Here is a 54,963-nt window from a genome sequence, read left to right as displayed (position 1 = left end):
AGGGGGGACCCTGTGGGAGAGTAGGACGCCGCCGAACAATTATTCAGGGAAGGGTCCCGGCCGAAAGGCCGGGGCCCTTTTCGCATTTCCGGGGAAGAAATGCCGGCATACCGGCCGATCGGAGCGGGGTGCACCGGGGAGGTCGGGACGAGCGGAGTATTGCCGGGTCGGTCGGTGCACGGCACACTGTGGCGTCATGGTCGTGGAGCAGGGCGATGGCGCCGGCGGTGGAGCCGAGCGGGGCGACGACGACTTTCGGGCGTTCTACGAGGCGGCGTACGGCCAGCTGGTCGCGCACCTGTACGCGCTGACGGGGGATCTGGGCGAGGCGCAGGACGCTGCCCAGGAGGCGTTCGTCCGGGCCTGGCACCACTGGGGGCGGCTGATGTCGCACGAGAATCCGGTGGCGTGGGTCCGGTTGACGGGGCAGCGGATCGCGATCAGTAGGTGGCGGCGGGCGCGGACGGCGTTGCAGAGCTGGATCAGGCACGGGGGTGTGCAGGCGCCGGTTCCGGGGCCGGGGCCGGAGACGGTGGCGCTGGTGGAGGCGTTGCGGCAGTTGCCGGAGGCGCAGCGGTCGGCGTTGGTGTGGCACCACATGGGAGGGCGTTCGGTGGCGGAGATCGCCGCGGACGAGGGGGTGCCGGTGGGGACGGTGAAGGCGCGGTTGCACCGGGGGCGGCAGGCGTTGGCGGTGTTGTTGGGGGAAGAGCCGGCGGCGGTCGTCGAGGAGTCGGTGGGCGCGTCGTTGCGGCCGGTTCGGACGGCTGCCGCTGAGGTCGGTGCGGCGGGTCCGGGGGAGCGGCGGGGCGAGGAGCAGGTGGCGGTGGAGTCGACGGGGGTTCGGGTCCGGGTGGTCGAGGACTGCGGTTCTCGTGTCTAGGCCGGAGGCGGGGGCGGAGGACGAGCGTCCGGCGATCGGCGCGGCCCGGTTGGAGGCGATGTTCGACGGGCTGCGGCGCGAGGTGGTGCTGGCGGTTCCGGTGCCGGACGGCGGGGAGGTGGTGTCGCGCGGGGTGCGGCGCCGTCGACGGCGGACGGGTGCGGTGGTCGGCGTGGGTGTGCTGGGCGCCGCGGTGCTGTGGTCGGGGCTGACGGTGGTGCCCTCTTCCGGTGGGCACGGGGTGGCCGCCCCGGCACCGGTGCTGAAGCCGGGGCCGGCGGAGGACGTGACGCTGGCGGGGCCCAAGATGCCCCCGTCGCCGTCCGCTGCCGTGTCCTCGATCCCCTACGCCGCGTCGGCCGCGACCGCGAGCGCATCCGCCGGCCCGGGCGGGACGGTCGGGACCTGGGCGGCGCCGCTGGAGACGGCGGACCCGGAGGTGCGGGCCCTGGTGCTGGACGCGTCGCGGCTGCCGAGCGTGCTGGGCGGCTACGGCCCGTGGACGGTGCTGCCGACCCCGGGCGCCTCGGCGACGGCCGGCGCGGGCAGCAGCGGCAGTCCGAGCGCTTCAGCAAAAGCAAATGCAGAAGAAGCAGGAACAGGGACGGGGACGGCACGCGGCGGGTGGCCGGCCGAGGCGTCGCTGGACGGGTGCGTACCGCTCCTGGTGCGGACGGCGGGGGCCGAGCAGGTGTGGGCGGAGACGTACGAGAACGGTGGGACGGCGCAGGCGACGGCCCGTCAGTTCGTGCTGCGGTTCGGAACGGCGGGCGAGGCGGAGGGTGCGGGGGCGCGCTTGCTGGCGGGCGGGGAGTGCGTGCTGCCGGGGGTGGGTTGGGAGATCGAGCAGCACCTGGAGGGCGCGGTGGCGCTGGGGGTGTGGCAGCCGGTGCCGTCCGGGGAGGAGGCGGTGGTGCACGTCCGGGGGTCGCTGCTGGCGGTGCTGACGGTGCGTCGGGAAGGTCCGGGGGTGGCGCCGACGGCGGGGCTGTCGGAGCCGTTCCAGGCTTCGGCGGCGGAGTTCCTGGCGCTGGGGGAGCCGGGGGCGGGGAAGCCGAAGGGCTGAGGGCGGGACCTGCGGCGGACCGGTCTGCGGATCGGTCGACCGACCGGTCGGCGGATCGGTCGGAAAAAGTCCGGAAGGCGATGCAACCCGTCCGGTTCGGGCCGCGTTGGAGTGGTGTGGCCTTCGCTGTGTGGGCGCAGGGCCGAATGTGAGGGCGGCCGACCGGTCGGGGCAGAACAGGGGACTGTCCCGGCCGGCCGACCGTGCACCGGGGCGTCGCGGCACTCCGGGAGGACGGGCCGTGGGGTCCGGAGGGGGAGCGCGTGGGGGGCGGGAGCGGTAACGGGTGGCGATCGCGGTGGCGAACGCGAACGAGCCGGCCCTGCTGCTGGCGGACGAGCCGACGGGCGAGCCGGACAGCGCGACCGGCGGCGAGATCTTCGCGGCGTTGCGGTCGGTGAACGAGGAACCGGGGGCGACGGTCCTGATCGTTACCCATGACCCTAGGGTGGCGAACGAAGTACGGCGTACTGTTCGCATCCGGAACGGCCGCACCTCGACCGGGGTGCGGCGTCCGGAGCGGGGCGAGCCGGGGGTGGAGTGCGCGGTGCTGGACCGGGTGGGGCGGTTGCGGCTGCCGCAGGACTTCACCGAGGCATTGGGGCTGGACCGCCGGGTGCGGCCGGCATGGGAAGAGGACCACGTCGGAGTCCGGCGGGCCGAGGAGTCGGAGGTGCTGGGATGAGCGGTGCGATGGTGGTCGTGGAGGATGTGCACCGGACCTTCGGTGAGGGCGACCGGGCGGTGCACGCGGTGCGCGGGGTGTCGTTCACGGCGCGGGCCGGGGAGTTGACGGCACTGCGGGGCCGGTCGGGGTCGGGCAAGACGACGCTGCTGAACCTGGTGGGCGGGCTGGACGCGCCGTCCGCCGGGAAGATCAGCATCGCCGGGACGGACCTGGCGGGCCTGGACGAGGCGGGGCGGCTGGAGCTGCGGCGGGACCGGATCGGTTTCGTGTTCCAGTCGTTCGGGCTGATCTCGGTGCTGACGGCGGCGGAGAACGTCGGGGTGCCGATGCGGCTGCGCAAGGTGGCGGTGAAGGAGCGCGAGGAGCGGGTCCGCACGCTGCTGGCGATGGTGGGGCTGGCGGACCACATGGAGCAGCGGCCGACCGAGATGTCGGGCGGCCAGCAGCAGCGGGTCGCGGTGGCGCGGGCGCTGGCGAACGAGCCGGCGCTGCTGATCGCGGACGAGCCGACCGGCCAGTTGGACTCGGACACCGGTCTGGCGATCATGCAGCTGCTGCGCGCGGTGGTGCGCAGCGAGGGAGTGACGGCGCTGGTGGCGACGCACGACCCGCAGCTGATGGAGCTCGCGGACCGGGTCCTGGAGCTGCGGGACGGCAGGATCGTCGAGGAGTAGCCGAGGAGTAGGGGCCCGACGGGGCGTCAGACCGTCCAGAGGGCGCGGACCGCGTCCGCGACCCGGGCGGCCTGGGCCCGGCCGGCCTCGGCGGCGGGGGTGCGGACGGCGCCGTCGAGCGGGTTGGCGCCGAAGGCGGCGAGGGAGTCCTCGTCGGGGGCGACGGCGAGGGCCCGGCCGGTGGTCCGCAGGGTGCGGAGTTCGGCGTCGAGGAGGGGGTCGGCCATCGGGGCGAGGACCAGGACGGCCCGCCGGCCGGTCATCAGGTCGGCGTTGGTGGTGCTGCGGATGCCGCCGTCCATGTAGCGGCGGCCGTCGATCTCGACCACCGGCCAGATGCCGGGGACGGCGCAGCTGGCGGCGACGGCGTCGAGCAGCGGGACGCCGCTGTCGCGGTCGAAGGTGCGGGGTTCGCCGCTCTCGGCGTCGACGGCGGTGAGGGTGAGCGGCCAGGCGGGCCAGTCGCGGCCGGGGAGGCGGGCGGCGATGACGGCGAGCCGGTCGGCGGCCGGGACGGTGTCCGCGGCGAGGGCGAATTCGCCGACGCGGCGGCGGAGTTCGGCCGGGTCGGTGATCTCGGTGACCAGCCGGTGGAAGGTCTCGAAGAGTGCGGTGACGGCCTCGGTGGGCGGGACGATCTCGTGGTTCTGCAGGTCGGGTTCGGTCTGTCGGCGGTAGAGCTCGGCGAGCGGGAGGCCGGAGGCGAGCTGCCCGGCCACGGTGGCGCCGGCCGAGGTGCCGAGGACCCGGTCGGCGGTGCCGGGGAGGTCGACGCCGTGTTCGGCGAGCCCGTGCAGCAGGCCGGTCAGCCAGGAGATGCCGGCGACTCCGCCGCCGCCGAGTACGAGTCCGCGCATGGTGGTTCCCCCTCGAAGTGGTCGGCCGGGTGCGGCCGGTTCGGTCGGCATTCTGGCCGACCGGCCGTCAAGAAGTTGACAATTCTTCAGGAGACCCGGGCTGATCAGCGGATATTGCTACCGGAGGCTCTAGTCTCGGAGCCATGGTGCACACGGCCCGCGGCAGGCTGCGGATCTACCTCGGGGCGGCCCCGGGCGTCGGCAAGACCTTCGCCATGCTCGCCGAGGCGCACCGCCGGCTCGACCGCGGCGCGGACGTGGTGGTCGGCTTCGTGGAGACCCACGGCCGGGCCCGCACCGCCGAGCTGCTGACCGGCCTGGAGACCGTCCCGCGCCGTACCGCGGCGTACCGCGGCGCCGAGTTCACCGAGCTGGACCTGGACGCCCTGCTGGCCCGGGACCCGGCGGTCGCGCTGGTCGACGAGCTCGCCCACACCAACGTCCCCGGCTCGCGCAACGCCAAGCGCTGGCAGGACGTGGAGGAGTTGCTGGCGGCCGGGATCGACGTGGTCTCCACCGTCAACGTGCAGCACCTGGAGTCGCTGGGCGACGTGGTCGAGGGGATCACCGGCGTCCGGCAGCGGGAGACCGTCCCGGACGAGGTGGTCCGCCGGGCCGACCAGATCGAGCTGGTCGACATGTCCCCGCAGGCGCTGCGCCGCCGGCTGGCGCACGGCAACGTGTACGCGCCGGAGAAGGTGGACGCGGCGCTCGCGCACTACTTCCGGCCCGGCAACCTGACGGCGCTGCGCGAGCTGGCGCTGCTGTGGACGGCCGACCGGGTCGACGAGTACCTGCAGCGCTACCGGGCCGAGCAGGGCATCCAGGGCACCTGGCAGGCCCGGGAGCGGATCGTGGTCGGCCTGACCGGCGGCCCGGAGGGCGCCACGCTGATCCGCCGGGCGGCCCGGATCGCGGCCCGGCACAGCGCGGGCGAGCTGCTGGCGGTGCACATCTCGCGCTCCGACGGGCTGTCCGGCTCCTCGCCGCAGGCGCTGATCGAGCAGCGCGCCCTGCTGGAGAGCCTCGGCGGCAGCTTCCACTCGGTGCTGGGCGACGACCCGGCGGCCGGGCTGCTGGACTTCGCGCGCGGCGTCAACGCCACCCAGATCGTGATCGGCACCAGCCGCCGCAGGGTCTGGCAGTACGTGTACGGGCCGGGCGTCGGCTACACCGTGACCAGGGACTCCGGCGACATCGACGTCCACATGGTCAACCACGAGCACGCGGCGCGCGGCCGGGGCCGGCTGCCGATCCGCAAGGTCACCGACCTGGGCCGGACCAGGACGGTGGCGGGCTGGCTGATCGGGGTGGCCGGGCCGCCGCTGCTGGCGCTGCTGCTCAGCCGGTTCGCCGGGCCGGGCCTGCCCACCGACATGCTGCTCTTCCTGTCGCTGACGGTGTGCGCGGCGCTGGTCGGCGGGCTGTTCCCGGCGATAGCGTCCGCGCTGGTCTCCTCCTCGGCGCTGAACTACTACTTCGCGCCCCCCATCCACACCTTCACCATCGCCCAGCCGGAGAACATCGTGGCGGTGGCGATCTTCGCGGCGGTCGGCGTCGCGGTCGCCACCGTGGTCGACCTGGCCGCCCGGCGCAGCCACCAAGCGGCCCGGGCCCGGGCCGAGGCGCAGACGCTGTCCGCGCTGGCGGGCACCGTGCTGCGCGGCGCGCCGACCGGCGAGGGGGTGCTGACGGCGCTGCTGGAGCAGGTCCGGGAGACCTTCCAGCAGGAGTCGGTGGCGCTGCTGGAGCGCGCCGACCCGCACGGGGCGTGGCACCGGGCCGCCGGGGTCGGGCCGCGCCCGCCGGACGGGCCGGAGCAGGCGGACGTGGACGTCCCGGTCGGCGAGCGGCTGGCGCTGGTGCTGCGCGGCCGGGTGCTGCCCGCCGAGGACCGCCGGATGCTGGGCGCCTTCGCCAACCAGGCGGCCGTGCTGCTGGACCGGCGCCGGCTGGCCGGGGAGGCCGCGGCGGCCCGCCGGGAGGCCGAGGGCAACCGCATCCGCACCGCGCTGCTGGCGGCGGTCTCGCACGACCTGCGCACGCCGCTGGCCGGGATCAAGGCCTCGGTGAGCTCGCTGCGGGCCGAGGACGTCGAGTGGGACCCGGAGGACGAGGCGGAGCTGCTGGCCGGGATCGAGTCCGGCGCGGACCGGCTCGACCACCTGATCAACAACCTGCTGGACATGAGCCGGCTGCAGACCGGCACCGTCACCCCGCTGCTGCGGCCGACCGACCTGGACGAGGTGGTGCCGTTCGTCCTCGGCGGCGTCCCGGCGGGCAGCGTGCGGCTGGACGTGGCGGAGTCGCTGCCGATGGTGCGGGCCGATCCGGGGCTGCTGGAACGGGTCCTGGCGAACCTGGTGGAGAACGCCGTCAAGTACGGACCGCCCGGTTCACCCGTCCTGGTGAAGGCGGATCTGCTGCCGCAGGACGGCCGGGTCGAACTGCGCGTCGTGGACCGCGGACCGGGCGTCCCCGAGGAGGCCCGGGAGCGGATCTTCGCCCCGTTCCAGCGCCACGGCGACGCCCCGCGCGGCACCGGCGTGGGCCTCGGCCTGGCCGTGGCCCGCGGCTTCGCCGAGGCGATGGGCGGCACCGTCGCCGCCGAGGACACCCCCGGCGGCGGACTGACCATGGTGGTGTCCCTGGACGCCGTCGAGCTGGCACACCCCGACAACCGAAAGGCCGGTCCCGCATGACCCGGGTCCTGGTGGTGGACGACGAACCGCAGATCGTCCGCGCCCTGGTGATCAACCTCAAGGCCCGCAAGTACGAGGTCGACTCCGCGCACGACGGCGCGGGCGCCCTGGAGCTGGCCGCCGCCCGCCACCCCGACGTGGTGGTGCTCGACCTCGGCCTGCCCGACATGGACGGCGTCGAGGTGATCCGCGGCCTGCGCGGCTGGACCAGGGTGCCGATCATCGTGCTGTCCGCCCGGCACGCCTCCGACGAGAAGGTCGAGGCGCTGGACGCGGGCGCCGACGACTACGTCACCAAGCCCTTCGGCATGGACGAGCTGCTGGCCCGGATGCGGGCCGCCGTCCGCCGCGCCGAACCGGTCGGCGCCGAGGGCGAACCAGTGGTCACCACCGAGTCCTTCACCGTCGACCTGGCCGCCAAGAAGGTCGCCCGGGACGGCGCGGACGTCCGGCTCACGCCCACCGAGTGGCACCTGCTGGAGGTGCTGGTGCGCAACTCCGGGCGGCTGGTCAGCCAGACCCAGCTGCTCCAGGAGGTCTGGGGCCCCGCCTACCGCAAGGAGACCAACTACCTGCGGGTCTACCTGGCGCAGCTGCGCCGCAAGCTGGAGGCCGACCCCTCGCACCCCCGGCACTTCGTCACCGAACCCGGCATGGGCTACCGCTTCGAACCGTGACCGGGCCCACGCGGTGCTCTGCCGTCCCGCACCGTCGAACCGGTACCCTTCCGGCATGAGTGGTGACAACACCGGCGACCAGCCGCAGGGCCGTTTCCGCCGCATGCTGAACCGGCTGACCTCCTCCTCCGAGGAGCTGGAGGCCGAGGAGCTGCGGCAGGACAGCGCCGAGTCGGGCTGCACCCCGATCGCCTCCTGCGCCGACCGCGAGGTGGTCACCGTCACCGGCACCCTGCGGACGGTCACGCTCCGCCCGCGCGCGGGCGTGCCCGCGCTGGAGGCCGAGCTGTTCGACGGCACCGAGGCGCTGGACGTGGTCTGGCTGGGCCGCCGCTCGATCGTCGGGATCGAACCGGGCCGCCGCCTGATCGCCAGCGGCCGGATCGGCCACGCGCGCGGGCGCCGCGTGCTCTTCAACCCCCGCTACGAGCTGCGGCCGGTCGGCCACGGGAGCGAGTCCGCGTGAGCAACGAGGCGATCCGGGTGACCGGGCACGGCCCGAACGGCCCGCAGGACGGCGGCGAGCAGCCCCGGCCGGAGCGGGACGCCTCCAAGGAGGCCGCCGACACCGTGATGAGCGCCTTCGGCGGCGTGCGCGGCATGATCGACATCACGCTGCCCGGCCTGGTCTACATCGTCACCTTCAACATCACCCACCGGGTGGCCGCGTCCGCCTGGGCGGCGCTGGCGCTGTGCGCGGTGTTCGTGGTGGTCCGGCTGCTGCGCCGGGAGACCATCCAGCACGCCTTCTCCGGCGTGTTCGGCGTGGGCATCAGCGCCTGGTTCGCGATGAAGACCGGCAAGGCCGAGGACTTCTACCTGCCGGGCCTGCTCTGGAACGTCGGCTACTGCGCCGCATTCGCGGTCTCCGCCCTGGTCCGCTGGCCGATGATCGGCATCATGCTCGGCCCGATCACCGGCGAGATGTTCACCTGGCGCAAGCAGAACCCGGGCCGGCTGGCCGCCTACACCCGCGCCACCTGGGCCTGGGTGGTGATCATGGGCCTGAAGCCGGTGATCCTGTTCCCGCTCTGGGCGGCCGGACAGGTCAGCCTGCTGGGCTGGCTGAAGGTCGCGCTCGGCATCCCGCCGATGCTGCTGGCGATGTACGTGACCTGGCGCATCCTGCTGACCGCGCCGCCGCCGATCAAGGCGGTCGTCGAGGAGGACGAGGAAGAACCCGGGAAGTGACGGAACCCGGGAAGTGACGGAACCCGGGAAGTGACGGAACCCGGAACGCCGAAGGGCCCGCGCGGTGCGCGGGCCCTTCGGCGTTCCGGGGGCGGGATCAGCCGGCCAGCAGCGTCTCCAGCTCCTCCTCGCGCTCCTGGGCGGCGACGAACAGCAGCTCGTCGCCGGCCTCCAGGGTGTCGCTGCCGCCCGGCACCAGCACCCGGCCCTCGCGGATGATGGTGACCAGCGCGGTGTCGACCGGCCAGGCCACGTCGCCGACCCGGGTGCCGACCAGCGGGCTGTCGGCGGCCATGGTCAGCTCGACCAGGTTGGCGTTGCCCTGCGAGAAGCGCATCAGGCGGACCAGGTCGCCGACGCTCACCGCCTCCTCGACCAGCGCCGACATCAGGCGCGGGGTGGAGACGGCGACGTCCACGCCCCAGGACTCGTTGTACAGCCACTCGTTCTTCGGGTTGTTCACCCGGGCGACCACCCGCGGCACGCCGTACTCGGTCTTGGCGAGCAGCGAGACCACCAGGTTGACCTTGTCGTCACCGGTGGCGGCGATCACCACGTGGCAGCGCTGCAGCGCCGCCTCGTCCAGCGAGGTGATCTCGCAGGCGTCGGCGAGCAGCCACTCGGCGAGCGGGACCCGCTCCACCGAGATGGAGTTCGGGTTCTTGTCGATCAGCAGGACCTCGTGGCCGTTCTCCAGCAGCTCCCCGGCGATGGAACGGCCGACGGCACCGGCTCCGGCGATGGCGACGCGCATCAGTGACCAGCCTCCTCGGGGCCCTTGGCGAAGGCCGCCTCGACCGCGGTCAGTTCGTTGCGGCGCAGCATCACGTGCACCAGGTCGCCCTCCTGGACCACCATCTGCGGGGTGGGCAGGGCGCCCTCGCCGACCCGGGTGACGAACGCCACCCGGACGCCGGCAGCCTCCTCCAGCTCGGCGAGCCGGTGGCCGATCCAGGCCGGGGAGAACGCCACCTCGGCCAGCTGGACGGCGCCCGACGGGTCCTGCCAGAGCGGCTCGGCGCCGCTCGGCAGCAGCCGGCGCAGCATCTGGTCGGCGGTCCACCGGACGGTGGCGACGGTCGGGATGCCCAGGCGCTGGTAGACCTCGGCGCGGCGCGGGTCGTAGATGCGGGCCGCGACGTGCTCGACGCCGAAGTTCTCGCGGGCCACCCGGGCCGCGATGATGTTCGAGTTGTCGCCGCTGGAGACGGCGGCGAACGCGCCGGCCTCCTCGATGCCCGCTTCCTTCAGGGTGTCCTGGTCGAAGCCGACACCGGTGACCCGGCGGCCGTTGAAGCCGGCGCCGAGCCGGCGGAAGGCGGTCGGGTCGCGGTCGATCACCGCGACCGAGTGGCCTTGTTTCTCGAGCGTTCTGGCGAGGGCGGAGCCGACGCGTCCGCAGCCCATGATGACGATGTGCACGCGCCTACCTCATCCGTCCCGTTGGGGTCATGACCTGCGTAAACACCGCTCATCGTCCTTCCGTGCCCTCGGTTTCGAGGGCGAGTCGTCAGCCGCGCCTGCGATCCGGCGCGAGGGGCAACTCGGTGTTGCCCGCTGAGCCTTCTGTCGACACGCTAGCCGGTCCACCGAACACAGTCGCGAGCAAGGTGGCCCCGCGAGGCATCCGGTGCCACCTCCAGCCCTTAGCATTCCTTGCTGTGCCTATGCCTGCTGACCTACCGAAACGCATCCTGATCGGGCGTGCGCTGCGCAGCGACAAGCTGGGGGAGACCCTTCTCCCCAAGCGGATCGCGCTGCCGGTGTTCGCCTCGGACGCGCTCTCCTCCGTCGCGTACGCGCCCGAGGAGATCCTGCTCACGCTGTCGCTGGCCGGCGCGTCGGCGATCCACTTCTCCTGGCAGATCGGCGTCGTGGTCGCCATCGTGATGCTCGCGGTGGTCGCCTCGTACCGGCAGAACGTGTACGCCTACCCCAGCGGTGGCGGCGACTACGAGGTCGCCACCGTCAACCACGGCGCCAACTCCGGCCTGGTGGTGGCGAGCGCGCTGATGGTCGACTACATCCTCACGGTGGCGGTGTCGACGACCTCCGGCGTGGCCAACGTGGTGTCGGCGGTGCCGGCGCTGCGCGGCCACGAGATGGCGCTGTCGGTGTTCCTGGTCATCCTGCTGATGGGCATGAACCTGCGCGGCGTCCGCGAGTCCGGCAGCGCCTTCGCCGTCCCGACGTACGCCTTCATGGTCGGCGTGCTCGGCATGGTGGTGTACGGCCTGGTCCGGCACTTCGGGTTTGGGACGGAGATGCCCGCGGAGAGCGCGGCGTACCACCTGGAGTCGACGCCCGGGAACGGCTCGCTGGCCGGGTTCGCGCTGGTGTTCCTGCTGCTGAAGGCGTTCTCCTCCGGCTGTGCGGCGCTGACCGGTGTGGAGGCGATCTCCAACGGCGTGCCGGCCTTCCGCAAGCCCAAGAGCAAGAACGCGGCGACCACGCTGCTGATGATGGCGACCGTCGCCGTCACGATGTTCATGGGCATCATCTACCTGGCCCACCTGACGGGCACCCAGATGGCGGAGAACCCGACCGAGCAGCTGATCGGCGCGCCCGCGGACTACCACCAGAAGACCGTGCTGGCGCAGATCTCCGAGGCGGTGTTCTCCAACTTCACCCCGGGCTTCTACTTCATCGCCGCCACCACCGGCCTGATCCTGGTGCTGGCCGCCAACACCGCCTTCAACGGCTTCCCGGTGCTCGGCTCGATCCTCGCCCAGGACCGCTACCTGCCCCGCCAGCTGCACACCCGCGGCGACCGGCTGGCCTTCTCCAACGGCATCGTGCTGCTGGCCGGCGCGGCGATCCTGTTCATCGTGGCGTTCGGCGCCGACCCGAACCGGCTGATCCAGCTGTACATCGTCGGCGTCTTCGTGGCCTTCAACATGAGCCAGTCCGGCATGATCCGGCACTGGACCCGGCTGCTGCGCACCGAGACCGACCCGAAGAAGCGCGCCCACATGCAGCGCAGCCGGGCGATCAACACCTTCGGCCTGATCATGACGATGGCCGTGCTGATCGTGGTGCTGGTCACCAAGATCACCCACGCCTGGATCGCCATCGCCCTGATGGTGGTGCTGTTCGTGATGATGAAGGCGATCCGCCGCCACTACGACCGGGTCAGCGCCGAGCTGAAGGCCGCCGAGGAGCCCGACGACGTCGCCCCGCCGACCCGGGTGCACGCCATCGTGCTGGTCTCCAAGCTGCACAAGCCGGCCCTGCGCGCCCTGGCCTATGCCCGGCTCGCCCGGGCGCACACCCTGGAGGCGGTCACCGTCAACGTCGACCCGGCCGACACCGCGGCGCTCCGGCAGGAGTGGGACGAGCGCGGCATCGAGGTGCCGCTGAAGGTCCTCGACTCGCCGTACCGCGAGGTCACCGGGCCGGTACTGGACTACGTGAAGAACCTGCGCCGCTCCAGCCCGCGCGACGTGGTCGCGGTCTACATCCCCGAGTACGTGGTCGGCCACTGGTACGAGCACCTGCTGCACAACCAGAGCGCGCTGCGGCTCAAGGGGCGCCTGCTGTTCAAGCCCGGCGTGATGGTGACGTCCGTACCCTGGCAGTTGGAGTCCTCGGAGCGCCGCAAGGCGCCCAAGGCGTGGTCCGCGCCCGGCGCGGTCCGCCGCGGCGAGCCGCGCCGGCAGGTCCCCGCGGCCACCGACGAGGGCCGGGGCGGCGAGGACGCCGCGCCGCGCGACTAGCGGCGCGCCGCGCCCGAGGCCCCCGATGGCCTTGAATGGGCCCGTGGCGGACCGATCCCGGTCCGCCACGGGCCGCCGCCGTTCGCCACCCGCACCGCTCTCCACCCGCACCGCCCGTGTCCCCTCCCGTATCGCGTAAGGAAGCTCCCCGTGACCCGCAACAACCCGCCCCGCTCCTCCGGTCGTTCCGGCCGCTCCGGCGGCACGTCCGGTGCCAAGCCCGGGCAGGTCGCGCACCCGCGCTGGAGCAACCGGCGCAGCCGGCCCGAGGCCACCGACCGGGAGGGCAACACCGCCCGCAGCCTGCCGCCGGTGCGTGGCGAGGAGCGCCCCGCGGCTCCGGCCCCGCAGGACCGGGCCCCGGCCGCCGGGGGTGCGAAGGGTGCGGGTGCGAAGGGCGCCGGCGCTGCGAAGGGCGCGGGTGCGAAGGGTGCCGGCGCTGCGAAGGGTGCGGGGGCCAAGGACGGCGGTGCGAAGGACGGCGGTGCGAAGGACGGCGGTGCGAAGAAGGCCGCCGCCGCCTCCCGGCAGGGGCGCCGGCCCGGGGCGGTGCGTCCGCCGAAGGCGCTGCGGCCCGCCCAGCCGGTGCTGCGGCAGCCGTCCGGGGACCCGCTGGTCGGCGAGCGCTACGAGGTCGAGGTCGGGCCGGTGGCGCACGGCGGGCACTGCGTGGCCCGGCACGAGGGCCGGGTGCTGTTCGTCCGGCACGCGCTGCCCGGTGAGCGGGTGGTCGCGCTGGTGACCGAGGGCACCACCACCTCGCGCTTCCTGCGGGCCGACGCGGTGGAGGTGCTGGAGGCCGCCAAGGACCGGATCGAGGCGCCCTGCGCGTTCTCCGGCCCCGGCAGGTGCGGCGGCTGCGACTGGCAGCACGTCACCCCGGGCGGGCAGCGCAAGCTCAAGGGCACCGTCCTCACTGAGCAGCTCGCCAAGCTGGCCGGCCTCACCCCCGAGGAGGCGCACTGGGACGGCTCGATCGAGCCGGTCGGCGGCAAGCTCGCCGCGGGCGAGGTCCCGGCCTGGCGCAGCCGGGTCCAGTACGCGGTCGACGAGGAGGGCACGGTCGGGCTGCGCAAGCACCGTTCGCACGACCTCCAGCCGATCGACCGCTGCCTGATCGCCGCGCCCGGCGTCACCGAGCTCGGCATCGAGTCCCGGGACTGGACGGGCGTCGCCTCGGTGGACGCGATCGCCGCCAGCGGCTCCTCCGACCGGCAGGTGATCCTGCGGCCGCGGCCCGGCGAGCAGCTGCCGCTGGTCGAGCTGGATCGGGAGACCTCGATCGCCCGGGTCGACGAGCAGGACCTGTTCCACCGGGTGCACGGCCGCGCCTTCGTCCGCGAGCGGGCCGCCGGCCGCACCTGGCGGGTCTCCAACGGCGGCTTCTGGCAGATCCACCCGGAGGCGCCCGACACCCTGGTCGACGCGGTGCTGACCGGCCTCGACCCGCAGTGGGGCGAGAGCGCACTCGACCTGTACTGCGGCGTCGGCCTGTTCGCGGGCGCGCTGGCCGAGCGGGTCGGCGAGGACGGCGCGGTGCTCGGCATCGAGTCCGGCAAGCAGGCCGTGCTGGACGCCCGGCACAACCTGGCGGCGCTGGAGAACGTCCGGATCGAGTGCGACAGGGTCGAGACCCTGCTGCCCCGCACCGGCATCACCTCCACCGACCTGATCGTCCTCGACCCGCCCCGGGCCGGAGCCGGCCGCGACACCGTCGCCCACCTCTGCTCCCTGGAGGCCCGCCGGATCGCCTACGTCGCCTGCGACCCGGCGGCCCTCGCCCGCGACCTCGCCTTCTTCCGCGAGGGCGGCTACCGCCCGGTCTCGCTCCGGGCGTTCGACCTGTTCCCGATGACCCACCACTTCGAGTGCGTGGCGATCCTGGAGCCCACCGCGTAGCCGGTCGAGCAGTCGACCGTTCGGACACGGAGGCACGGGCGCGGGGGCCTTCCCGCGCCCGTGCGGCGTTTCCGGGGAGCGGTCACGGCCGTTTGGTGGCCCGGGGCGGGGTGGTGACGCGTCCGGGCGGGGTGGGCCGGGCGGGCGTCTGCGGGCGGGAGGTGAGGCCGGGGGCCGGTGTGGAGCCCCGATCGGGGAGCGGGGCGGGGGCCGGCGTGGAGTCCGGACCGAGGGGCGGGGCCGGAAAGGGCGTGGAGGCGGAGGAGGGGAACGGGCCGGGGGTCGGGCCGTGCGAGGCGGTGGCGGAGGAACTGGGGGCGGGGCTGTCGGTCTCGGCGGCGCAGGGGCCGGTGCCGACCAGCACGACGGTCCGGTCCGCGGTGAGCTGCACGCCGGGGCCGGGCTCGGAGCGGGTGAACCGGCAGGGGCCCGCCGGTCCGGCCGGCACCGGGTCGGTGTAGCGCCGTTGCAGGCCCACGCAGTCGGAACCCTGGAGGCTGCTGTCGCAGGCCCGACGGTAGACCTCCCGGATCTGCGGCCACACGCTGCCCGGCAGGCCGTCGGCCAGCGGGAGGCCGACGAACGCCGACAGGTCCGGGTTGCTCATCGTCACGGCGGTCGACCGGGCCGACGGAGCACTGCCGGTCCGGGCGACGCCGGGGCCGGACGCGGCCCGCCGGGGGCTGCCGACGCAGGCGGTGCAGGCCACTGCCAGCAGGGCGACGGAGGCAGCGGCGGCGGTGCGGCGGACGGTGCTGCGCCGGAACGGCATCGGTGGGTCCTCCAGGGGCGGTGGTGGGTGGGCCGCGATGACGATCGCAGGGCCGGCCGGCAGGGACAACCGCGTTCACAGGGCTGTTCCGAAGCGGGTACAGGCCCGAGACGATCGGCCGGTTTTCGCGGGGGCGCGGGCGGACAGGGTGGGGGAGCGGGGTGCGGCCGGTTTGCGCCCTTGTTGTGCTAGCGCTTCGGCGCTAGCGTGAAGTATGGCCAAGAAGCAGCTGAACGTCAGGGTGGACGCGACCACCGCCGAGATGGCCCGCGAGCGGGCGGAGCAGCAGGGGATCAGCATGAACCAGTACATCGAGCGCCTGGTGCAGCAGGACATGGGGGAGGCCGGGCGCAATTTCGTCGACGCCGCGGCCCAGTTCATGAAGGAGCACGAGGCGGTGTTCCTCGCCGAGTTCGGTTCCCCCAGTGAACTCCAGGACGTGCGCCGTTGAAGCTTGAGGTCGACCTCTCGTGGCTGCTCATGACCGCCGAGCAGTACACGCCCGGTGACCCGCAGGTCATCGACTACGGATCGCTGCTCGCGGCGATCACCAGGCACCAGGCCGAGATCTTCGACATTCCGGTCTACCCCGAGCCGCAGGACCGGGCGGCCGCGCTGATGCACCAGCTGATCCGGGTGCCCGCGCTGGAGCGCAACAACGAACTGTTCGCCACCGCCGTCGCCTACGCGTACCTGGTGGCCAGCGGCTGCCGGGTGGCGACCACCGCGCGCGAGGTGCGCAGCCTGGCCCGGGCGATCCGGGAGGGGAAGCTCGGCATCACCGGCGTCGCCGAACGGCTGGCGATGTGGGTGGTCGACGAGAACGAGGAGGAAGAGGAAGAGGTCGGCGACGACGGCGAGGAGTGAGTCGTCGGTGCCGCCCGGACGGTGCGGAGCGAGCCGCCGGCCCGGCCCGGGCGACGCGGAGGGAGCCGTCGGTGCGGCCCGTCAGGGGTCGGGAGAGCGACGAGGCGCCCGCGGGCGGGATACCCTCGACGTTCCCCCCGGCCCCTGACGATCTCCGCGAGGACACCACCGAGTTGCTGCAGGACATCGAGCCCTACCTGGTCTGCCCGCACTGCGCCCGCCCGCTGGCGCTGGACGCCCGCACCCTGCGCTGCGCGGACGGCCACAGCTTCGACCAGGCCAAGCAGGGCTACGTCAGCCTGCTCACCGGGGACGCCAAGGCCGGCACCGCCGACACCGCCGACATGGTCGCCGCCCGCAGCGCCTTCCTGGAAGCCGGCCACTACGCCCCGCTGGAACGCGCGCTGGCCGGGGCCGCGGCCGCCGTCCCGGCCGACACCGGCCTGGTGGCCGACCTCGGCGCCGGCACCGGCCACTACCTGGCCCGGGTGCTGGACGCCCGGCCGGGCGCGGCGGGCGCGGCGCTGGACCTGTCCAAGTACGCGCTGCGCCGCGCCGCGAAGGCGCACCCGCGGATCGGCGCCGTGGTGTGCGACGCCTGGCGCCCGCTGCCGCTCCGGGACGGCGCGGCGGACGTGCTGCTGAACGTGTTCGCGCCGCGCAACGGCCCCGAGATGCGCCGGGTGCTGCGCCCCGGCGGCCGGCTGCTGGTGGCCGCCCCGACGCCGCGTCACCTGCGGGAACTGGTCGGCGGGTTGGGCCTGCTCTCGGTCGACGAGGACAAGGACCGCCGGATCGAGGAGAAGCTCGGCCCGTGGTTCGCGCCGGTGGGGCGCACCGAGGTGGAGTTCGCGCTGCGACTGTCCCGGGCGGACGCCGCCGCCGTGGTCGGCATGGGCCCGAGCGCCTGGCACACCGATCCGGCCGCGCTGGCGGCCGCCCTGGACGCGCTGCCGGAGCCGGTCGAGGTCACCGGATCGGTGCGGATCACCGCCTACGAGTGACACCGCGGCGCGGCGCCGGGGACGGTTGGGACTCGAAGGGGTGAAAGGGCGTCAGGAGAGACGTTTCTGCAGCTCAGAGCGGGCCTAGAGTGCTCGGGGTGACCAGCGAAGCCCCCTCGGCCCCGTCCCTCCCGCCCGCCTCGGCCGGTGCCCCGCCCGCCCCGGCCCGTGCCCCGCGCGCGTTCGGACCCCCGCGCCCGCCGGACGCCTCGGGCGCCCCCGGTGCGCCCGGTACGCCCGGTGCTTCCGGCGCCCCCAGGGAGCCGCGCGAGTTCGGCGGGGAGTGCCGACTGCCCGACGCCGCCCCGCAGGTGAAGCGCCCCACCGTCGAGGAACTGCGGCTGACCTCCTTCAAGTCCTACCGGCGGGCCACCCTGCCGCTCTCGCCGCTGACCGTGCTGCACGGCCCGTCCGGGGCGGGCAAGTCGAACGCGCTGGACGCGCTGAGCGTGCTCTCCCGGCTCGCCCTCGGCGAGGAGATCAAGCCCTCGCTGGACGGCATCGGCGGCCCGAGCGGCCCGCTCGCCGTCCCGGTCCGCGGCGGCCTGGCCGGCTGCGTGCCGCACGGGCGCAACGCGATCATCCTCGGCTGCACCGTCCGCTCCCGGGCCGGAACGATCCGCCTCGAAGTGGTGGTGCGCACCGACGAACGGGTCCGGATCGCCCGCGAGCTGCTCACCCTGGACGGCCAGACCGTGATGGAGACCGGCGAGCAGGACCTCGGCCGCGGCCGGATCAACGTCACCTGGCACAACGACTCCCGGCAGGGCGACATCCGCGCCCCGATGCCCAGCAGCCGACTGGTCACCGCCCAACTGCCGCTCCGGGTCGCCGGATCGACCAACGGCGAGCGCAAGGTGCTGGCCGCCTCCGAGCAGCTGCTCACCGCGCTGCGCGAGGTCTTCGCCCTGCACCCGGTGCCCGCCGCGATGCGCGGCTGGACCCGGCCCGAACCGCAGGCCCGGCTGCTCGGCACCGCCGCCAACCTCTCCGCCGTGCTCGGCCGGCTCAAGCAGGAGTGCCAGCGCCGCTGGGCCCGCCTGCTGCGCGCCGTCCAGGCCGCCGCCCCGCACCCGCTGCTCGGCCTGGACGTCGCCCGGCGCGGCGAGGGCGACCGTCTTCGGCTGCTCGCCGTCTTCGACGAGGGCGTGCTCGGCCGGACCGGCGCCGACCAGGCCTCCGACGGCATGCTCCGGCTGCTCGCCTTCGCCGCCGTGCTGCTCACCGGCGCCGACGTGCTGGACGTCGACCCGGCCGGTGAAGTACCGGACGCCCACCGGCAGTTGGTGCTGCTCGCCGAGGACCTCGGGGCGGGCCTGGCGGCCGACCAGATCGGCGCCCTGCTGCGGCTCGCCCGCGAGGTCACCGGCAAGGGCGACATGCGGCTGCTCGCCGCGCTCCAGGAGCCCGGCCCCGCGCTCGCCCTGGACGGCGTCGAACTGGTCGAGTGCCGGCGCGATCCGGCCACCGGCCACAGCCTGCTGCGCCGCACCGACCCGGGCGGACGGGTGCCGGCCCAGGGCGGTGCCCGTGCGGACCTCCCGGCGGCCCCGGAGGCGGCATCGGGGACGGTGCTGGGGACGGGGCCGGCGTCGGGAGCGAGGTCGGCGTCGGGGGCGGGGACGGTGCTGGGGACGGGGACGGTGGTAGACCTGGGGGCATGAACGACGACCCGGACGATCTGACGGTGCCCGAACTCCAGCGGCGGCTGGCCGAGTTCGCCGCCGCGCGCGACTGGCAGCAGTACCACACCCCGAAGAACCTGGCCTCGGCGCTGACCGTCGAGGCCGGCGAACTGCTGGAGATCTTCCAGTGGTTGACGCCCGAGCAGGCCGCGGCGGTGATGGACGCGGAGGGGACGGCGCACCGGGTCCGCGACGAGGTGGCGGACGTCCTGGCCTACCTGCTGCAACTGTGCACTGTGCTGGAGGTGGACCCGCTGCGGGCGCTGGCCGAGAAGATCGTGCGCAACGAGCAGCGGTTCCCGGCACCCTGAGGAATCATCCGGTTTTCCCTCCTGCGGGGGACCCGGGTTTTCCACAGGGCCGGATTGTCCACAGGTGCGCCGAACCCGCTGGGAGCGGACCCGCCGACGGCGGCACGCTGGGTCCCGTCCAGCACCGCCGAGGGCCGGCGGCGGGACGAGGGGAGCGCGCACCGTGGAAGCACTGCGACTGATCAAGACCGTCCGGCACGCCCTGGCCGAGGCCCGGGCGGCGAGCGACATCCTGCACGAGGCCTGGCAGTCCGGGCTGATCGCCGAGGCCGTCGGCGCCCGGATCGCCGACCACGACGGCGAGGAGTTCGCCACCCTCGGCCAACTGCTCGGCGAGGCCGGGGCGCACACCGCGAGCTGCCTGCGACAGCCACCCGAACCGGGCCTGGACGACCCGCCCGGCGGCGGCTTCGCCGGCTGGTCCGGCCCCGGCCTCATCGAACGGCTCACCGAGATCGGCGAGTTGGAGCCCGTCCTGGTCGAACTCGCCGCGCTGCTCGACGAGATGCGCGAGAGCCTGGTGGTGCTCGCCTGCGGGGCCGACACCGAGAGCCTGTACTGGAGCTGCATCGACGGGCTGGACGCGGGCTCGGAGTGCCGCGACCTGGTGGCCGAACTGCTCCGGGAGCAGCAGCGGGTGACGGGCGCTGCCGAGGACGATCCGGAGGGCGGCGCGGCGGGAGGAGCGGAGGACGGCGCGGAGGGCGGCGCGGCAGGCGGCGATGCCTCGGACGGGACGGGGCGGGTACCGGAGGACGCCCCGGTGCGGGCCGGGGCGGGAAGGGCGCCGGGCGGGGCCCGGCGGGCGGAGCCGAGGCTCGTGGTCCCGCTGGGCCCGCCGGTCCCGGCGGGCCTGGCTCAGCCGCGGGGCGAGCCGTCCGCCGCGGGGTCCTGCGCGTCGCGGCCGGCGGAGGGACGGGGGTCGGAGGAGCGGAGGTCAAAGTCGAGTCCGGCCAGGTCGGTGTTGATCGAGGCGAGCAGCTCCTGCATCTGCTCCAGCAGCGACTTCGGGGTGGCGGCAGTGCCGTCCGCGGTGGGCGGCTCGGTCCAGGGCTCGGACATGAGGAGGCCCCTTCAACTCGGTGGTGCGGTGCGCGGCGCCGGGGTCGGCGCCGCCGGTCCAACGAGCCCCCGCCGCGCGCGGTCACCCCGGACCACCCGTTGAGGTCCAACCCCCGCACCGGGTCAGCCCCAGGAGTGAGCCGAGTTTGCGGGGCCCGCCCCCGCTGGGCTACGGCACCCGCCGGTGCCGCGGGGCGGCCGGCCGGTACCCGCGGGAAGCCGCCGACCGGCGTCCCGGAACGCCTCCGGAACGCCTCCGGGCGGCCGGAGACCGGCCGTCCGGAGGACGAACACCACCTGACAGGAGGTCAGTTGTGCGCGTGCAGTGCCGCGTTCAGACCGCCCCACGAACCGGAGCGGGCGATCACCTCGACCGCGCCCGACTGCGAGTTGCGGCGGAACAGCAGGTTGTCCTGGCCGGACAGCTCGACCGCCTTGGCCACCTTGCCGTCCGGGGCGGTGACCCGGGTGCCGGCGGTCACGTACAGGCCCGCCTCCACCACGCAGTCGTTGCCCAGCGAGATGCCGATGCCCGCGTTGGCGCCCAGCAGGCAGCGCTCGCCCACCGAGACGACCTGCTTGCCGCCGCCCGAGAGGGTGCCCATGATCGAGGCGCCGCCGCCGATGTCGCTGTGGTCGCCGACCACCACGCCCGCGCTGATCCGGCCCTCCACCATCGAGGTGCCCAGGGTGCCGGCGTTGAAGTTGACGAAGCCCTCGTGCATCACGGTGGTGCCCTCGGCCAGGTGCGCGCCCAGCCGCACCCGGTCGGCATGGGCGATCCGCACGCCGCTCGGTGCGACGTAGTCGGTCATCCGCGGGAACTTGTCGATGCCGTACAGGGCGAGCTGCCCGCCCTCGGCGCGCACCGCCAGCCGGGCCCGCTCCACGTTGCCGACCGGGGTCGGGCCGATCGACGTCCAGGCGACGTTCGCCAGCAGGCCGAAGATGCCGTCCAGGTTCTGGCCGTGCGGCCGCACCAGGCGGGCGGAGAGCAGGTGCAGGCGCAGGTAGACGTCGTGCGCGTCCAGCGGCTTCTCGTCCAGGGAGGAGATCACGGTGCGCACCGCGACCACCTCGACGCCGCGCCGGGCGTCGGTGCGGAGCGCCTCGGCGGCGCCCGGGCCGAGCTCCCGCTCGGCCTCCTCGGCGCTCAGCCGGACGCTACCGGCCGGGCCGGGGGCGGCGGCCAGCTCGGGCGCCGGGAACCAGGTGTCGAGGACGGTGCCGTCGGCGGCGATGGTCGCCAGGCCGACGGCCACCGCGCCACTTGCGGAGGAGGAGGTTTCAGCAGTCACATCCGGCACCGTAACCAATCGGGGCGAGGAGTGACCAACACGCTCACCGGACGGACAAAACCTGATGCCCCCGAACGGCCGCGACAGCCATACTCGACCGGGTGTTCGTATCGATCTCCATCACCGGCACCGCCGAGGACCCCGCCTCCGACCTGGGCTTCCTGCTGCACAAGCACCCCGACAAGGTGCAGCGCTTCACCACCGCGCACGGCACCGCGCACGTCTTCTACCCCGAGTCCGGGGAGCACGCGTGCACGGCCGCCCTCCTGCTGGAGGTGGATTCCGCGGCGCTGCTCCGGCAGGGCCGCGGCAAGGGCCGGGCCGGTTCCCCCGACCTCGCGCTCGCCCAGTACGTCAACGACCGGCCGTACGCCGCGTCCTCGCTGCTGGCGGTCGCGCTGCGCACCGTCTTCCGGTCCGCGATGAAGGGCGAGTGCGCGCACCGCCCCGAGCTGCCCGGTCGGGCGATGCCGCTGCAGATCGAGCTGCCCGCCGTCCCGGTGGCCGGCAGCGAGGGTCCGGCCCTGGTGGAGCGGCTGTTCGCCCCGCTGGGCTGGCGGGTCGTCGCGGTGCCCGTCCCGCTGGACGCGTCCTTCCCCGCGTGGGGCGACTCCCGGTACGTGCGACTCGAACTCACCGGCACCCTGCGGCTCGCCGCGGCGCTGCAGCACCTGTACGTGCTGCTGCCCGTCCTCGACGGCGCCAAGCACTACTGGGTCGCCCCCGACGAGGTCGACAAGCTGCTCACGGCCGGCCGGGGCTGGCTCGCCGACCACCCCGAGCGCGCCCTGATCGTCCGCCGCTACCTGTCCCGCCGCTGGTCGCTGACCAGGCTCGCCACCGAACGCCTCGCGCTGGCCCGGCTGGCCGAGGCCGACGACCGCGAGGCGGAGGAACTCGACAACGCCGTCCCGGACGTCCCGGAGACCCCAGACGCCCTGGAGACCCCGGACGCCCCGGACGCGGCGGCCGGGACAGACGCAGCGGTCGCGGTCGCGCTCGCGGAGCCGGCCGAGGCGGTGGCGCCGGAGCGCGGTGAGTCGCTGGCCGGGCAGCGGCGGACGGCGATCCTGGCGGCACTGGCCCGGACGGGGGCCGCCCGGGTGCTCGACCTGGGCTGCGGGCAGGGCGAGCTGGTGGGCGCGCTGCTCAAGGAGCCGCGGGTGACGGAGGTGCTCGGCGTGGACGTGTCCGCGCGGGCGCTGTCGATCGCCGCCCGCAAGCTGCACCTGGACCGGCTGCCGGAGCGGCAGGCCCGCCGGGTGAAGCTGGTCCAGGGCGCGCTGACGTACACCGACGCCCGGCTCAAGGGCTACGACGCGGCGGTGCTGTGCGAGGTGATCGAGCACCTCGACCTGCCCCGGCTGCCCGCGCTGGAGTACGCCGTGTTCGGGGCGGCCCGGCCCGCCTCGGTCGTGGTGACCACCCCGAACGCCGAGTACAACGTGCGCTGGGAGACGCTGCCCGCCGGGCGGATGCGCCACGACGACCACCGCTTCGAGTGGAGCCGCGCCGAGTTCGCGGCCTGGACGGAGCGGGTCGCCGCGGCCTTCGGGTACACCGTCGACCTGGAGCCGGTCGGCCCGCTCGACCCCGAGGTCGGCGCGCCCACCCAGCTCGCCCACTTCCGCCTCGCCGAACTCCCGACCGGCACCGCCGCCGAGACCGCTGAGACCACCGAGACCGCCACCACCCCGACCCCGTCGAACGACCCCGCCCCGGAAGGGAGCGCCCACCGATGAGCACCACCACCCCGGAGCCGACCCCCGCCCGACCGGGCCGCCGGCTGCCCGTCACCGACGTCTCGCTGGTGGTGCTGATCGGCAGCACCGGCTCCGGCAAGTCCAGCTTCGCCCGCAAGCACTTCAAGCCCACCGAGGTCGTCTCCTCCGACTTCTGCCGGGGGCTGGTCGCCGACGACGAGAACGACCAGTCGGCGTCCGCCGACGCCTTCGACGTGCTGCACTACATCGTCGGCAAGCGCCTCGCGGCGGGTCGGCTCACCGTGGTCGACGCCACCAACGTGCAGGACCACGCCCGCCGGGCGCTGGTGGCGATCGCCCGCGAGCACCACGTGCTGCCGATCGCGATCGTGCTGGACGTCCCGGCCGAGGTGTGCGCCGAGCGCAACCGGACCCGCCCGGACCGGCAGCTGCCCGCGCACGTGATCCCCCGTCACCAGCGCGACCTGCGCCGCTCGCTGCGCGGGCTGGAACGCGAGGGCTTCCGCAAGGTGCACGTGCTGCGCGGCGTCGAGGAGGTCGAGCACGCCGAGATCGTCCCGGAGAAGCGGTTCAACGACCTGCGGCACCTGACCGGCCCGTTCGACATCGTCGGCGACATCCACGGCTGCCGCTCCGAGCTGGAGACCCTGCTCGGCCGGCTCGGCTACGCGATCACCCGGGACGAGCGGGGCCGCGCCGTCGACGCCGCGCACCCGGAGGGCCGCACCGCCGTGTTCGTCGGCGACCTGGTCGACCGCGGCCCGGACACCCCGGGCGTGCTGCGGCTGGTGATGGGCATGGTCGAGGCCGGCCACGCCCTCTGCGTCCCCGGCAACCACGAGAACAAGCTGGGCCGCTGGATGGGCGGCCGCAAGGTCACCGTCTCGCACGGCCTGCAGGAGTCGATCGACCAGCTGTCCGGCGAGAGCGAGGAGTTCCGCGAGCGGGTGCGGGAGTTCATGCGCGGCCTGGTCAGCCACTACCTGCTGGACGGCGGCGCGCTGGTGGTCTGCCACGCCGGCCTGCCGGAGAAGTTCCACGGCCGCGCCTCCGGCAAGGTCCGCTCGCACGCGCTGTACGGCGACACCACCGGCGAGACCGACGAGTACGGCCTGCCGGTGCGCTACCCGTGGGCCGAGGAGTACCGCGGCCGCGCCCTGGTGGTCTACGGCCACACCCCCGTCCCGGTGGCGAGCTTCCTCAACAACACGATCTGCCTGGACACCGGCTGCGTCTTCGGCGGCAGCCTCACCGCGCTGCGCTACCCGGAGCGGGAGATCGTCTCCGTCCCGGCCGAGCAGGAGTGGTACGAGCCGGTCCGGCCGATGCACACCGAGGCGCCGGGCGCCCGCGAGGGCCGTCCGCTCGACCTCGCCGACGTGGTCGGCCGCCGGGTGGTGGAGACCGCCCGGCTCGGCAACGTCGCCGTCCGGGAGGAGAACGCCGCCGCGGCGCTGGAGGTGATGAGCCGCTTCGCGCTCGACCCGCGGCTGCTCGCCTACCTGCCGCCCACCATGGCACCCTCGCCGACCGCCCGGCGCGCGGGCCTGCTGGAGCACCCCGAGGAGGCGTTCTTCGCCTACCGGCAGGACGGGGTGCGGCAGGTGGTCTGCGAGGAGAAGCACATGGGCTCGCGGGCCGTCGTCCTGGTCGCCCGGGACGAGGCCGCCCTGGAGAAGCGCTTCGGCCTGCCCGGCCCGGGCGCGATCTGGACCAGGACCGGCCGCGCCTTCCTCAACGACGAGGAGCTCACCGGCGCGATCCTCGACCGGCTGCGGACCGCCGCCGAGCGGTCCGGCCTGTTCGACGCGCTCGACACCGGCTGGCTGCTGCTGGACGCCGAACTGCTGCCCTGGTCGCTGAAGGCCGCCGAGCTGCTGCGCCGCCAGTACGCCGCGGTCGGCGCGGCCGCCGGCGCCGCGCTGCCCGTCGCCCTGGACGCGCTGGCCCGGGCCGCCGCCCGCGGGCTCGACGTCGCCGAGCTGACGGAGCGCCAGCGCGAGCGCGCCACCGACGCGCGGGCCTTCACCGAGGCCTACCGGCGCTACTGCTGGCCCACCGAGGGCCTCGACGGCATCCGGCTGGCCCCGTTCCAGCTGCTTGCCGCCGAGGGCGCCAACCTGGCGCTGCGCCCGCACACCGAGCACCTCGACCTGATCGACGGCCTGGTCGACGCCGACCGGGAGTCCGCCGAGCGGGCCGGCGCCGCCCCGGTGCTGCACCGCACCGGCCGGATGTTCGTCGACACCGGGGACGAGAGCTCGATCGCCGCCGCCACCGCCTGGTGGGAGGAGCTGACCGCGGCCGGCGGCGAGGGCGTGGTGGTCAAGCCGGTCGAGGCGCTGCAGCGGGACGGCTCCGGGCGGCTGGTCCAGCCCGGCCTGAAGGTCCGCGGCCGCGAGTACCTGCGGATCATCTACGGTCCGGACTACACCCGGCACCTGGACCGGCTGCGTCAGCGCTCGCTCGGCCACAAGCGCTCGCTCGCCCTGCGCGAGTACGCGCTCGGCCTGGAGTCGCTGGACCGGCTGGCGGCGGGCGAACCGCTGTGGCGGGTGCACGAGGCGGTGTTCGCGGTGCTGGCCCTGGAGTCGGAGCCGGTCGACCCCCGCCTCTGACCCACCGGGCGCCGACCCACCGGGCGTCGGCCCCACCGGGCGTCGGTTCCACCCGGTCGGGAGGCACCCCCGCGGTGCCTCCCGACCCGGTGTCGGCCATCACGGTGTTGCATGAATATTCTGCTGCTCGTATACACTTCCCGTCTCAGTCCGTCGACCGACCCAGGAGACCGGTATGGCGTTCAACCTCCGGAACAGGCACTTCCTCAAGGAGCTCGACTTCACTCCCCAGGAGTTCCGCCACCTGGTCGACCTCGCCGCCCAGTTGAAGGCCGCGAAGTACGCGGGCACCGAGCAGCCCCGGCTGCGCGGCAAGAACATCGCCCTGATCTTCGCCAAGACCTCCACCCGCACCCGGTGCGCCTTCGAGGTGGCCGCCCACGACCAGGGCGCGTCCACCACCTACCTCGACCCGGCCGGGTCGCAGATGGGCCACAAGGAGTCGGTCAAGGACACCGCGCGGGTGCTGGGCCGGATGTTCGACGGCATCGAGTACCGCGGCGACGGCCAGGACGTGGTGGAGGAACTGGCCGCCCACGCGGGCGTCCCGGTCTGGAACGGCCTGACCGACGAGTGGCACCCCACCCAGATGCTGGCCGACGTGCTGACCGTCCGGGAGCACTCCACCAAGCCGCTGCACGAGACCACGCTGGTCTACCTCGGCGACGCCCGCTTCAACATGGGCAACTCGCTGCTGGTCACCGGCGCCCTGCTGGGCATGGACATCCGGATCGTCGCCCCGGCACCGCTGTGGCCCGCCGAGGAGGTCCGCAAGGCGGCCGAGGCGCTGGCCGCGACCACCGGCGCCCGGATCACGCTGACCGAGGACGTGGCGGCGGGCGTGGCCGGCGCGGACTTCCTGTACACCGACGTCTGGGTGTCGATGGGCGAGCCCAAGGAGGTCTGGGCGGAGCGGATCGCGCTGCTGAAGCCCTACCAGGTCTCGATGGACACCGTCCGCGCCACCGGGAACCCGGCGGTCAAGTTCCTGCACTGCCTGCCCGCGTACCACGACCTCGGCACCGAGATCGGCCGGCAGATGCACGAGCTGACCGGCATGTCGGAGCTGGAGTGCACCGACGAGGTCTTCGAGTCCGCGCACTCCGTCGTCTTCGACCAGGCCGAGAACCGGCTGCACACCATCAAGGCCGTGCTGGTGGCGACCCTGGGCTCCTGACGCTCGGCGAGCCGAGCGGGGAAGGTCAGAAGTCGACGTCCACGCAGGCCACCCGCTCGGCCGGGGCGTGCCGGCCGGCGGGGGTGCCCGCGTGCAGGACCAGCGAGTGCGCCTCGCCGGGCCGGAACTGCCAGGGGACGGTCGTGGAGGCGGCCGCCGCCCCGCCCGGGTCGGTGCGCAGCGTCATCCGGAGCTCGTTGTCGGCGGCGTCCGAGCCCGCGACCTGCTGGTAGTGCGGCCCGGAGGCGGCCGGGTCGGCGCCGCAGGCCCCGGTGTGCACGTGCGCGGGGAACTCGTGCGCCCCGGCCACCCCGGAGAGCTCGACCGAGACGACGGTGCGCCCGGCGGCCCGGCCGACGGTGACCCGGACCTGCGCGCCGTACGGCACCAGGTCGGGCGCGTGGGTGATCGCCCGGGCCGGGACGATGCCGTTCGCCCGGTCGAACCGGGCGTCCACCACCCGGTCGGTGGCCGACCCGGCGGACCCGGCCGGGCCCTCGGCGCCGGGCGGGCTGATCGGCAGCAGGGCGAGCGGCACCAGCAGCGCGCCGGTGGCGGGGGACAGGAGCATCGCGGACCTTCCGACGGGCCGTCAGGGAACACCGCCCACCGTGGCCGCCGACCCGGCCGCCGCGCACGCCGCCGTGCCGCACCGCCGCGCACAGTCACCCGTACGGGAACACCCGCCCGGCCCGCGCTGCCGCACCAGTTCGACGGCCCGCCGCCCCCGCCCTCGGGCGGGTCAGCCGGCGGCGGGCCCGGCGGCCCGGTCGGCCGGGGCGATGCCGCGGATCTCGCAGCGCGGCCCGGTCGCCCGCATCAGGCGCAGGTCGGCGGTGACCAGCGCGGCGCCGTGCCGCTCGGCGACCGCCACGTAGGCGGCGTCGTCGGGGGTCAGGTTGTCCTTGAGCTCCCAGATCCGGTCGAGCAGCGGGGCGACCGGCACCTTCCGGATGCTCAACTCCGGCAGCTGCCGGGCGAGTTCGGCGACCCGCTCGGCGGTCAGCTCCTTGGCCAGGTACAGCCCGCGCAGCGACTGCATCACCTCGATCAGCACGTGCTCGGGCGCCACCCACTCGGGGTCGGCGGCCAGTTCGGCCCGCGCGGCGTCACCGCGCGGCCCGGCGTCGGAGAGGAACAGCACCACGGCGGAGGCATCGACCACGATCACCCGCCCACCGTAGTCCGCGGCCCCGCCCCGCCGGTCACCCGGGCCCGCCCCTCAGGGCGAGACGCCGCCCGTGCCGCTGCCGTTCCAAGCGCTCCCGGTCGGCGTGCCGGCCCCCGGCAGCGGCAGGCCGCCGATCGGCAGGTGGATGCTCTGCGGGTCGGGGTGGGTCTCGACCGGGTGCTCCTTCCGGGCCTTCCCGGCCTCCTGCTCCGTGACCCAGGGGCTCCAGACCGGGTTCGTGGCGATCCCGGTCAGGGCCTGCCGGTCGAATCCCGGAGGGGTGTCGGCGGTGCCGGTGGCCTGCGCGATGATCCGGAGACCGGTCCGGTTCACCAGGTCCACCTGGTGGACGATCCGGTTCTTGTAGTCGCGCCCGGTGATGACCACTCCGACCGGGACGGAGCCGGACATCACGGGAGCGCAGTTGTCGACGGCCGGGTAGGTCGCGCAGTCGTAGCGGACCGCGAGTTCCGGGGCGGCGGGCGCGGGGTACTGCAGCTCGACGCCGACGGACGCCCACACGCCGTTCGACCAGACCGAAGCCTGCGTGATGGCGGCCACCGGACCGGGGCCCTTGAGGTTGGTGCTGAAGTCGTACGCCTCGCCGCGGTGCTCGAACGGGACGGCGGGGAGCAGCGGCAGCAGGGTCTCGTACAGGGTCGACGCGTCGGCGGCCACCATGCCCGGCGGCGGAGTGGTGGTGGGGAGCGGCGTGGCCGGGAGGGCGGGGCTCGGCGTGGTGGGGGCGGCCACGGTCACGGGGGCCGGGCCCGCACCGGGTCGCAGCAGCACGCCGCCGGTGACCGCGGCGGCCAGCACGGCGGCGACCGCGCCGCTGCGCACGACCCGGCGCCGGCGCCGGATCGACCGGCCCTCGGCGGCGGCGCCGGCGACCAGCAGCCCGAGGTCGGGCGCGGCGCCGCCGACCGCCCGGACGAAGACGTCGCTGACGTCGTTCAGCTCCTGTTCGGGCATCGGGGAGTTCTCGCTTTCTGTTCTGACGGTCGGCCCCCGGGGCGGGGGCGCACGGGCAGGAGGGGGTCGGGCGGGGGATCAGGAGGCGAGGGAGTCCAGGTGCGGGGAGAGCCGCCCGCGCAGCTTGTTGAGCGCGCGCAGCGCCCGGACCCGGACGGTGCCGGGGGTGAGCTGGAGCTCGGCGGCGGTCTCCTCGACGCTGCGGTCCTCCCAGTAGCGCAGCACGAGCACGGCCCGGTCCTTGGGCGGCAGTTCGGCGAGCGCGGCGAGCAGGGCGACCCGCAGGGCGGGGTCGTGGTCGGCGGCGGCCTGCTCCGGCACCAGGTCGAGCACCGGCAGTTCGGTGCTGCGGCGCAGCCGCCGGTGCGAGAGGTAGCAGCGGACCAGGACGGTGCGGGCGTACGCGGCGGGGCTGTCGGCGTCCCGGACCTTGCCCCAGGAGGCGTAGATCCGGGCGAGCGCGGTCTGGGTGAGGTCCTCGGCGAGGTGCCAGTCCCCGCAGAGCAGCAGCGCGGTGCGGAACAGCGCGGTGCCCCGGGACCGGGCGAACTCCTCGAACTCGCGCAACTCCTCGGCTGCCCTGCGCCGCCCCAGCACCACCTGTGTGCCCCCCGTCCTGTTCCTGTCCCGCCCCTGCACAGAACCCCTGCACAGAACAGGACGCGCGGGCCGGACGGTCGCGTTACAGGCTTCGGCAGAATCTTCTGTGGCGGGTGGTGCGCACGGGGCGGGTACCGGTTTGCGCGGTAGGACGTGCCGGTGAAGTGTGGGCAGGGCCCATGCACTATGGTTTATCTCGACATCGAGATACATTCCGCGTTACGCTTTATCTTGACGTCAAGATACTTGCCGAGAGGCGCGGGCCCCTGCGAGGGGTGCGGGCCTCCATCCTCGGCCCGGTAAGCGGCGGCAGTCAGGTTAGCTAAGGCTTACCTTATCACCGGGTGGACCAAGAAGGAGTCAGTCGTGTCCGCGAACAGCTTCGACGCCCGCAGCTCGCTGCAGGTGGGCGACGAGTCGTACGAGATCTTCAAGCTCTCCGCCGTCGAGGGTTCCGAGCGGCTGCCGTACAGCCTCAAGGTCCTGCTGGAGAACCTGCTCCGCACCGAGGACGGCGCGAACATCACCGCCGACCACATCCGTGCCCTGGGCAACTGGGACGCCGCGGCGGAGCCGAGCGAGGAGATCCAGTTCACGCCCGCCCGCGTGATCATGCAGGACTTCACCGGCGTGCCCTGCGTGGTCGACCTGGCCACCATGCGCGAGGCCGTCAAGGACCTCGGCGGCGACCCGGCGAAGATCAACCCGCTGGCGCCGGCCGAGCTGGTCATCGACCACTCCGTCATCGCCGACAAGTTCGGCACCCCGGACGCCTTCGTCCAGAACGTCGAGATCGAGTACGGCCGCAACAAGGAGCGCTACCAGTTCCTGCGCTGGGGCCAGACCGCGTTCGACGAGTTCAAGGTCGTTCCCCCGGGCACCGGCATCGTGCACCAGGTCAACATCGAGCACCTGGCCCGCACCGTCATGGTCCGCAACGGCCAGGCGTACCCGGACACCTGCGTCGGCACCGACTCGCACACCACCATGGTCAACGGCCTGGGCGTGCTGGGCTGGGGCGTCGGCGGCATCGAGGCCGAGGCCGCGATGCTCGGCCAGCCGGTCTCGATGCTGATCCCGCGGGTGGTCGGCTTCAAGCTGAACGGCCAGCTCCCGGCCGGCACCACCGCCACCGACCTGGTGCTCACCATCACCGAGATGCTGCGCAAGCACGGTGTGGTCGGCAAGTTCGTCGAGTTCTACGGCGAGGGCGTCACCGCGATCCCGCTGGCGAACCGCGCCACCATCGGCAACATGTCGCCGGAGTTCGGCTCGACCTGCGCGATCTTCCCGATCGACGCCGAGACCATCAACTACCTGAAGCTCACCGGCCGCAGCGAGCAGCAGCTCGCCCTGGTCGAGGCGTACGCCAAGGAGCAGGGCCTCTGGCACGACCCGTCGGTCGAGCCGGTCTACTCCGAGTACCTGGAGCTGGACGTCTCCACCGTCGTCCCGTCGATCTCCGGCCCGAAGCGCCCGCAGGACCGCGTGGTCCTGGCCGAGGCCGCGTCGAAGTTCGCCGAGGCGCTGCCGACCTACTCGGCCGAGGCGTCGAAGCCGACCGCCGTCACCGCCCCCGACGGCTCGACCTACGAGATCGACAACGGCGCGGTCGTGATCGCCTCGATCACCTCCTGCACCAACACCTCGAACCCCTCCGTCATGCTGGGCGCCGCCCTGCTGGCGAAGAAGGCCGTGGAGAAGGGCCTCACGGTCAAGCCGTGGGTCAAGACCACCCTGGCCCCCGGGTCCAAGGTCGTCATGGACTACTACGAGAAGGCCGGCCTGCTCCCGTACATGGAGAAGCTGGGCTTCAACCTGGTCGGCTACGGCTGCGTCACCTGCATCGGCAACTCGGGCCCGCTGCCCGAGGAGGTCTCCGCCGCGGTGAACGAGTCCGACCTCGCGGTGGTCTCGGTGCTCTCCGGCAACCGCAACTTCGAGGGCCGGATCAACCCCGACGTCAAGATGAACTACCTGGCCTCCCCGCCGCTGGTGGTCGCCTACGCGATCGCGGGCAACATGGGCGTGGACATCACCAAGGACGCGCTGGGCCAGGACGCCGACGGCAACGACGTCTTCCTCGCCGACATCTGGCCGTCCGAGCAGGAGGTGGCCGACGTGGTCGCCTCCTCCATCGACCAGGACATGTTCGCCAAGGACTACGCGGACGTCTTCGCCGGTGACCACCGCTGGCAGTCGCTCCCCGTCCCGACCGGCAACACCTTCGAGTGGGACGCCGAGTCCACCTACGTCCGCAAGCCCCCGTACTTCGAGGGCATGGCCAAGACCCCGAGCCCGGTGACCGACATCGCCGGCGCCCGGGTGCTGGCCAAGCTGGGCGACTCGGTCACCACCGACCACATCTCCCCGGCCGGCAACATCAAGCCGGGCACCCCGGCCGCGCAGTACCTCACCGAGCACGGCGTGGAGAAGCGCGACTTCAACTCGTACGGTTCCCGCCGTGGCAACCACGAGGTGATGATCCGCGGCACCTTCGCCAACATCCGCCTGCGCAACCAGATCGCGCCGGGCACCGAGGGCGGCTACACCCGCGACTTCACCCAGGCCGACGGCCCGGTGTCGTTCATCTACGACGCCTCGCAGAACTACCAGGCCGCGGGCATCCCGCTGGTGGTCCTGGCGGGCAAGGAGTACGGCTCCGGCTCGTCCCGCGACTGGGCGGCCAAGGGCACCGCGCTGCTCGGCGTGAAGGCCGTCATCGCCGAGTCCTACGAGCGCATCCACCGCTCGAACCTGATCGGCATGGGCGTCCTGCCGCTGCAGTTCCCGGCCGGCCAGAACGCCGACTCGCTGGGCCTGACCGGCGAGGAGACCTTCGAGTTCACCGGCGTGACCGAGCTGAACGAGGGCCGCACCCCGAAGACCGTCAAGGTCAAGGCGGTCGGCGCGGCGGGCAACACCGTCGAGTTCGACGCCGTGGTGCGCATCGACACCCCCGGTGAGGCGGACTACTACCGCAACGGCGGCATCCTGCAGTACGTGCTGCGCAGCCTGATCGGCTGATCCGGCACGTAGGACCCGGGAGGCCGGACCGCGCTCAGCGCGGTCCGGCCTCTTGTGTGTTCCCGGGCCGATGGACTAAACCTCTCCCTCAGCACATGGTCCATACCAATTGACGCTGAATCGGAGAGATTCACGGAATGACCAGACGCACATCGGCGGTCCTCGCGGCCGTGCTGATCGCCTCCTTCGCGGCCGCCCCGGCCCAGGCCCACGAGCAGAACCACCGGCTGACGGGCCAGCGGGTCGGCTACTTCACCCAGTGGGGTGTCTACAGCGGCTTCTCGGCCAAGAAGGTCCAGGACAGCGGCCAGGCCGGCAAGCTGACCGTCCTCAACTACGCCTTCGGCAACGTCTCGGCCGACGGCACCTGCTTCGAGGCCAACGGCGCCGGGGTGGGCGACGCCTGGGCCGACTACCAGCGCCCGGTGGGCGCCGAGGAGGCGGTGGACGGCGTGGCCGACACCGCCGAGCAGCCGCTCAAGGGCAACTTCAACCAGATCCGCAAGCTCAAGGCGGCCAACCCGCAGCTGCGCGCGGTGGTCTCGCTCGGCGGCTGGAGCTGGTCCAAGTACTTCTCGGACGCGGCGCTCACCGACGCCTCGCGGAAGAAGTTCGTCTCCTCCTGCATCGACCTGTACCTCAAGGGCGACCTGCCGCAGCTGGGCTCCGCCGAGGGCGGCGCGGGCGCCGGCGCCGGGGTGTTCGACGGCATCGACATCGACTGGGAGTACCCGGGCGGCGGCGGTGACGCGGGCAACGTGGTGCGCCCGGAGGACGGGAGGAACTACACCCTGCTGATGCAGGAGTTCCGCCGCCAGCTGGACGCGCTGTCCGGCCGCCGAGGCCCGCACTACCTGCTCACCGCGGCGGTGCCGGCCGCCGAGGGCAAGATCGACCGGTTGGAGGTCGGAAAGGTCGCCAGGTCGGTCGACTGGCTGAACCTGATGACCTACGACCTGCACGGCCCGTGGGAGGCCCAGGGGCCGACCAACCACGACGCCAACCTGTACCCGGACCGGGCCGACGCCTCCGGCCTGAAGCTGGGCGTGGACCGCACGGTGCGGGCCTACCTGGACCGCGGCCTGCCCGCGAAGAAGGCCGTGGTCGGCGTCCCGTTCTACGGCTACGGCTGGACGGGCGTGCAGGCCGGGCCGAAGGGCAACGGCCTCTACCAGAGCGCGACCGGCCTGGCCAGGGGCGGCAACCTGCCCTACAACAAGATCGTGGAGCTGCCGGGTACGGTGTTCACCGACCGTTCGCACGGGGCGACCTGGAAGTACGACGGCACCGAGTTCTGGACGTACGACACCCCGGAGCTGCTGACCCGCAAGGCCCGCTACGTCGAGCAGAACGACCTGGGCGGGGTGATGGCCTGGTCGCTGGACAACGACGACGCCCGGGGCACCCTGGTGGCCGCTCTGGACAAGGGCCTCCGGGACGACTGACCCCCGGAGGGGGCTCTTCCGCGCGCGGCTTCGCGCTCATGGTTCCCGAACCGTGATGCGCGAAGCTGCGCGTTTCTATGTTCAAACGAACATTAACGCGCTAGATTCGCGCTCGCGGGTGACGCGGACGCGCAATGTGAAGGGACCCTGCACATTGCACATGCTGCATCGCCGACAACGGTTCGACCGTCAGGTTTGTTATCGGACCCGTTGACTATTGCCGCTGGGTGAACAGTGGACTATACCTTTGCAGCATCATCACACCGCCTCTGACCGGCACCTTCGCCGCTGGGCACCTTCCGGGCAACGGGAGTTGACGCACTGTCAGCTCCGGTCCACATCTCTTCTGGAACTGAGGGGTTAGGGCACGCATGGGCTCTGCAACTGAGTACAACCGCCGCGATCTCTTCAAGCGCGCGGCCGCCATCACCGTGCTGGCGGCCGGTAGCAGCTCGCTGCTCGCGGCCTGCGCCGGCGGTACCGGCAGCAGTGGTGACAAGGGCGCCAAGGCGGCGGGCGGCTTCAACCTGAGCGACGCCAAGAACCCGTTCGGGGTCAAGGACGCCGACGGCCTCGAGGTCTTCATCTTCGACGGCGGCTACGGCAACGAGTACGCCAAGTCCTTCGAGGCGATCTACTCGAAGCAGTTCCCGGGTGCGAAGATCAACCACCAGGCCGACAAGGACGTCACCGGCAAGCTCCAGCCGCGCTTCAACGCCGGCTCCCCGCCGGACGTCATCGACGACTCGGGCGCCAAGCAGATGAAGCTCGACGTCCTCGCCGACTCCAACCAGCTCACCGACCTGGCCCCGCTGCTGGACTCGCCGTACCTCGACGACCCGACCAAGAAGGTCCGCGACGTGCTGATGCCCGGCACGATCGAGTCCGGCACGGTCAAGGGCAAGGTCTACAACCTGTCCTACGTCTACACCGTCTTCGGCTGGTGGTACTCCGGCAAGCTGTTCAAGGACAACGGCTGGACCGCGCCCAAGACCTGGGACGAGTTCATCACCCTGTGCACCCAGATCAAGGCCAAGGGCATCGCCCCGGTCGCGCACCAGGGCAAGTACCCGTACTACATCAACGTCGTCATGATGGACATGATCGCCAAGCAGGGCGGCCTGGACCTCATGAAGCGGATCGACTCGCTCGACGCCGCGGCGTGGGACGACCCGGCCGTGAAGACCGCCGTGACCGCGTTCTACCAGATCGTGGACAAGGACTTCCTGCTCCCCGGCACCAACGGCATGACCCACACCGAGTCGCAGACCGCGTGGAACCAGTACAAGGCCGCGTTCATCCCGTCCGGCTCCTGGCTGGAGAACGAGCAGCTGCCGACCACCCCGGCCGACTTCGACATGAAGTTCCTGCCGATGCCGTCGCTGGCCGGCGACAAGCTGCCCTTCGAGGCCATCCGCGCCGGTGCCGGCGAGCCCTTCATCGTCCCGTCCAAGGCGAAGAACGTGGCCGGCGGCCTGGAGTTCCTGCGCAAGATGCTGACCAAGGAGGCCTCGGGCAAGTTCGCCCAGACCGCCAACAGCCTCACCTGCCTCAAGGACGGCGTCGGCCCCGAGGTCCAGCTGAAGCCGGGCACCGCCTCGACCGTGGTGGCGCTGAAGGCCGCGGGTACCAACACCTTCAACTTCCAGTACCCGAACACCGCCTCCAAGTTCGACGAGGACCTGCAGAACGCCTCGGGCGAGCTGATGGCCAAGCGCATCGGTCCCGACGAGTGGATCAAGCGCGCCAAGGAGTCGGCCACCAAGAACAAGACCGCCTGATCACCGGTCACTTGAACACCGCACCGGGGGCCCCTACCGCCCCCGGTGCGTCTTCCTGACGGACAGGAGAAAGTGACCATGCGTCACGGCAAGTACCCCTTCATCGTGGGGTTCCTCTTCCTTCCGATTCTGCTCTACGTCGGGCTGGTGCTCTGGCCGTACGCGCAGACCTTCGGATACTCCCTGACCAACTGGTCCGGGGCGAGCCAGGAGATGGATTTCGTCGGCCTGGACAACTACACGAGACTCCTCGATGACGAGGTCTTCGCCGGCGCGCTCTGGCACAACCTGCTGCTGCTGATCCTGCTGCCGGTCGTCACCATCCTGATCGCGCTGTTCTTCGCCTTCATGCTGAACGTCGGCGGCAAGGGCGGCACCGGTGGCGTCCAGGGCGTCAAGGGCGCGGGTTTCTACAAGGTCGTCTTCTTCTTCCCGCAGGTGCTCTCGATCGCCATCCTCGCGGTGCTCTGGGGCGCGGTGTACCGCACCGACCAGGCCGGCCTGGCGAACGGCATCCTGATCAAGCTCGGCCTGGCCAGCGCGAACGACCCGGTGCAGTGGCTGTCCGACCCGGACATGGTCATGTGGTGCGTGCTGGCGGTGCTGGTCTGGTCCGGCGTCGGCTTCTACCTGGTGCTGTTCTCGGCCGCCATGCAGGGCATCCCGAAGGACATCTACGAGGCCGCCCTGCTGGACGGCGCCAAGCGCGGCCAGACCTTCTTCAAGATCACCCTGCCGCTGCTCTGGGAGACCGTCCAGACCGCCTGGGTCTACCTGGCCATCGTCGCCATGGACGCCTTCGCGCTGGTCTCCTCGATCACGCCCGGCGCCTACTTCGGCGGCGGCCCCGACCACCACAGCGAGCTCATCTCGACCTACCTGATGCGCAGCTTCCTGCGCAACGGCGAGGCGGGCTACGCCTGTGCCATGGGTGTGGTGATCTTCTTCTTCACCCTCATCCTGACCGTCGTCTCGCTCTGGGCCACCAAGCGCGACAAGATCGAGTACTGAGCGGGGACCGGACATGAGCACTCTCGACAAGACCGCGAGCGTCCCCGGTCAGCGCGCCGCCAAGCCGAAGCCGGACCGGAACCAGCGCTTCGGCGACGGCGGCGGCGTCCTGAACGTCTTCTCGCACGGCTTCCTGGCCATCTGGGCGGTCCTGATCGTCCTCCCGCTGCTCTGGGTGGTCCTCGGCTCCTTCAAGACCGACTCCCAGATCAACGGCTCCGCCTGGAGCTGGCCCGCGCACTGGGGCTTCGACGCCTTCTCCCGGGCCTGGTCCAAGGGCATCGGCGGCTTCTTCGCCAACACGATCATCGTGCTGCTGGGCTCCGTCACGCTGACCATGCTGCTCGGCTCGATGGCCGCCTACGTGCTGGCCCGCTACGAGTTCAAGGGCAACCGGTTCATCTACTACCTGTTCGTCGCGGGTTCGATGTTCCCGGTGTACCTGGCCCTGGTGCCGCTGTTCTTCATGGTCCGGAACCTCGGCGACGTCTCCTCGCTGCTCGGCCTGAACACCTACGGCGGCCTGATCCTGGTGTACGTCGCCTACTCGCTGCCGTTCACCGTGTTCTTCATGTACTCGTTCTTCCGCACCCTGCCGAGCGCGGTGCACGAGGCGGCGATGCTGGACGGCTGCTCGCACACCCGGACGTTCTTCCAGATCATGGTGCCGATGGCCAAGCCCGGCCTGATCAGCGTCGGCATCTTCAACGTGCTCGGCCAGTGGAACCAGTACATCCTGCCGGTCACCCTGATGCAGCAGACCTCGGCCGGCGAGGCCGACCACTCGATGCTCGCCCAGGGCCTGGTCAACCTGGCCCTGCAGTCCGGCTACAAGAGCGACGCCCCGGCGCTGTTCGCCGGCATGACGATCGCGATGCTGCCGGTGCTGGTGGTGTACCTGTCCTTCCAGCGCCAGGTGCAGGCCGGTCTGACCTCCGCCACGCTGAAGTGACGGGCTGACCCCAGAGCACCCGCAGCACATCCGCAGTACCCCCGCGCGTGGGGCAACTCCCTTTCCAGAGAAGGGAGTTGCCCCACTCTGCGTCAGTGGGCGTCGCACTCCTGGGCGCGCAGCGCCCGGGCCAGGTCGTCCCGGCACTCCAGCACCAGGCGGCGCAGCGCGGGCGCCGCGTCCGGGTGCCGCTCCAGCCAGTCGTCGGTGGCGGCCAGCGTCGCCGGCACGGTCTGGAAGCGCGGGAACAGGCCGCCGACGATCCGCATCGCGATCTCGATCGAGCGCTCCGCCCAGATCCGCTCCAGCAGCTCGAAGTACGGCCCGGCGTACGGAGCCGTCAACTCCCGCTGCCCGGCCCGGTTGAAGCCGGCGATCCGGGCCTCCACCAGGGCGTTCGGCAGCGCGTCGGAGTCGACCACGGCGCTCCACGACTCGGCCTTCGCCGCCGCGGTGGGCAGCGCGGCCAGGCAGCGGGTGTGCTGGCGGCGGCCGCCGGCCGTGTTGTCCTCGGCCAGCTCGGCGGCCAGCTCCTCGACCGTGGCGGCGCCGTTCGCGGCCAGCGCCAGCCAGAAGCTCCAGCGCAGCTCCTGGTCGACGGCCAGGCCGTCGATCCGGCCGGTGCCGTCCAGCAGGCCGCGCAGCAGCTGCAGGTGGTCGGCGCGGGTGGCGAGCTCGGCCAGGAAGCGGGCCCAGGCGAGCTGGTGGTCGCTGCCGGGCGCGGCCACCGAGAGCTCGTGCAGCGCGCACTCGGCGAGCGCGGCGGCCTCCTCGGCGCGGCGGGCCGGGTCGACGTACACCGCCAGCGCCAGGCCGGCCTGCTGGTGCAGCGAGAGCAGCACGCCGATGTTGGCCTCCTGGCCGGCGAAGCGCCGCACCAGGTCCAGGTAGTCGCGGGCGGGCATCAGGCCGTCCCGGGTCAGGTTCCAGACCGCGGACCAAGCCAGCGCCCGGGCCAGGCTGGGGGCGGGCAGGCCGTCCGCGACCGGGCCGTCGGCGAGGAGGCCCAGGCCGGTGCGCAGGGTCTCCAGCGAGTGCTCGTCGAAGCGGACCTTGCCGTACGTCAGGTCGTCGTCGTTGACCAGCACCAGCGCGGGCGCCGGGAGGCCGGCCGCCTCGGCGACCACGGTGCGGGCGCCGGTGACGTCCAGCTCGAAGCGGGCGGTGCGCAGCAGCGCCCCGTCCGGGGCCTGGTCGTACAGGCCGACCGCGATCCGGTGCGGGCGCAGGCCACGCGGCGGAGCCGCATCATCGGCCGGAGTGCCGTCCTGGCGGATCGCCAGCTCGGTGATCCGGCCCTCGGCGTCCCGGGCCACCTCGGGGGTGAGGGTGTTGACGCCGGAGGTCTGCAGCCAGGCCGCGGACCAGGCCCGCAGGTCGCGGCCGCTGGTCTCCTCCAGGGCGTCCAGCAGGTCGGTGAGCACGGTGTTGCCGAAGGCGTGCTTCTTGAAGTACCGGCGGGCGCCCTCGAAGAAGGCGTCCCGGCCGACGTAGGCCACCAGCTGCTTGAGGACGGCGGCGCCCTTGGCGTAGGTGATGCCGTCGAAGTTGAGCTTGGCGTCCTCCAGGTCGCGGATGTCCGCCGTGATCGGGTGGGTGGTCGGGAACTGGTCCTGCCGGTACGCCCAGGCCTTGCGCTGGTTGGCGAAGGTGATCCAGCCGTTCCGGAAGTCGGTGGCCTCCAGCTGGGCGAAGGTGCCCATGAAGTCCGCGAAGGACTCCTTCAGCCACAGGTCGTCCCACCACTTCATGGTGACCAGGTCGCCGAACCACATGTGCGCCATCTCGTGCAGGATCACGTTGGCGCGGCTCTCGTACGAGGCCTCGGTGACCTTCGAGCGGTACACGTACTCCTCGTTGAAGGTCACGCAGCCCGGGTTCTCCATCGCGCCGATGTTGTACTCGGGGACGAAGCAGCTGTCGTACTTGCCGAACGGGTACGGGTAGTCGAACGCCTCGTGGAAGAAGTCCAGGCCGCGCTTGGTGACGTCGAGGATCCGGTCGGCGTCGAAGTACGGGGCCAGCGAGCGGCGGCAGGTCGCGGCGAGCGGGATCTCCAGCACGGTGCCGTCGGCCAGTTCGCGCCGGTAGTGGTCGCGCACCACGTGGTACGGGCCGGCCACCACGGCGGTCAGGTAGGTGGAGATCGGCTGGGTCGGCGCGAACTCCCAGGTGCGGACCGGGCCCTCCTCGACCACGCGCTCGGCCACCGCGTTGGCGTACACGTCCCAGGCCGCCGGGGCGGTCACGGTGAACGTGAACGGGGCCTTCAGGTCCGGCTGTTCGAAGTTCGCGAACACCCGGCGGGCGTCGGCCGGCTCGTAGTGGGTGTACAGGTAGGTCTCGCCGTCCGCCGGGTCGACGAAGCGGTGCAGGCCCTCGCCGGTGCGGCTGTACGCGCACTCGGCCACCACCGTCAGCTCGTTGTGCGCGGCCAGCCCCGGCAGCGCGACCCGGGCGCCGTCGAACACCTCGGCCGGGTCCAGCGCCGTTCCGTTCAGCTCCACCGAGACCACCTCGGGGGCCAGCAGGTCGGCGAAGGACGCGGCGCCCGGGGCGTCGCAGGCGAACGAGATGCGGGTGGTGGAACGGAAGGTGGACCGATCGGCGTCGGCCGCCGCGCTCACGTCCAGGTGGACGCGGTAGCGCTCCACCCGGATGATCGCGGCCCGGTCGCGGGCCTCCTCACGGCTCAGGTTCTTGCCCGGCACGGCGGCACTCCTCTGTACGGAACACACGGTTGCGGGGTGTTCATGGCACCCCGGGGGCATCCTTTCACGCTGCCCCCGGGGTGCCATTGCACTGGGCCGGAATCATCGCGGACGCCGCCGAGTTGCATCCCCCGGGGAACACCCCACTCACCCCGACCCGAAGGACGCCGTCAGTGACGACCGCAGACTCCCGCAAGATCGCCGACTTCTGGTTCGACCCGATCTGCCCCTGGGCCTGGATGACCTCCCGCTGGATGCTGGAGGTCGAGCAGCTCCGGCCGGTGGACACCCGCTGGCACGTGATGAGCCTGTCGGTCCTGAACGAGAACCGCGAGGACCTGCCCGAGCGGTACCGCGAGCTGCTCGACGCCGGCTGGGGCCCGGTCCGGGTCCTGATCGCCGCCGCGCAGGCGCACGGCGACAAGGTGCTCGGCCCGCTCTACACCGAGCTCGGCACCCGCTTCCACAACCAGGGCCTGCCCAACGACCGGGAGACCGTCGTGGCCGCGCTGCGCGCCGCGAACCTGCCCGAGGAGCTGGCCGACGCCGCCGACACCGACGCCTACGACGACGCGCTGCGCGCCTCGCACGCGGAGGGCATCGGCCTGGTCGGCGAGGACGTCGGCACCCCGGTGATCGCCGTCGACGGCCCGGACGGCGACCGGGTCGCCTTCTTCGGCCCGGTGGTCACCCCCACCCCGCGCGGCGAGGCCGCCGCCCGGCTGTGGGACGGCACCCTGCTGGTCGCCTCCACCCCGGGCTTCTACGAGATCAAGCGCACCCGCACCGCGGGCCCGTCCTTCGAGTAGCGGCACCGCGACGGCCCCGCACCCCGGCCGGGGTGCGGGGCCGTCGCCGTCCGTCAGGCGGCCCGTCGGCTCCGCGCCCACCCCGCCGCGGCCAGCGCCAGCGTCAGACCGGCCGTGAAGTACAGCTGGACCCGGTTCGCCGGGTCCAGCGTCATCAGCGCCAGCACCGCCCCGATCGCGGCCAGCGCCAGCCAGGTCAGGTACGGGAACGCCCACATCCGGACCGGCAGTTCGGCCGCCGACAGGTGGCGCCTGGTCCGCAGCTGGGCCACCGCGATGAACGCCCAGACCACCAGCACGGCCGCGCCGACCATGTTGAGCAGCCAGCTGAACACCGTCTCCGGCCACCAGTAGGAGAGCAGCACCGCGAGGAAGCCGAACGCGCAGGAGGCCAGCACCGCCCGGCGCGGCACCCCGCCGGACAGCCGGGCCAGCGCGCGCGGCCCGTGGCCGCGGGCGACCAGCGAGTGCGCCATCCGGGAGGCGCCGTAGACGTTGGCGTTCATCGCGGAGAGCAGCGCGACCAGCACCACCGCGTTCATCAGCTGCGCCGCCCCCGGGATGCCCAGGTGGTCCAGCACCGCCACGTACGGCCCGGGTCGGACCACCGCCGGGTCGTCCCACGGCACCAGCGTGACGATCACGGCCATCGAACCGACGTAGAACAGCGCGATCCGCCACATCGCGGTGCGCACCGCGACGGCCACGCTGCGCCGCGGGTCGGCGGACTCGGCGGCGGCGATGGTGACGGTCTCCAGGCCGCCGTACGCGAACACCGAGGCCAGCAGGCCGGTGACCAGCCCGCTCGCGCCGGTGGGGAAGAAGCCGCCGCGGCCGGTCAGGTTGGCGGCGCCGGGGGAGTCGGTGCCGGGCAGCAGGCCGAGCACCGCCAGCACGCCGACCACCAGGAAGGCGGTGATCGCCAGCACCTTGACCGCGGCGAACCAGAACTCGAACTCGCCGAAGTTGCGCACCGCGGCCAGGTTGGTCAGGCAGAAGAAGGCCATGAACACCGCGACCCAGGCCCAGGACGGCACCCCGGGCAGCCAGCCGGAGACGATGCCGGCCGCGCCGATCGCCTCCACCGCGACGCCGACGCAGAGCAGCACCCAGAACAGCCAGCCGACGGTGAACCCGGCCCACGGGCCGATCTCCCGGTCCGCGTGCACCGAGAACGAGCCGGAGGCCGGGCGGGCCGCCGACATCTCGCCGAGCATCCGCATCACCAGCATCACCAGCAGGCCGGAGGCGGCGAAGGCCAGCACCACGGCCGGCCCGGCGGCCGCGATCCCCGAGCCGGAGCCGACGAACAGCCCGGCCCCGATCACCCCGCCCAGCGCGATCATCGACAGGTGGCGCTGCTTGAGGCCGTGCCCCAGGCCGGTGTCCTCGGCGGCCGGGGCACTGGGGGGAGAGGCGGTGCTGCGGGTCATGCGGCGGGTGTCCAGACTGTTCGGGCATGGGGGCGTTTCACGGGTTTCCGACCACTGTGCGGCATATGACGTGCTCACCCCGAACGGTCCCGGAATCCGGACGGACATCCTACGGAACGTCACTGTGCGGGGGCGGAAGGTCACGAGTGAGGGCTCGGTCACAGGCCGGACCCGACAAGCGGGACCGGTCGGCTTTGTCAGGCCCGACGCGGCGGCACACACCTGACGGCACGTAGGTTCTTGGGTGATCGTCCGCATCGGAACCCCGGGAGCAGCCATGGCCGTCGTCACGCCGATACCGTCCACCGCCGTCCTCGCCGACCTGCTCCCGCAGGCCGCCACCCGGTTCGGCGCGCGCGCCCGCGACCTGGCCCTGGTGGCCGGCGGCGCCGCGCTGACCGGCCTGGCCGCGCAGCTCTCGGTGCCCGTCCCCGGCTCGCCGGTGCCGGTGACCGGGCAGACCTTCGCCGCGCTGCTGGTCGGCACCGCGCTCGGCGCCCGCCGCGGCGCCGCCGCCCTCGGCCTCTACCTGCTGGCCGGCACGGCGGGCCTGCCCTGGTTCGCCCAGGGCACCTCGGGCGCCGGCCTGGCCACCCTCGGCTACGTGATCGGCTTCGTGGCCGCCGCCGCCCTCACCGGCGCGCTGGCCCGCCGCGGCGCCGACCGCAGCCCGCTGCGCACGGCCGGCGCGATGGCGCTCGGCAGCCTGACCATCTACGCCGTCGGCGTGCCCTACCTGGCGTTCGCCCTGGACGTCCCGCTGGCGAAGGCCGCGGACCTCGGCCTGTACCCGTACCTGGTCGGCGACGCGCTGAAGCTGGTGCTGGCGACGGCCGCCCTGCCGCTCACCTGGAAGCTGATCGGCCGCCGCTGACGGACCGTCGGCCGCGCCGGGCCCGCCGCCCCTGTCGGGGCGCGGGCCCGGCGGCATGTCACACTCGTGCCCATGCGCGTCTACCTGGGCTCCGACCACGCCGGATACGAACTGAAGAACCACCTCGTCGAGTGGCTGAAGGGGGCCGGGCACGAGCCGGTCGACTGCGGCCCGCACGTCTACGACGCCGAGGACGACTACCCGCCGTTCTGCCTCCGGGCGGCCGAGCGCACCGCCGCCGACCCCGAAGCGCTGGGCGTGGTGATCGGCGGCTCCGGCAACGGCGAGGCGATCGCCGCCAACAAGGTCAAGGGCGTCCGGGCCGCGCTGGCCTGGAGCGAGCAGACGGCCGCGCTGGGCCGCGAGCACAACAACGCCAACGTGATCTCGGTCGGCGGCCGGATGCACACCCTGGACGAGGCCACCAAGTTCGTCGAGATCTTCCTCAGCACCCCGTACAGCGGCGAGGCCCGGCACACCCGCCGGATCGAGATGCTCTCCGAGTACGAGACCACCGGCGAACTCCCGCCGATCCCGGCCCACCACCCGCAGGGCTGACCCCGCGCCCCGCGCCCCGCTCCCACCGCACCGCGCCCGCCCGTGAACTCCCGGGCGGGCGCGCCGCGTTCCGCGTCCCTGGCCGGAGCGCCGACCCGTCAGAAGCCGTGCGGCAGCCAGGGCTCCAGCGCCGAGCGGAACGCCGCCGCGGCCGGCTCCAGCGCACCCGGCCGGACCTCCCGGACCAGGCCCGCCGCGGCCAGCGCCACCAGCGAACCACCGCCGAGATAGACCGAGCCCAACTCCCGGACGTCCAGATCCAGTTCGGCCGGATCACCGGTCCGCACGCAGGAGACCGGGCCGCCCGGTGCCGCCGTCAGCCGCCAGCGGCCCGCGTTCCACGGGCAGAACGCGTCCGTCACCTCCAGCACCACGTCCACCGGCGCGGCGTAACTGCGGGCCACCAGCGCCGCGGGCAGGTCGACCAGTCGCACGTACAGCGCGTCCACCAGCCGCGGGGTCAGGTGCCGGACGTCCGACACCAGGTGCAGCAGCGGGTCGTCCACCGGCAGGCTGGCCGCCTCCACCCGCACCGTCAGGTCCAGGTCCAGCAGGAACTCCCACAGCCGGGCGTACACCCACGGCTGCTCCGCCTGCACCGTGCGCACCCGCACCGTCCCGGCCGCGCCGCGCTCGTCGAACTCGCCCTTCACCGCGTACCGGGCGTAGCCCAGCAGCTCCCCGCTCGCCGCGTCCTCGGCCAGCACGCACTGCAGCGGGGAGAAGCCGCCGCGCGACTCCGGCGCGTCCAGCACCGCGACCTGCTCCCAGCCCGGCCGCCGGGCCAGACCGCCCGGGCGGCGGGCCACCAGCCGGGCGTACAGCTCCTCGCAGCGCGGCAGTTCGGCCACCGGGTCGGCCAGCCGCAGCACCACCTCGCCCCGCTGCTCCGGCACCCGCACCCGGACCCGGCCGCGCAGCAGCGACACCGCCGCCTTGCGGGTCGCCGCGCCGTAGCCGAACCGGCCGTAGATGGCCGGCTCCGAGGCCGTCAGCGCCGCCACCGCCTCGCCCGCCGCCCGCACGTCGTCCAGCTGACGGCGCATCAGCGCCGTCAGCGCGCCGCGCCGCCGGTGCGTCGGCAGCACGCCCACCATCGTCACGCCCGCCACCGGCAGCACCGCCCCGCCGGGCACCGCCAGCCGCAGGCTGAAGATCCCGCCGCCGCCGACGATCCGGTCGCCCTCGCAGATCGCCAGCGAGCGCTCCACCTCCGTCAACTCCCGCCACAGCGCCCGCTCCTCGGGCGGCTCCGGGGTACCGCCGAAGGCCACGTCCACCGTGCCGTACCAGGGCTCCCACTCCTCGGCCCGCAGGGGTCGCACGGTCAGTTCGGGCTGTCGCATCGTCATGACGCCCTGCCTACCAGGCGATCCGTCCGCCCGCGACCGATTTGTCGCCCCGCCCTGCCCCGGCCTGTCGCCCGCCCCCCGCCCGGCGGCCGAAACCCGCCGCCGCGGCCCGGCCCGCTGCACTCCGTGCCACCCGGCCCGTCGACGCGCGGACCGCCGGTGGATAAGGTCGGTCCCCATGGCCGGCAGCGCGCGCCCCAGTGCGACGGGCCGGGACCGCAGGACGTCCCGCGAACCCGTGACGGCCCGGCTGCGCGCGGCGCTGTCCCGGGCCCGACGCAGGCTGCGCCGCACCGGGGTCGACTACTTCCGCGGCGACGGCGCCGACTGGTGGGCGTTCGCCGCCCTCGCCCTCGCCGTCCCGCTGCTGGTCCTGCTCAACATCCTCGCCCCCGACTGGGCCCCGCCGACCGCGCTGGTGCTGCCGGTGCTGGCCGGCGCCCTGCTGCTGCGCCCCGGCACCCTGGTCCTGCTGTACGCCGTCGCCGCGGCCGGCCTGGTCACCGAGTCCCTGGTGCACACCGGCGAGCGGCTGGCCTCCGCCACCCCCGACGCCTACGGCCCCGGCGTCACCCCCGGCGCCGCCCTGGTGGTCGGCGCCGTCGGCGTGGCCGGCCTGCTGGTCGCCCAGTTCCGCCGCCGGGTCGGCGTGCCCTGGCGCGGCGGCTCCACCATGCTCTTCGACCTGCGCGAGCGCATCCGGGTCCAGGGCCGGATGCCCCACCTGCCCGACGGCTGGCACACCGACACCGCGCTCCGCCCGGCCGGCGGCCAGTCCTTCTCCGGCGACTTCATGGTCGCCGCCCGGACCGGCCCCGGCGGCCGGATGCTGGAGGCCGTCCTCGCCGACGTCTCCGGCAAGGGCATGGACGCGGGCAGCCGCGCCCTGCTGCTCTCCGGCGCCTTCGGCGGGCTGCTCGGCTCGCTGCCCGCCCACGACTTCCTGCCCGCCGCCAACGGCTACCTGCTGCGCCAGGACTGGGCCGAGGGCTTCGCCACCGCCGCCCACCTGGTGCTCGACCTGGACACCGGCGAGTACGAACTCCTCTCGGCCGGCCACCTCCCCGGCATGCACCGCCTCGCCGGGGCCGGCCACTGGGAGGTCAAGGAGGCCGAGGGCCCGCTGCTCGGGGTCTACGACGGCGCCAAGTTCGAAGGGGTGCGCGGCACCCTGGGCCCCGGCGACCTGCTGATGCTCTGCACCGACGGCATGGTCGAGATCCCCGGCCGGGACCTCGGCGAGGGCATGGACCGGCTGATGGGCGAGGCCGACCGGCTGGTCGCCACCGCCCCGCTGGCCGGCCGCTCCGGCGCCGCGGTCCGGCTGATCGACACCGTCGCCAAGCACGTCAACGACGACCGGGCGGTCCTGCTGGTCTGGCGCGGCTGAGGGCAGGCCCGGGACACTGCGGCCGACCTTCCGGATTGCGGAGGGCCGGTGAGCGCGGGGTGTCCACGGAGTGTCAAACCCGGACGTTGATCTTCGGCCAATTCCCGGGCGCCGACCGGGCGGTGGACGACCCCCGGATCTGCCTGCCGATATGCCCGCAGGCCCGCGCCGGGGCCCGCCCCGCCGACGCTCCGTCAGAACGCGTCCGCTATCGTCACGGTCGGCGAAAATCAGTCCCACCACCCCGGTTCGCACCCCGGGCGACGGGGCAAGTCCTTTACGCAGTAGGCACGAACGACCACACTGAGTCCGGATGGAGTGGTGGGGACACGGGGGGCAGGGGCCGGTTTCCGCCTGGAACCGCCGTCGGTTCCGCCCGAAGGTTCCGACCCGAACCCCCGCCACGAATCGAGGAAGTGAGTCCCGGTGGCCTTCTCCGTCTCCGCGCTTGTCCTGTTCGGCGTCATCGTCGCCATCTTCATCCGCAACAAGCAGCTGAAGACCGGGCACGCCATCATGGCCGCCCTGTTCGGCTTCATGCTCAGCCAGTCGACCATGGCCGGGCCGATCCAGCAGTTCCTCTCCTCGGTCTCCAAGGCGATCGCCAGCATCGCGGGCTGACGCACCGTCGGCTCCCCGAGCGCGACCTCACGCAGGACCTCACGACGGCCGGGACGGACCCCGGGCCGTCCATTCGGCCTGCCCGCGGGTGACCAGGGTCACCCGCACCCTCACGCCAGGTGAGCGCCCGACCGCGCGCGGTGGCCGATGTCGCCCGCTGTGCCCGGTTCGTAGGCGACCCGTCATGATCCCGTGCGCGCAGCGCGGCCGCCCGGCCGACGGAGCGTGACCTGGCGGACCGTCAGCCCCTTCCCGATCTTGGGAACGGGGCTTTTCGGCGCTTGCCAGCTCTCCGACCTGTGGGTTTTGCTTCCACCGCAGCCCGGCCACTGACCGGGCAGGCCACCGAGCGGAACGCCTAGTCCTGCCGTCGCCCGGTGCCGACCAGATCACCACGCCACGGCAGGAGCGGGGGAACCACAGGTAGTACGCCGGGCCCGGGAACACCGGGAACGGCTCGGGGTGAAGCCGCGGAGACGCGGCCGGGCAACTCTCGCCCGAACCCGACAGCTCACCTCGCAGGCGTCGGAGAGGAACTGCTTCATGTCCGCTCAGGGCAAGCACCGCAAGCCGCGTCTGACCGCCATCGCCCGCATCGTCATCGCCACCGGTGTCGTCGGTGCCGCGATCGGCCTCCCGGTCTCCGCCGCCTCCGCGCACGGCACCGCCGACCACCACGACGGCGGCCGCCAGTGGGCGCACGTCTCGGTCGACGCCACCCCCGTCGCCGACACCGCCGACAGCGCCCCCGCCGCCGAGCAGGCCGCCGCCCCGGCCGCCGCCTCGCACACCTACAAGGTCGTCTCCGGCGACACCCTCTCCCGGATCGCCGACGCGCAGGACGTCGACGGCGGCTGGCAGAAGCTCTACCAGGACAACCGCTCGGTCATCGGCGGCAACCCGGACCTGATCCGCCCCGGCCAGCAGCTGACCGTCAACGGCCAGGCCCCGGCGGCCGCCCCGGCCCCCGCCAAGGCCGCCCCGGCCCCCGCCAAGGCCGCCGCGCCGGCGCAGCCCTCCGCGTCCTCCGCCGACACGGCCGCCGCCAAGACCGCGGCCGCGCCGAAGACCACGACGAAGAGCGTCACCGCCAAGGCCCAGACCCAGGTCCAGGCCCAGGTCCAGACGCAGACCAAGACCCAGCAGACGGCCCCGGCCGCGAGCACCGCCAAGGGCTACGTCGCCCCGGCCCCGGGCAGCGTCACCACCGGCTACAAGGTGGCCGGCTCCAACTGGTCCAGCGGCTACCACACCGGCATCGACTTCCCGGTCTCCACCGGCACCAGCCTGAAGGCGATCGCCGCCGGCACCGTGGTCTCGGCCGGCAACGGCGGCGCCTACGGCAACCAGGTCGTCATCAAGCTCGCCGACGGCAAGTACGCCCAGTACGCCCACCTCTCCTCGATCTCCGTCTCGGCCGGCCAGTCCGTGACGGCGGGCCAGCAGATCGGCCTCTCCGGCGCCACCGGCAACGTCACCGGCCCGCACCTGCACTTCGAGATCCGCACCACCCCGGACTACGGCTCCGACATCGACCCCGTCGCCTACCTGGCGGCCCACGGCGTCAACGTCTGACCCCGGACCCCACCCCCCGAGGGCCCCGCGCACACCCCCGTGCCCGGGGCCTTCGGGCCGTCCGCACGGGCGCTTGGTAGCTTCGTGCGATGGTCGGTCAAATCATCACTCTGGTGGGTGTTCTCGTCGGTGCGCTCACCTCGTACGCGGCGACCTCCGCGGCGGAACGGGCCAAGCACCGCCGGGCGATGGCGACCCGGTGGGACGAGCGCAAGCTGCACGCCTGCGTCGAGTACGCCGCGACGGTGAAGGAGGCACACCGTGCCGCCAAGGCAGTCGTCCTCGGGGCGGCGGTGGACCCCGCCGAACTGCTGGCCGCGATGGAGGCGGCGGAGAGCCGGCGCTCCATCGGCTTCGAGGTACTTGCCCTGCTGGCCGGGCCGGCGGCGGTCGGGGCGGCGGAAGTCGTCAACCTCGCGTTGTGGCGGGGGCTTCGCGCTGCTCGGGCGGGTGTCGAGAACGAGGAGGACGAGGAGTGGGCGGATGCCGCCCGGGAGCTGGTCGCCGGGCTCGGGGCGTTCCACCGGGCGGCGCGGGCGGACCTGGGCATAGCGGGGTAGCCGTGCGCCGATCCGTCGGGTGGGAACGGCGACGGCCCCGACTGCCGGGGCAGTGCGGGGCCGTTGCGGGGATGGAGCGGGTGACGAGAATCGAACTCGCGTGACCAGTTTGGAAGACTGGGGCTCTACCATTGAGCTACACCCGCACAGGCGTACCCGCACCGCGTCGCGGTGTGCGGGGACCGGACAAGCGTACCTGGTCGGGTCGGTGGAATGCACACCCGTTGCGGGGCTGTCGGCTCGCGGATATCGCCCCGGGCGGGGGCGGCCCGACGTGTACTCTTCTGCTCGGCACCACGGGGTGTGGCGCAGGTTGGTAGCGCGTCCGCTTTGGGAGCGGAAGGCCGTCGGTTCGAATCCGGTCACCCCGACCGTGTGCGGCAGGGTCTCGCCGGCGGCGGGGCCCTGTTGTCGTTGCGGACGGCTCCGACGCGTCCGACCTGCGGCCGACGTGCACCCGGTGCCGGGCACAGCCGCTTTCGTGGTACCGGTAGGATGGATCGCTGGCGGTAGTACGGACAGCGTTTCAGCCCCAACCGCCTATCGCCTCTGACCGCAAGCCCCCTAGGAGACCTAACCGTGAAGAGCGCCGTCGAGACTCTGAACCCGACCCGGGTTCGACTCACCGTCGAGGTGCCCTTCGAGGAGCTCAAGCCCAGCCTCGACGCGGCGTACAAGAAGATCAACCAGCAGGTCACCGTTCCGGGCTTCCGCAAGGGCAAGATCCCGAACAAGGTGATCGACCAGCGCTTCGGTCGTGGCGCGGTGCTGGAGGAGGCCGTCAACGACGCGCTTCCGCGCTTCTACACGCAGGCCGTCGACGAGGGCCAGATCGACGTGCTGGGCCAGCCGGACATCACCGGCATCGAGGGTGTCGAGAACCTCGCCGACGGCGGTGACCTCAAGTTCGTCGCCGAGGTCGACGTCCGCCCCGAGGTCACCCTGCCCGACTTCGCCGAGATCGCCGTCGTGGTCGACCCGATCGAGGTCACCGACGAGGACGTCGAGAAGTCCCTCGAGCAGCTCCGCGAGCGCTTCAGCTCCGTGAAGGACGTCGAGCGCGCCGCCGCCGAGGGCGACGTCGTGGTCGTCGACCTGGAGGCCAAGGTCGACGGTGAGGTGCCGGAGGACGGCACCGCCACCGGCGTGAGCTACGAGATCGGCTCCGGCCGCCTGCTGGACGGCATCGACGAGGCCGTCATCGGCCTGTCGGCCGGCGAGTCCAAGACCTTCACCACCACCCTCAAGGGCGGCACCCAGGTCGGCAAGGACTCCGAGGTCACCGTCACCGTGACCGCCGTCCAGGAGAAGGAACTCCCCGAGCTGGACGACGAGTTCGCGCAGCTGGCGAGCGAGTTCGACACCATCGAGGAGCTCCGTGCCGACTCCGTCAAGCGCCTGGAGCGCATGAAGGAGTTCGACCAGGCCACCCAGGCCCAGGAGAAGGTCCTCGACGAGCTGCTGAACCGGGTCGAGATGGAGTACCCGGAGAAGCTGCTGGCGGACGAGGTCAACACCCGCAAGCACAACCTCGAGCACCACCAGCTGGAGCCGATGGGCCTGACCCTCGACACCTACCTGGCGTCCCAGGACAAGTCCCGCGAGGACTACGACAAGGACACCGAGGAGCAGGCGAAGAAGGGCATCAAGACCCAGTTCGTGCTGGACCAGATCGTCAAGAACGAGGAGCTGGGCGTCAACCAGGAGGAGCTCACCGAGCACCTCATCCGCCGCGCCGCCGGCTCCGGCATGACCCCGGACCAGTTCGCCCAGCAGGTCGTCCAGGGCAACCAGGTGCAGCTGCTGGTCGGCGAGGTCGCCCGCGGCAAGGCGCTGGCCCTGGTGGTCGAGGCCGCCAAGGTGACCGACACCAACGGCGAGGTCGTCTCCTTCGAGGACGACGAGGAGGAGGCCGGCGAGACCGCCGAGGCCGCCGCCGAGGAGACCTCCGCGGAGTCCGCCGAGGCCTGAGCCTCGTAGCCGTCGGGTTCCCGACGGCGCGTCAGACCGGGAACGGGCCCGGGCACCGCACGGTGCCCGGGCCCGTTCGCGTGCGCGCCGCTCACGCTCCGCCGACCCTGCGCTCACAGCGAACAGTTCTGCGTGGGGGATTCAGCGGCCGGGCCTGCGCGTTAGGGTCGGTGGACAGCGACACACACGCAGATCGACTGAGCAGGTGGCTAAGTGACGTTCCCGCAGATGCAGATGCCTGGCCCGATGGCACCGCACGCCGCCGGCGGCGACGTGGGCGGCGGCCTGGGCGACCAGGTCTACAACCGGCTGCTCAACGAGCGCATCATCTTCCTCGGCCAGCAGGTCGACGACGACATCGCCAACAAGATCACCGCCCAGCTGCTGCTGCTCGCGGCGGACCCCGAGAAGGACATCTACCTCTACATCAACTCCCCGGGTGGATCGATCTCGGCGGGCATGGCGATCTACGACACCATGCAGTACATCAAGAACGACGTGGTCACGATCGCGATGGGCATGGCCGCCTCGATGGGCCAGTTCCTGCTGACCGCGGGCGCGAAGGGCAAGCGCTTCTCGCTGCCGAACGCCAACATCCTGATGCACCAGCCCTCGGCGGGCCTCGGCGGCTCGGCCACCGACATCCGGATCCAGGCCGAGCAGCTGCTGCGCACCAAGAAGCGGATGTCCGAGCTGATCGCCCAGCACAGCGGCCAGTCCTTCGAGCAGATCACCGCGGACTCCGACCGCGACCGCTGGTTCACCCCGGAGGAGGCCAAGGCGTACGGCCTGATCGACGAGATCATGCACAGCGCCGCGGACGTCCCCGGCGGCGGCGGCACCGGCGCCGCCGGCTGACCGGCATCGGAACCCAGACCGCACGCTTCGGAGGACCAGAGAACATGAACATCCCCAGCCTGTCCGGTGCCAAGGCGCGCCTGGAGGACATGCGCGCCGAGGGCCGCTACATCGTGCCGCGCTTCGTCGAGCGCACGTCGCAGGGCGTCCGCGAGTACGACCCGTACGCCAAGCTGTTCGAGGAGCGCATCATCTTCCTCGGCTCGCAGGTGGACGACGTCTCGGCGAACGACATCATGGCGCAGCTGATCTGCCTGGAGTCGATGGACCCGGACCGGGACATCTCGCTCTACATCAACTCGCCCGGCGGCTCGTTCACCGCGCTGACCGCGATCTACGACACCATGCAGTTCGTGAAGCCGGACATCCAGACGGTCTGCATGGGCCAGGCGGCCTCGGCCGCCGCGGTGATCCTGGCCGCGGGCACCCCCGGCAAGCGGATGGCGCTGCCGAACGCCCGGGTGCTGATCCACCAGCCGTACACCGAGACCGGCCGCGGCCAGGTGTCGGACCTGGAGATCCAGGCCAAGGAGATCTTCCGGATGCGCGAGCAGCTGGAGACCATGCTGGCCAAGCACTCCAGCAAGGACGTCGAGCAGGTCCGCGAGGACATCGAGCGCGACAAGATCCTGACGGCGGAGGAGTCGCTGGAGTACGGGCTGATCGACCAGATCATCTCGACCCGGAAGAACTCGTACACCGACTGATCCCTCGCTCCGGGGCGGGGCGTACGTGACGTACGCCCCGCCCCGGAGCGTTCCGGTCGGGCCCCGGGGCCCGGCACAATGGCTGTCGGGTCATGCACCCGCGACAGCATCTGTTCGGTATCAATTCGCCCAGGGCGTAGGGCAGAGCGGTCGAAGTCGGCGGAAACTGCGACTCGGCAGAGTACCGTCGGATACCAGACCGACCGCCGACGGCGAAGCCGGTCCACAGCACCAGGCCCCGACCCCCGCGGGGCCCCTGGCGAAGGGGAAGCACCTCGTGGCACGCATCGGAGACGGTGGCGACCTGCTCAAGTGCTCGTTCTGCGGCAAGTCGCAGAAGCAGGTGAAGAAGCTGATCGCCGGGCCAGGCGTGTACATCTGCGACGAGTGCATCGACCTGTGCAACGAGATCATCGAGGAGGAGCTCGCCGAGAGCTCCGAGGTGCGCTTCGAGGAACTGCCGAAGCCCCGCGAGATCTACGAGTTCCTCGACCAGTACGTGGTAGGCCAGGACCTCGCCAAGAAGTCGCTGTCGGTCGCGGTCTACAACCACTACAAGCGCGTCCAGGCCGGCGAGGCCGGCCGCTCCGGCTCCGGCCGGGACGACGCGATCGAGCTGGCCAAGTCCAACATCCTGCTGCTGGGCCCGACCGGCTCCGGCAAGACGCTGCTGGCGCAGACCCTGGCCCGGATGCTGAACGTGCCGTTCGCCATCGCGGACGCCACCGCGCTGACCGAGGCCGGCTACGTCGGCGAGGACGTCGAGAACATCCTGCTGAAGCTGATCCAGGCGGCCGACTACGACGTCAAGAAGGCCGAGACCGGGATCATCTACATCGACGAGATCGACAAGGTCGCCCGGAAGAGCGAGAACCCGTCGATCACCCGGGACGTCTCCGGCGAGGGCGTGCAGCAGGCGCTGCTGAAGATCCTGGAGGGCACCACCGCCTCGGTGCCGCCGCAGGGGGGCCGCAAGCACCCGCACCAGGAGTTCATCCAGATCGACACCACCAACGTGCTGTTCATCGTGGGCGGCGCGTTCGCCGGCCTGGAGCGGATCATCGAGGGCCGGGCCGGCGCCAAGGGCATCGGCTTCGGCGCCACCATCCGCTCCAAGCGCGAGCAGGACGCCGCGGACCACTTCCGCCAGGTGATGCCGGAGGACCTGGTCAAGTTCGGGATGATCCCGGAGTTCATCGGCCGCCTCCCCGTCATCACCAGCGTGCACAACCTGGACCGCGAGGCGCTGCTGCAGATCCTCACCGAGCCGAAGAACGCGCTGGTGAAGCAGTACCGCAAGCTGTTCGAACTCGACGGCGTGGAGCTGGAGTTCACCCGGGACGCGCTGGAGGCGATCGCCGACCAGGCGATCCTGCGCGGCACCGGCGCGCGCGGTCTGCGGGCCATCATGGAGGAGGTGCTGATGTCCGTGATGTACGAGGTTCCGTCCCGGCAGGACGTCGCCCGCGTGGTGGTCACCGGGGACGTCGTCTCCAAGCACGCCATCCCGACCCTGGTCCCGCGCGACATGATCAAGCGCGAGCGCCGGGAGAAGAGCGCCTGACCCGCGCACGCGGCACGCAGCACACAGCACGCGAAAGGGCCCCGCACCGTGAGGGATGCCGTTGGCGAATTCGGGGCCGGGCGTGACGTCGGTCTCCAAGACCCGGTTGTGGTCTTGGAGACCGACGTTGTTGTTTGGGGTGGGGTT

At 72.8% G+C, this 54,963-nt stretch carries 46 protein-coding genes, 2 tRNA genes, 1 pseudogene and 1 riboswitch; of the genes and pseudogenes, 36 read left to right on the top strand and 13 right to left on the bottom strand.

The features are described 5' to 3' along the window. The first annotated feature begins 196 nt into the window (after window positions 1-196). The 4 genes and pseudogenes from ACIOHG_RS35635 (at window position 197) to ACIOHG_RS35620 (ending at window position 3,311) form a co-directional block, all read left to right on the top strand. The gene (locus ACIOHG_RS35635) at window positions 197-883 is read left to right on the top strand and encodes a SigE family RNA polymerase sigma factor (protein WP_400957267.1); all 687 of its coding nucleotides are present in this window, start codon (window positions 197-199) and stop codon (window positions 881-883) included. Then, the gene (locus ACIOHG_RS35630) at window positions 876-1,949 is read left to right on the top strand and encodes a hypothetical protein (protein ID WP_400957264.1); all 1,074 of its coding nucleotides are present in this window, start codon (window positions 876-878) and stop codon (window positions 1,947-1,949) included. Before ACIOHG_RS35635 ends, ACIOHG_RS35630 begins: the two co-directional genes overlap by 8 nt. Before the next feature lie 283 nt (window positions 1,950-2,232). Then, window positions 2,233-2,634, top strand: a pseudogene (locus tag ACIOHG_RS35625) (ABC transporter ATP-binding protein); the annotation flags it as partial. Further along, complete coding sequence (locus ACIOHG_RS35620) at window positions 2,631-3,311, top strand: ABC transporter ATP-binding protein (RefSeq protein ID WP_400957262.1); 681 nt, start codon at window positions 2,631-2,633, stop codon at window positions 3,309-3,311. The pseudogene ACIOHG_RS35625 and the gene ACIOHG_RS35620, both read left to right, overlap by 4 nt. Window positions 3,312-3,337: 26 nt before the next feature. Here the strand turns inward: ACIOHG_RS35620 and ACIOHG_RS35615 are convergent, their stop codons facing one another. Continuing rightward, window positions 3,338-4,168, bottom strand: a complete 831-nt coding sequence (locus ACIOHG_RS35615) for a patatin-like phospholipase family protein (RefSeq protein ID WP_400957259.1) — start codon at window positions 4,166-4,168, stop codon at window positions 3,338-3,340. A 143-nt stretch (window positions 4,169-4,311) separates the two neighbouring features. On the opposite strand from ACIOHG_RS35615, the gene ACIOHG_RS35610 reads away from it, so the two are divergent. Genes ACIOHG_RS35610 through ACIOHG_RS35595 form a run of 4 tightly spaced genes read left to right on the top strand, consistent with a single transcriptional unit; the run spans window position 4,312 to window position 8,738 of the window. Next, window positions 4,312-6,870 carry an ATP-binding protein gene (locus ACIOHG_RS35610; protein ID WP_400957256.1) on the top strand — a complete coding sequence of 853 codons (2,559 nt, stop codon included), beginning with the start codon at window positions 4,312-4,314 and terminating at the stop codon, window positions 6,868-6,870. Then, window positions 6,867-7,547, top strand: a complete 681-nt coding sequence (locus tag ACIOHG_RS35605) for a response regulator (protein ID WP_400957253.1) — start codon at window positions 6,867-6,869, stop codon at window positions 7,545-7,547. The genes ACIOHG_RS35610 and ACIOHG_RS35605 overlap by 4 nt, the downstream gene beginning before the upstream one ends. 55 nt (window positions 7,548-7,602) lie before the next feature. Further along, window positions 7,603-8,013, top strand: a complete 411-nt coding sequence (locus tag ACIOHG_RS35600) for an OB-fold nucleic acid binding domain-containing protein (protein ID WP_400957250.1) — start codon at window positions 7,603-7,605, stop codon at window positions 8,011-8,013. Continuing rightward, entirely contained in the window at window positions 8,010-8,738 is a 729-nt protein-coding gene (locus tag ACIOHG_RS35595; RefSeq protein ID WP_400957247.1) for a DUF3159 domain-containing protein, read from the top strand. The genes ACIOHG_RS35600 and ACIOHG_RS35595 overlap by 4 nt, the downstream gene beginning before the upstream one ends. 97 nt (window positions 8,739-8,835) lie before the next feature. Here the strand turns inward: ACIOHG_RS35595 and ACIOHG_RS35590 are convergent, their stop codons facing one another. Next, the gene (locus ACIOHG_RS35590) at window positions 8,836-9,492 is read right to left on the bottom strand and encodes a potassium channel family protein (RefSeq protein ID WP_400957244.1); all 657 of its coding nucleotides are present in this window, start codon (window positions 9,490-9,492) and stop codon (window positions 8,836-8,838) included. Then, entirely contained in the window at window positions 9,492-10,160 is a 669-nt protein-coding gene (locus ACIOHG_RS35585; protein WP_400957241.1) for a potassium channel family protein, read from the bottom strand. Before ACIOHG_RS35585 ends, ACIOHG_RS35590 begins: the two co-directional genes overlap by 1 nt. A 245-nt stretch (window positions 10,161-10,405) precedes the next feature. On the opposite strand from ACIOHG_RS35585, the gene ACIOHG_RS35580 reads away from it, so the two are divergent. Further along, the gene (locus tag ACIOHG_RS35580; protein WP_400957239.1) at window positions 10,406-12,454 is read left to right on the top strand and encodes an APC family permease; all 2,049 of its coding nucleotides are present in this window, start codon (window positions 10,406-10,408) and stop codon (window positions 12,452-12,454) included. Window positions 12,455-13,042: 588 nt separating this feature from the next. Continuing rightward, window positions 13,043-14,353, top strand: coding sequence for a class I SAM-dependent RNA methyltransferase (locus tag ACIOHG_RS35575; protein ID WP_400957270.1), 1,311 nt, complete (start codon window positions 13,043-13,045; stop codon window positions 14,351-14,353). Between the two features lie 82 nt (window positions 14,354-14,435). Here the strand turns inward: ACIOHG_RS35575 and ACIOHG_RS35570 are convergent, their stop codons facing one another. Next, window positions 14,436-15,125 (bottom strand): hypothetical protein, encoded by a 690-nt coding sequence (locus ACIOHG_RS35570; RefSeq protein ID WP_400957236.1) that lies wholly within the window; start codon window positions 15,123-15,125, stop codon window positions 14,436-14,438. 214 nt (window positions 15,126-15,339) lie between these two features. On the opposite strand from ACIOHG_RS35570, the gene ACIOHG_RS35565 reads away from it, so the two are divergent. The 6 genes from ACIOHG_RS35565 to ACIOHG_RS35540 all read left to right on the top strand — a co-directional run bounded on the left by ACIOHG_RS35565 (window position 15,340) and on the right by ACIOHG_RS35540 (window position 20,157). Continuing rightward, window positions 15,340-15,576 (top strand): toxin-antitoxin system HicB family antitoxin, encoded by a 237-nt coding sequence (locus ACIOHG_RS35565; protein WP_014135783.1) that lies wholly within the window; start codon window positions 15,340-15,342, stop codon window positions 15,574-15,576. Further along, a complete protein-coding gene (locus tag ACIOHG_RS35560; protein ID WP_400957233.1) occupies window positions 15,573-15,992 on the top strand; it encodes a fic family toxin-antitoxin system, toxin component in 420 nt (139 codons plus the stop codon). Before ACIOHG_RS35565 ends, ACIOHG_RS35560 begins: the two co-directional genes overlap by 4 nt. A 173-nt stretch (window positions 15,993-16,165) precedes the next feature. After that, complete coding sequence (locus ACIOHG_RS35555; RefSeq protein WP_400957230.1) at window positions 16,166-16,996, top strand: putative RNA methyltransferase; 831 nt, start codon at window positions 16,166-16,168, stop codon at window positions 16,994-16,996. Between the two features lie 98 nt (window positions 16,997-17,094). Continuing rightward, entirely contained in the window at window positions 17,095-18,660 is a 1,566-nt protein-coding gene (locus ACIOHG_RS35550; protein ID WP_400957227.1) for an AAA family ATPase, read from the top strand. Further along, the gene (locus ACIOHG_RS35545) at window positions 18,657-18,992 is read left to right on the top strand and encodes a nucleotide pyrophosphohydrolase (RefSeq protein WP_400957225.1); all 336 of its coding nucleotides are present in this window, start codon (window positions 18,657-18,659) and stop codon (window positions 18,990-18,992) included. The genes ACIOHG_RS35550 and ACIOHG_RS35545 overlap by 4 nt, the downstream gene beginning before the upstream one ends. A gap of 163 nt (window positions 18,993-19,155) precedes the next feature. Beyond that, window positions 19,156-20,157 carry a DUF6099 family protein gene (locus ACIOHG_RS35540; RefSeq protein ID WP_400957222.1) on the top strand — a complete coding sequence of 334 codons (1,002 nt, stop codon included), beginning with the start codon at window positions 19,156-19,158 and terminating at the stop codon, window positions 20,155-20,157. A 205-nt stretch (window positions 20,158-20,362) separates the two neighbouring features. Here ACIOHG_RS35540 and dapD read toward each other — a convergent pair whose 3' ends face one another. Further along, window positions 20,363-21,352 carry a 2,3,4,5-tetrahydropyridine-2,6-dicarboxylate N-succinyltransferase gene (dapD, locus tag ACIOHG_RS35535; RefSeq protein ID WP_400957220.1) on the bottom strand — a complete coding sequence of 330 codons (990 nt, stop codon included), beginning with the start codon at window positions 21,350-21,352 and terminating at the stop codon, window positions 20,363-20,365. A gap of 101 nt (window positions 21,353-21,453) precedes the next feature. Between dapD and ACIOHG_RS35530 the strand changes: the two genes are divergently transcribed. The 3 genes from ACIOHG_RS35530 to argF all read left to right on the top strand — a co-directional run bounded on the left by ACIOHG_RS35530 (window position 21,454) and on the right by argF (window position 26,871). Continuing rightward, window positions 21,454-23,094: a 3' terminal RNA ribose 2'-O-methyltransferase Hen1 gene (locus ACIOHG_RS35530; protein WP_400957218.1), complete on the top strand. Its 1,641-nt coding sequence runs from the start codon at window positions 21,454-21,456 to the stop codon at window positions 23,092-23,094. After that, window positions 23,091-25,694: a polynucleotide kinase-phosphatase gene (locus ACIOHG_RS35525; RefSeq protein WP_400957215.1), complete on the top strand. Its 2,604-nt coding sequence runs from the start codon at window positions 23,091-23,093 to the stop codon at window positions 25,692-25,694. The genes ACIOHG_RS35530 and ACIOHG_RS35525 overlap by 4 nt, the downstream gene beginning before the upstream one ends. 175 nt (window positions 25,695-25,869) lie before the next feature. After that, the gene (gene argF / locus ACIOHG_RS35520; RefSeq protein WP_400957213.1) at window positions 25,870-26,871 is read left to right on the top strand and encodes an ornithine carbamoyltransferase; all 1,002 of its coding nucleotides are present in this window, start codon (window positions 25,870-25,872) and stop codon (window positions 26,869-26,871) included. A 25-nt stretch (window positions 26,872-26,896) separates the two neighbouring features. Here argF and ACIOHG_RS35515 read toward each other — a convergent pair whose 3' ends face one another. The 4 genes from ACIOHG_RS35515 to ACIOHG_RS35500 all read right to left on the bottom strand — a co-directional run bounded on the left by ACIOHG_RS35515 (window position 26,897) and on the right by ACIOHG_RS35500 (window position 29,617). Then, on the bottom strand, window positions 26,897-27,442 hold the full coding sequence (locus tag ACIOHG_RS35515; protein ID WP_400957210.1) for a superoxide dismutase family protein: 546 nt from the start codon (window positions 27,440-27,442) through the stop codon (window positions 26,897-26,899). Window positions 27,443-27,613: 171 nt separating this feature from the next. Further along, window positions 27,614-28,042, bottom strand: a complete 429-nt coding sequence (locus tag ACIOHG_RS35510; RefSeq protein ID WP_400957207.1) for a type II toxin-antitoxin system VapC family toxin — start codon at window positions 28,040-28,042, stop codon at window positions 27,614-27,616. Between the two features lie 51 nt (window positions 28,043-28,093). Further along, complete coding sequence (locus ACIOHG_RS35505; RefSeq protein WP_400957204.1) at window positions 28,094-29,017, bottom strand: hypothetical protein; 924 nt, start codon at window positions 29,015-29,017, stop codon at window positions 28,094-28,096. Between the two features lie 78 nt (window positions 29,018-29,095). Continuing rightward, complete coding sequence (locus tag ACIOHG_RS35500; protein WP_400957201.1) at window positions 29,096-29,617, bottom strand: SigE family RNA polymerase sigma factor; 522 nt, start codon at window positions 29,615-29,617, stop codon at window positions 29,096-29,098. A gap of 366 nt (window positions 29,618-29,983) precedes the next feature. Here ACIOHG_RS35500 and acnA point away from each other — a divergent pair, with 366 nt between their 5' ends. The 5 genes from acnA (at window position 29,984) to ACIOHG_RS35475 (ending at window position 37,833) form a co-directional block, all read left to right on the top strand. After that, window positions 29,984-32,644, top strand: coding sequence for an aconitate hydratase AcnA (gene acnA, locus ACIOHG_RS35495; RefSeq protein WP_400957198.1), 2,661 nt, complete (start codon window positions 29,984-29,986; stop codon window positions 32,642-32,644). 137 nt (window positions 32,645-32,781) lie between these two features. Beyond that, a complete protein-coding gene (locus ACIOHG_RS35490) occupies window positions 32,782-34,089 on the top strand; it encodes a glycoside hydrolase family 18 protein (protein ID WP_400957196.1) in 1,308 nt (435 codons plus the stop codon). A 371-nt stretch (window positions 34,090-34,460) separates the two neighbouring features. Continuing rightward, window positions 34,461-35,870 (top strand): N-acetylglucosamine/diacetylchitobiose ABC transporter substrate-binding protein, encoded by a 1,410-nt coding sequence (ngcE, locus tag ACIOHG_RS35485; protein ID WP_400957193.1) that lies wholly within the window; start codon window positions 34,461-34,463, stop codon window positions 35,868-35,870. A gap of 78 nt (window positions 35,871-35,948) precedes the next feature. After that, complete coding sequence (locus tag ACIOHG_RS35480; RefSeq protein ID WP_400712540.1) at window positions 35,949-36,881, top strand: carbohydrate ABC transporter permease; 933 nt, start codon at window positions 35,949-35,951, stop codon at window positions 36,879-36,881. Window positions 36,882-36,894: 13 nt separating this feature from the next. After that, window positions 36,895-37,833 carry a carbohydrate ABC transporter permease gene (locus ACIOHG_RS35475; protein ID WP_400957191.1) on the top strand — a complete coding sequence of 313 codons (939 nt, stop codon included), beginning with the start codon at window positions 36,895-36,897 and terminating at the stop codon, window positions 37,831-37,833. A gap of 92 nt (window positions 37,834-37,925) precedes the next feature. Here the strand turns inward: ACIOHG_RS35475 and pepN are convergent, their stop codons facing one another. Continuing rightward, window positions 37,926-40,544: an aminopeptidase N gene (gene pepN / locus ACIOHG_RS35470; RefSeq protein ID WP_400957188.1), complete on the bottom strand. Its 2,619-nt coding sequence runs from the start codon at window positions 40,542-40,544 to the stop codon at window positions 37,926-37,928. 173 nt (window positions 40,545-40,717) lie between these two features. On the opposite strand from pepN, the gene ACIOHG_RS35465 reads away from it, so the two are divergent. Continuing rightward, a complete protein-coding gene (locus tag ACIOHG_RS35465; protein WP_400957185.1) occupies window positions 40,718-41,353 on the top strand; it encodes a disulfide bond formation protein DsbA in 636 nt (211 codons plus the stop codon). Window positions 41,354-41,406: 53 nt separating this feature from the next. Here ACIOHG_RS35465 and ACIOHG_RS35460 read toward each other — a convergent pair whose 3' ends face one another. Then, on the bottom strand, window positions 41,407-42,786 hold the full coding sequence (locus tag ACIOHG_RS35460) for an amino acid permease (protein ID WP_400957183.1): 1,380 nt from the start codon (window positions 42,784-42,786) through the stop codon (window positions 41,407-41,409). A gap of 277 nt (window positions 42,787-43,063) precedes the next feature. Between ACIOHG_RS35460 and ACIOHG_RS35455 the strand changes: the two genes are divergently transcribed. After that, window positions 43,064-43,660: a biotin transporter BioY gene (locus tag ACIOHG_RS35455; protein ID WP_400957180.1), complete on the top strand. Its 597-nt coding sequence runs from the start codon at window positions 43,064-43,066 to the stop codon at window positions 43,658-43,660. A gap of 72 nt (window positions 43,661-43,732) precedes the next feature. Continuing rightward, window positions 43,733-44,218: a ribose-5-phosphate isomerase gene (locus ACIOHG_RS35450; protein ID WP_400957177.1), complete on the top strand. Its 486-nt coding sequence runs from the start codon at window positions 43,733-43,735 to the stop codon at window positions 44,216-44,218. A gap of 98 nt (window positions 44,219-44,316) precedes the next feature. Here ACIOHG_RS35450 and ACIOHG_RS35445 read toward each other — a convergent pair whose 3' ends face one another. After that, on the bottom strand, window positions 44,317-45,570 hold the full coding sequence (locus tag ACIOHG_RS35445; RefSeq protein ID WP_400957174.1) for a GNAT family N-acetyltransferase: 1,254 nt from the start codon (window positions 45,568-45,570) through the stop codon (window positions 44,317-44,319). Window positions 45,571-45,748: 178 nt separating this feature from the next. Here ACIOHG_RS35445 and ACIOHG_RS35440 point away from each other — a divergent pair, with 178 nt between their 5' ends. The 4 genes from ACIOHG_RS35440 to ACIOHG_RS35425 all read left to right on the top strand — a co-directional run bounded on the left by ACIOHG_RS35440 (window position 45,749) and on the right by ACIOHG_RS35425 (window position 49,716). Then, window positions 45,749-46,960: a PP2C family protein-serine/threonine phosphatase gene (locus tag ACIOHG_RS35440; protein ID WP_400957172.1), complete on the top strand. Its 1,212-nt coding sequence runs from the start codon at window positions 45,749-45,751 to the stop codon at window positions 46,958-46,960. Between the two features lie 426 nt (window positions 46,961-47,386). Beyond that, entirely contained in the window at window positions 47,387-47,581 is a 195-nt protein-coding gene (locus tag ACIOHG_RS35435; RefSeq protein WP_400957169.1) for a hypothetical protein, read from the top strand. 385 nt (window positions 47,582-47,966) lie between these two features. Beyond that, window positions 47,967-48,119: riboswitch (cyclic di-AMP (ydaO/yuaA leader) on the top strand. A gap of 5 nt (window positions 48,120-48,124) precedes the next feature. Next, window positions 48,125-49,156: a peptidoglycan DD-metalloendopeptidase family protein gene (locus ACIOHG_RS35430; protein ID WP_400957166.1), complete on the top strand. Its 1,032-nt coding sequence runs from the start codon at window positions 48,125-48,127 to the stop codon at window positions 49,154-49,156. Between the two features lie 113 nt (window positions 49,157-49,269). Then, window positions 49,270-49,716, top strand: coding sequence for a hypothetical protein (locus ACIOHG_RS35425; RefSeq protein ID WP_400957164.1), 447 nt, complete (start codon window positions 49,270-49,272; stop codon window positions 49,714-49,716). 72 nt (window positions 49,717-49,788) lie between these two features. Here ACIOHG_RS35425 and ACIOHG_RS35420 read toward each other — a convergent pair. Continuing rightward, window positions 49,789-49,862: transfer RNA gene (locus ACIOHG_RS35420), tRNA-Gly, on the bottom strand. Window positions 49,863-50,013: 151 nt separating this feature from the next. Between ACIOHG_RS35420 and ACIOHG_RS35415 the strand changes: the two genes are divergently transcribed. From ACIOHG_RS35415 to clpX, 5 genes are all read left to right on the top strand, one after another. Next, window positions 50,014-50,087 (top strand) — tRNA-Pro (locus ACIOHG_RS35415). A gap of 208 nt (window positions 50,088-50,295) precedes the next feature. Continuing rightward, entirely contained in the window at window positions 50,296-51,687 is a 1,392-nt protein-coding gene (gene tig, locus ACIOHG_RS35410; protein WP_400957161.1) for a trigger factor, read from the top strand. 246 nt (window positions 51,688-51,933) lie between these two features. Further along, on the top strand, window positions 51,934-52,545 hold the full coding sequence (locus ACIOHG_RS35405; RefSeq protein ID WP_400957159.1) for an ATP-dependent Clp protease proteolytic subunit: 612 nt from the start codon (window positions 51,934-51,936) through the stop codon (window positions 52,543-52,545). A gap of 44 nt (window positions 52,546-52,589) precedes the next feature. Further along, window positions 52,590-53,252 carry an ATP-dependent Clp protease proteolytic subunit gene (locus tag ACIOHG_RS35400; protein ID WP_400711549.1) on the top strand — a complete coding sequence of 221 codons (663 nt, stop codon included), beginning with the start codon at window positions 52,590-52,592 and terminating at the stop codon, window positions 53,250-53,252. A 277-nt stretch (window positions 53,253-53,529) separates the two neighbouring features. Further along, a complete protein-coding gene (gene clpX / locus ACIOHG_RS35395; RefSeq protein WP_400957157.1) occupies window positions 53,530-54,816 on the top strand; it encodes an ATP-dependent Clp protease ATP-binding subunit ClpX in 1,287 nt (428 codons plus the stop codon). Window positions 54,817-54,963 lie beyond the last annotated feature (147 nt).

It is taken from the genome of Kitasatospora sp. NPDC088134, from assembly GCF_044741705.1.
Classification (GTDB): domain Bacteria; phylum Actinomycetota; class Actinomycetes; order Streptomycetales; family Streptomycetaceae; genus Kitasatospora.
Note: the sequence above shows the minus strand (reverse complement) of the source record. Positions and strands in the feature narration are given on the sequence as shown.

Bases quoted from the DNA above. Each gene is read 5' to 3' on its own strand.
- ACIOHG_RS35490 (WP_400957196.1), top strand. From the start codon at position 32,782: ATGACCAGACGCACATCGGCGGTCCTCGCGGCCGTGCTGATCGCCTCC.
- ACIOHG_RS35590 (WP_400957244.1), bottom strand. From the start codon at position 9,492: ATGCGCGTCGCCATCGCCGGAGCCGGTGCCGTCGGCCGTTCCATCGCC.
- ACIOHG_RS35605 (WP_400957253.1), top strand. From the start codon at position 6,867: ATGACCCGGGTCCTGGTGGTGGACGACGAACCGCAGATCGTCCGCGCC.
- ngcE (WP_400957193.1), top strand. From the start codon at position 34,461: ATGGGCTCTGCAACTGAGTACAACCGCCGCGATCTCTTCAAGCGCGCG.
- ACIOHG_RS35565 (WP_014135783.1), top strand. From the start codon at position 15,340: ATGGCCAAGAAGCAGCTGAACGTCAGGGTGGACGCGACCACCGCCGAG.
- ACIOHG_RS35450 (WP_400957177.1), top strand. From the start codon at position 43,733: ATGCGCGTCTACCTGGGCTCCGACCACGCCGGATACGAACTGAAGAAC.
- ACIOHG_RS35480 (WP_400712540.1), top strand. From the start codon at position 35,949: ATGCGTCACGGCAAGTACCCCTTCATCGTGGGGTTCCTCTTCCTTCCG.
- ACIOHG_RS35455 (WP_400957180.1), top strand. From the start codon at position 43,064: ATGGCCGTCGTCACGCCGATACCGTCCACCGCCGTCCTCGCCGACCTG.
- ACIOHG_RS35635 (WP_400957267.1), top strand. From the start codon at position 197: ATGGTCGTGGAGCAGGGCGATGGCGCCGGCGGTGGAGCCGAGCGGGGC.
- ACIOHG_RS35525 (WP_400957215.1), top strand. From the start codon at position 23,091: ATGAGCACCACCACCCCGGAGCCGACCCCCGCCCGACCGGGCCGCCGG.
- ACIOHG_RS35570 (WP_400957236.1), bottom strand. From the start codon at position 15,125: ATGCCGTTCCGGCGCAGCACCGTCCGCCGCACCGCCGCCGCTGCCTCC.
- ACIOHG_RS35600 (WP_400957250.1), top strand. From the start codon at position 7,603: ATGAGTGGTGACAACACCGGCGACCAGCCGCAGGGCCGTTTCCGCCGC.
- ACIOHG_RS35620 (WP_400957262.1), top strand. From the start codon at position 2,631: ATGAGCGGTGCGATGGTGGTCGTGGAGGATGTGCACCGGACCTTCGGT.
- ACIOHG_RS35475 (WP_400957191.1), top strand. From the start codon at position 36,895: ATGAGCACTCTCGACAAGACCGCGAGCGTCCCCGGTCAGCGCGCCGCC.
- ACIOHG_RS35440 (WP_400957172.1), top strand. From the start codon at position 45,749: ATGGCCGGCAGCGCGCGCCCCAGTGCGACGGGCCGGGACCGCAGGACG.
- ACIOHG_RS35430 (WP_400957166.1), top strand. From the start codon at position 48,125: ATGTCCGCTCAGGGCAAGCACCGCAAGCCGCGTCTGACCGCCATCGCC.
- ACIOHG_RS35505 (WP_400957204.1), bottom strand. From the start codon at position 29,017: ATGCCCGAACAGGAGCTGAACGACGTCAGCGACGTCTTCGTCCGGGCG.
- ACIOHG_RS35580 (WP_400957239.1), top strand. From the start codon at position 10,406: ATGCCTGCTGACCTACCGAAACGCATCCTGATCGGGCGTGCGCTGCGC.
- ACIOHG_RS35545 (WP_400957225.1), top strand. From the start codon at position 18,657: ATGAACGACGACCCGGACGATCTGACGGTGCCCGAACTCCAGCGGCGG.
- ACIOHG_RS35445 (WP_400957174.1), bottom strand. From the start codon at position 45,570: ATGACGATGCGACAGCCCGAACTGACCGTGCGACCCCTGCGGGCCGAG.
- ACIOHG_RS35610 (WP_400957256.1), top strand. From the start codon at position 4,312: ATGGTGCACACGGCCCGCGGCAGGCTGCGGATCTACCTCGGGGCGGCC.
- ACIOHG_RS35405 (WP_400957159.1), top strand. From the start codon at position 51,934: ATGGCACCGCACGCCGCCGGCGGCGACGTGGGCGGCGGCCTGGGCGAC.
- argF (WP_400957213.1), top strand. From the start codon at position 25,870: ATGGCGTTCAACCTCCGGAACAGGCACTTCCTCAAGGAGCTCGACTTC.
- ACIOHG_RS35515 (WP_400957210.1), bottom strand. From the start codon at position 27,442: ATGCTCCTGTCCCCCGCCACCGGCGCGCTGCTGGTGCCGCTCGCCCTG.
- ACIOHG_RS35400 (WP_400711549.1), top strand. From the start codon at position 52,590: ATGAACATCCCCAGCCTGTCCGGTGCCAAGGCGCGCCTGGAGGACATG.
- ACIOHG_RS35615 (WP_400957259.1), bottom strand. From the start codon at position 4,168: ATGCGCGGACTCGTACTCGGCGGCGGCGGAGTCGCCGGCATCTCCTGG.
- ACIOHG_RS35460 (WP_400957183.1), bottom strand. From the start codon at position 42,786: ATGACCCGCAGCACCGCCTCTCCCCCCAGTGCCCCGGCCGCCGAGGAC.